Here is a 54914-nt window from a genome sequence, read left to right as displayed (position 1 = left end):
TCGATGCCCTTCACCAACTGGCTGCCTTCGGCTGAAACCAGCTTGATCCGGTCAATGACTTGGGCGGGCGCATCTGGGGCGGCGGGATCGGAACCCAGTACCGAACCATCCTCCGCGATCCTTACCGAGAACCCGCCGGGAACGGTGATCGGCGCACCGCCCTGTCCAAGGACTGGCAGGCCTTCGCCGTTCTCGAGCACGCCGCTGGCCGCAACCCGCAGATCGCCGCGCCGCGAATAGACTTCGCCGCCACCGGGTGCCTGATAGGCGATCAGCCCCGAACCCTTTACCGCAAGGTCGAGCGGCTGGCCGGTCGGTTTCACCCGCGCCTGCGCCATGTCTGCCCCACGCACCATGCCGCGCGCCAGCGCCCGCACCTCGATCGACTGGTCTTTCAAGGTGGCAGGCGTGATCGCGAAAACCTCCTGACGGAAACCCGGCGTGTTGGCGTTGGCGAGATTGTTCGCCACCGCACGCTGGCGGTTCATCGCCGCGTCCATTCCGGTCAGGGCGGTGTAGATCAGGCGGTCCATGGCGCTGTCCCCTGCCTATCGCTTACCGTTGCAGGTTGAGTACGGTTTGCGAAATCGCCGTGGCGGTGTCGATCGCACGGGCGTTCGCCTGGAAATTGCGCTGAGCCGTCAGCAGCGAGACCATCTCTTCGGCCAGGTCGACGTTCGAGCGCTCCAACGCCCCGCTCATCAACTGGCCGAGATTGCCGACACCGGGTTCGCCATACTGGGGCAGACCGGAATCCGCAGTCGCTTCCCATTTGGTCTGGCCGATCGGACGCAGGCCACCAGTGGCCGGGAAAGAAGCCAGCGCAACCATCGCAACCGGCTCGCTCGAACCGTCGGAATAGTTCGCGCCGACAATGCCGCGCGCATCGATGGAAATGCTCGACAGGGCCGAACCGGCGGCGTTGACCGTCGGCACGACGACATTCGCGGGTATGTTGGACGTGGCATTGCCATTCGCGTCGACCGGAAAAGCCTGCACCAGATCGCCGCTCTTGGTCTGCAACTCGCCGGTCGCAACCAGTTCGAGATTGCCGTTGCGGGTAAAGGTAACGTCGCCCGAAATCGGGTTGGCCACGGCAAGGAAGCCGTCGCCGGTAATCGCCACGTCAAGCACGCGCCCGGTCTGCTCGATCTGGCCCAGGCCGAAATCCTGCGTAATCCCGGAACCGCAGCGCCGATGCCCGGCGTTACGCGGGGATCGGTGCTGCCGCCGGTGGCGACGAGATCGGTGAACTGGGCGTTGGACTTCTTGAAACCGGCGGTTTCGGCATTCGCGATGTTGTTGGAGATGACGCGCAGATCGGTTTCGGCGTTACGCATCCCGCTAAGTGAGGTGTAGAACGACATGGATCGAGTTCCTTTGTACTGAAGGGAAGTTGGTTCAGGAGATTTCGGAGATGGTGGCGGCGTTCGCCTCGGCTGCCGCGAGCGCCTTTTCCTGCGCCGCGATCAGAGCATCGAGCTTGGACGAAATGTCTTCGAGCGTGGCGCGCGAGGCAGTGCCGTTCTAAAGGGTCGAAAACTGCGCGAGCTGCGCCAGCATCTGTTCGTTGCTCTGCGGCTCAAGCGGATCCTGATTGGCGAGTTGCGCCGTCATCAGCCGCAGAAAATCGGCAGCCCCCAGCGATGCGGCCGCGCTTTCGCGGCGGACCGTGCCGGGCGCGTTCAGCTGGTCGAGAACGTTCGAATTGATTTCCATGGCTTAATTGCTCCTCAGGGTTTCGAGCATCAATTGCTTGGCTGTCTGGAGCGCCTGGACCATGTTCTGGTACTGGCGCGCGCTCTCCATGATCTCGATCATCTCGGCGCTTTCATCGACGGGGGCTTCCCAGATGTGGCCGGTTTCATCGGCGAGCGGGTGGCCGGGATCGTAACGCTTGGTCGGCGCGGTTTCGGATCGCACCAGCCCGTCGCTGCGCACGCTGGAAATCCCGGTGGCACGGTCCAGCTCGGTCGCGAATACCGCGCGGATCGGGCGATAGGCTTCGGCTTCGCTGCTGGCGACGGAGCCGGCGTTGGCGAGGTTCGACGTGGCCGCGTTCATCCCCACCAGCTGCGCGGACATAGCGCGCTCGGTCATGGAAAACAGCGTCATACGGTTACTATCAGGCATGGCTTATTCCCCCTTCAGCGCACGGGTGATGGTGTTGACCTTGCCCTGAACGAAGCTGAGCGTGGCGGAATAGGCCATGGCGTTCTCGGCAAAGGCGACCTGTTCGCGCCCCAGTTCCACCGTGTTCCCATCAAGGCTTGGCATGGTGGGGCGGCGATAAAGCATGTCGGGTTCGCCAAAGCGTGCCGGTTCGCCGCGTGCTTCGGACAGGCGGGCATCGAGCGCGGCGTTGAAATCGATATCGCGTGCCTTGAAGCCGGGGGTTGCGGCATTGGCGATATTGGCCGCGATCACACCCATGCGCTGTGAACGCAATTCAAGCGCGGCGCCGTGGATGCCGAAAATCTGCTCGTTCATGGCTTGCTCCCGTCAGGGTTGAGATTCATGCGCCAAAGGCTTTGCACCATGCGTGCCAAACCGCGTTTGCAGCCGCTCACCCCACGAATTTGCCGGTTTTCGAGGCTTTTCCGGCAAGCGATTGCCGGACGGCGGCAAGACAATGCCCCTTAAACCTCGAGATGGCCGACCGTTCTGGTTGTGATCACCAAGCCCGTCGGGAGTGCAGGAACAAATGCTGGAGAGCGCAGCAGCCCTTTTTGATGTCGGAGCGCTGCTTGTCGTGATTGCCGGAACGGTGATTGCCACCGCTGCCCGAAGCGGCTGGCGCAACCTGCGAGCGGCGCTGTTCGCGCTCGCCCGGCTCCGCATCGCACCAATCGATTGCGATGCCAATCGCGCCGCGCTTGCCCGCACCATAGCGGCCGTGCGCGCCAAGGGGCATTTGTGCTCGGACGTGCCGCTGCCGCCAGACAAGGCCTTTGCGAGCCTAGTCTCGGGCTATCTCGTCAGCGGTTCGATCGAAGCGATGCACGAAGCCGCGATCAAGCAACAGACCGCGCGCGAAACCGCACGCGACAGGGCCGTGCGCGTGCTCGAATACGCGGGAGAAATCGCGCCCGTGTTCGGACTGGTCGGCACGCTCTTCGCCATTTCGCAGCTCGCGCCAACAGGGCAATTGAGCCTTGCCGAAAACACCATGCAGGCGCTGGCAACAGCAGTCCTGTCGTCGCTCTATGGGGTGCTGACCGCGCATATCGTCTATATCCCTCTGGCCGGAGCGATTGACCGGCGCGGCTTGCGCGAAGAGGAAGATCGCCTGGCTCTGATCGAGTGGTTCGAACACGAGCTTTCCCGCGAGCCGCCGCGAGGTGCGCTGTCGCGATTGAAGGACGCCGCATGATCGCGCATCCACGTTTCCCTGCGGATGCGCAGCGCCCCAACGGCCATTCGTCCGGTTGGCAGGTGGTGCTGGCCGATCTCGCGCTGATCCTGTTTCTGGTGACACTGGCCGCGCTGGCGGCGGGCCCCGATGGTGACGATCGTTCAAGGATCGCCAAGCCCGAGATCGCCGCATCGCAGGCCCTTTATCGCGAAGTCGAAGGCGGCCCGAGGCTTGCCCAGTGGCTCGATCAACGCCCGGCTGATCCGCGCGCCACGCTCACCATTCTCGGACAGCACACCGAGGCTGATGACGCGATGATCTGGGATCGCGCAGAGGCCATGCCCCCGGCAAGCGCGCGGGCGTGGTTTCAGGGTAAGAGTGGTGATTGGTGAAGGCGAGGTCAGCGATCTCTATGCCAGCCTCGCCTATGACGAATTGAACTAGACCGCGACGATCCGGTTGCGACCTTCGGCCTTGGCCCGATACAGCGCCTCATCCGCCCAGGCGAGGGCTTCGCGGGTCTCATCCACCCCGGTCACTTCGGCAATGCCTCCGGAAAAGGTCACCTTGCCGAACGGCTTGCCTGTATCGCGGTTCACCATCTGCTTCATCGCCTGGGCGCGGCGGATCCCGTCAAGCTTGCGCCAGGCCTCGTCCTTGTCGAGGCCGTAGAACAGGACGACGAATTCCTCGCCCCCGTGACGCGCGACAAAGCAGGTGTCGCTGGCATTGCTGTTGAGCGTGCTGGCAATCGCCACCAGCACTCGGTCGCCCACGTCATGGCCGTGGGTGTCATTGATCGACTTGAAATGATCGACATCGCAAAAGGCGACGCAAAGCGGCTGGCCCGATTGCTGCGCGGATTGCGCGGCAGAAGACAGCCGGCGTTCGAACGCGCGGCGATTGGGCAGCCGCGTCAAATGGTCGACATCCGCCTCGGTCCGTGCCTTGGCCAGGCTTTCGCGCAAATGATCGGTTTCGGCCTAGCTGCGCTCCATCGCGTCCTCGACCTGGCTGATCCGTTCCAGCATGGCCCGCGACAATTCGATCACCCGGTCCATTTCGCCGGCGGATGAATTGTCGTTGGAGCCTTTCGCCATTTCCTGAATCTGGGCATCGATCGCGCCCCGATGCTCGCTGGTTTCGTCATGCGCCGACTTGGCCGTCTGGGCAAAGCGCATCAGCGAATATTCCAGCTTGTCCATGAGCTTTTCCAGCTCGGTCATCCTCGCGCCGGTTTCCGGATCAAGCCGAACCACGGTGTCGAGCCAGCGTTGATCGATCGGCTCGCCCGAAATCTCGCGCGCGGCGAAGGCTTCTGCCAATTTGGCATTGGCTCCGGAAAGCGCGGTAGTGACCGCGGCCAGATTGGCGCCAGTGATATTGAGGTCGTGGCGCTCGATGAAATCGGCAATCCGATCGAGCAGATCACGCCGGGCCAACTGCGCCTGGCTGGGGTTGGCGGAGACATCGAAAGTGTTTTTTAGCGGGCTTTGAGTTGCGACTCTCATGGTTTCTATTCCCAAAGACTGATGGTCTGGATCGCAGCCCTGTTAATCCGCCATGGTTAAATCGTTTGTTTTGCGCGCTTGGGGGAAACACCTAGCTCGATGCATACCGAGGCCCCTTGGCACAAAGCTTGCTCGGTGGCGGGTGACCAGATCACAAGGGAGTCACTCGCAATGATCACACATCAATCCTCACGCCGCCTCGAATTGCGGCTGCTCGCCACCGCCATGCTGATCGTCAGCCTGCCTCTGTTTGCGGCAGCAGCATCGGCCCAGAACGGCGCCGGGCGCGCCATCACCGACCCGGCCGAAATCGACCGCGCGGTGATCGAATTCACCGGAGTTCCGATAGGGGAGGTAGGCGGCGCACGCGTTCCTGCAGACCGGCGGTTGCGGCTGGCGGCATGCCAGGGTCCGCTTGACCTATCGTGGCACGGCACCCGGCAATCGACTGTGCAGGTCGCCTGCCCCGGCCCTGATCCATGGCGAATCTTCATCGCCACCCGTCCCGCTGCGCAGGCCGAAGCGGCGGCAAAGATGGTGAGCCGCGGCGATCCCGTTACCCTCGTGGTGCGCGGGCGCGGGTTCAGCGTGCAGCAGACCGGCGAAGCGATGGAGGACGGCGCGCAAGGCGACTGGATCGCGATCCGCACCGCACGCGATGCGACCCCGGTTCGCGCCCGCATCGAGCGCCCCGGACTCGCCGTAATTCCGGCCTCGTGAAGGCCTGGCCGAAAAAAGTGTGACCAAGCTCTTAAACTCGGCTGGCACAGGTCGTTCTACCTAGCACAGGATCAAACCGGAGACGCATCATGCCCTCTATTGAAATCAGCAAGCTGCAAGCGGTGACGGGACCCAAAGCCCTGTCCGGCAGTGATCGCGCCGCATCCGGAGAAGCCGGTGTGGCACGCGACACCGTGCCAGGAGCCGCTTCCCGCGGAAATGTCGGAGTGAGCCTTGAAGTCGGCTCAAGTGTCAGCGCGGCAAAGCCGCCTGTCGATGTCGATCGCGTTGCAGAAATTCGCCAAGCGCTGCGCGACGGCAGCTATCCGCTGGTACCCGCCAAGATCGCCGATGCCATCATCGCCGCCCAATACAGTTTCGAGATCAAAAGATGAGCCACGACCTTGCCGGCAATCTGCGGCAGATGATTGCCGTTCTTGAGCAAGAGCGGCAAGCGCTTGCCACGCTGGATGCCGATGCCCTGTTCGAGGCTTCGCATCGCAAACAGGAACTGTGCGAGCTGCTGCACCCCTTCGGCGCGGATGCACTGGATGACGAAGCGCGTGATCTGGCGCTGACGGCGCAGACGCTCAACGACGTGAACCGCCGCGTGCGCAACCTGCTGGCAGCGAATGTGACTGCACGGCTTGAGGCGCTGGGAGCAAGCCAGCACACCTATTCCGCCACCGCCGCCAATGGCGCATGATACCTCGTAAGAATACTTAGAACGCGCAGACTGGCACGCTGCTCGCTGAAACCTCCCCGTAATTGCGCGGATACGCGCGGGGCAAGGAAGGCAGCAAGCAACAGTGAGCCAGAATTCCATACCTGTCGCCGGGATCAGGGCCGCGTTTGACCGCGCGGCTTCTGCGCATCAGGCCATGCGATCCCCTACCCCGGCACGCATTGGCGAGCAGCGCGTGCTTTCGGCGGCCTCCAATCCCGCCACTCCTGTCGAAGCCGCAATCGCCGATGCCGCACGTCAGACCGGGGTCGATTTCGATTTCCTCGTAAAGCAGGCGCAGGTCGAATCCTCGATGAACCCAACGGCGCGCGCACGCACATCCAGCGCGACGGGGCTCTACCAGTTCATCGATAGCACTTGGCTCGGCACGATGCAGCGCCATGGCGAACGTTTCGGCCTTGGCGATTTTGCCGCTCGGATTAGCCTTGACGGGAACGGCGCGGCCTATGTCGCGGACCCAGTGCAGCGGGCCGAAATCCTCGCGCTGCGCAACAATCCGCAGATCGCATCGCTGATGGCCGCAGGGCTGGCGCAGGACAACCGTGCCCATCTCGCCCCGGTCCTTGGCCGCGAGCCCGATCACAGCGAGCTATACCTTGCACATTTCCTCGGCGCGGGCGGCGCGGGCCGGTTTCTTTCGGCGATGGAGCAGAACCCCGATCAACCAGCCGCCAGCCTGTTCCGCGCACCCGCTGCCGCCAATCGCACGGTGTTCTACAATCCCGACGGTTCGCCTCGCAGTCTTGCGGGCGTGATGGAGCATTTGTCGAACAAACTCGATCGCGCTCGCGGGGGGACACCGGAGGCAGGCGGTGCAGCCTTCCGCGTCGCATCGCTTGAGGCAGGCGCAGCCGCTCCTGCCTATTCGCCGAAGCCTGCGGTTTACGGGCAACGATCCATCGCTGCCCCTCCCCTTTCGAACCCCACCCCGCCCGTCTCGCGCGCGCCGATGTCGAGCCTGCTCAAAACCGCTTTTGCCGATGGCAGCGCGGGCATGAGCGAGCGTTCGGCGCGGCAGGTGCGCAATGCCTATGAACAATTGAAAGCACTTGGCCTGTGAACACGACTGTTTCCAACCCGATTTCCTGGCTCGACCGGCTGCGCGCCGCGCCCGCAGCGATGGCTTTGCCGGTCGGCATTTTCGCGCTGTTCGTGTTGATGGTGCTGCCGATCCCGCCGCTGCTGCTCGACATCTTCTTCGTTCTGAACATCGCCATTTCGGTGGCGGTGCTGATGGTGGCGCTGAACGCGCGCCAGCCGCTCGATTTCTCCTCCTTCCCCAGCGTGCTGCTGTTCGCGACGCTGCTGCGGCTGGCCTTGAACGTCGCCTCCACCCGCATCGTGCTGGTCAACGGGCACGAAGGGGGCAATGCCGCGGGTGAGATCATCGAAAGCTTTGGCCAGTTCCTTGTGGGCGGCAATTTCGCGGTCGGGCTGTTCGTGTTCTGCATCCTGCTGATCATCAACATGATCGTCATCACCAAGGGCGCAGGACGCGTGTCCGAAGTTTCCGCGCGGTTCGTGCTCGATGCCTTGCCGGGCAAGCAGATGGCGATCGACGCCGATATTGCCGCAGGCCTCATCACCGCTGACGAAGCCCGCACCCGCCGCCGCGAGGTCACTATCGAGGCGGACTTCTACGGTTCGATGGATGGTGCCTCCAAATTCGTGAAGGGCGATGCGATTGCCGCGCTGTTGATCCTGGGTGTCAACATCATCGCCGGTTTCGCACTCGGTATGATCAGCCACGGCCTTTCCGCCGGTGAGGCGGGGGAATTGTATATCACCCTTGCGGTGGGCGACGCATTGGTGGCGCAGGTGCCCGCGCTGCTGCTGTCGATTGCCGCTGCCGCCATCGTCACCCGCGTGGCCGATGCGCGCGATCTTTCGGGCCAGATTGGCGGCCAGTTCGCCGATCCGCGCGGATGGCTGCCCGTCGCGCTGATCCTCGGCGCAATCGGCATGGTTCCGGCGATGCCGCAGCTCATCTTCTTCCCCGCCGCCGCGATCGCAGGCGCATTGTGGTGGACCCTGCGCCAGCGCGCCGCGCGGCCCGCGCCGGTCGAACAGCCTGGGGAAGAGGTTTCCCCCGACCGGATCGACATCGCCGACGTTTCCGATCAGACGCTGGTGACGGTAGAGCTTGGCTATGGCCTTGTTCACCTTGTCGACAAGGACAAGGGCGCGCCGCTGCTCACGCGGATCACCGGCATTCGCAAGCAATTGTCGCGCGATCTCGGCTTTGTCCTGCCGCAGTTCCGCATCCGGGATTCGCTCGAAGTCGGGGCCAATGAATACCGCGTGCTGCTCGGTGGCCTCGCAATCGCGCATGGCACGGCCAAGCCTTCGCGCCTGCTCGCCATCGACACCGGCGAGGTGCGCCCCGGCCACGGCCTGACGGGGGAGGCAACGCGCGACCCCAGTTTCGACTGCCCGGCGCTGTGGATCGATCCGGCGGCACGCGATCACGCCGTGTCCGAAGGGTTTCTGACGGTCGATCCCAGCACCGTCATCGCCACCCACGCCAATCAGGAGCTGCTGCGCAACAGCGATCAATTGCTGGGGCCGGAGGAAGTGCGCGCACTGGTAGACGATCTGAAGGAACGCGCACCGGCGTTGATCGAGGCGATCCATCCCGATCCGCTGGGCCTTGCCGCGCTGACCCGGATTTTCCGCGCGCTGATTGCCGACGGCATCGCGCTTGCCCATCCGCAGCCGCTGCTCACCAGTCTCGCGCTGGCGCTGCAGAAGACGCAGGATTTTGACAGCGTCATCGATGCGGTGCGCGCCGACATGGGCGCACGGCTGATCGCGGGCATTTGCGAGCCCGGCGAACGGTTGAAGGTCGTCACGCTCGACGCCGCGCTCGAAGGGGCGATCCTTGGCGGGATGGTGGACCCCGGCACGGGTCAACCGCTGATCGAGCCCGATTGCGGCAGCATGATTGCCGAACGGGTGAACCGGCATATCGACGAGGCAAAGGGGCCGGTGGCGCTGATCGTCCAGCCTCCGGCACGCCGCGCGCTCGCCGCTCTGCTGCGCCAGCGCGCCAGCCGCTGCCTTGTGCTGTCGATCAATGAATTGCCCGCGCGCCAGCCTGTCGAAGTCGTTGGCGTGATCGGCGCCGACAATCCCGCGCATCAGCTTCCCGCTCCGACTGAGGAGGTTCAGGCCGCATGAAGCACGATCATTCCGGATTTGCCGAAACCAATCCTTACGCCGCATCGCGGGCCGAGGTCGAAGACCGCGTCCGCCGTTTCCTGCCGATGGTCCACCGCGCCGCCTGGCATATCTATGGCTCGGGCCGCGAAGGGCTGGAAATCGAAGACCTGATCCAGTCGGGCATTCTCGCGCTGGCCGAATGCGCGCAGCGCCACAGCGGCCCGACAGAGGACGGTTTTGCCGCCTATGCCAAGATCCGCGTTCGCGGAGCGATGTTCGATTGCATCCGCAAGCTGATGCATGACACCCGCACCGCGCGAAAGAAGCGGGCGCGCTACAACGAAACAGTCGAGGAATTGCGCTGGCAGACCGGCCAGACCCCCAGCCGCCTCGAAATCGCGCGCGCAATGGGCATCAGCGATGTCGAATTGCTGGAGATCGAGGCATCGGCCATCACCGTCTCATCGATCAGCGACGAATATGACGAAAGCAACACTGCCTTTGCCAGCGACGATCCCGACCCGTTCGAAATCATCGCCGGACAGGAAGACCGCGAACGGCTGGTGGCGGCGATGCACCAATTGCCCGACCGGCTGAAGCTGGTGTTGCAGCTGTTCTATGTCGAGGAACTGAACCTCACCGAAATCGCCGAAGTGCTCGAAGTCAGCGTGCCGCGCGTCCACCAGCTCCGCGCCAAGGCCCTGAAAGACCTGCGCGGGCTGATGGAGCGCGAGGACGAGGCTTAGCCCGCGTCCTGATGTGCCGCTGCGGCGTGGGTCGCTTCCTCCGATCCGCCCGCACCGGTGGATTCCCACCAATAGGCGCGGCGCTGGCGATTGCCGGTCTCGACCTCGTTCAGCGTTTTCGCATCATACAGCCGCCCGCCGAGCATCACGCGTTCGATCTTGTCCGAATTCATGATGTCCGCGCTGGGATCGGCGCTCAGGATCACGAGGTCAGCGAGCTTGCCCGCCTCGATGCTGCCGATGTCGCGATCCATTCCCAGCGATTGCGCCGGGGCGATGGTGCCTGCCCGCAGCGCCTCGACCGGGGTCATGCCCCCGCGCACGAAGCTCCACAGTTCCCAGTGGTGATCCAGCCCCGCCTGCTGCCCGTGCGCGCCGATCGACACGCGAACCCCGCGCTGGGCCAGCTTGTGCGCCTCACGCGCGGCATTGTCGTCAACAAAAGCCCAGTCGGGCGCGGTGGTGCGCCGTCCGGTTTCCGCCAGCAGCAGCTTGGGCGGGGTGTGGATCATCAACGGATGTTCCCACACGTTCATTGCCTGCCGCCAGTACGGATCACCCGCCAGACCGCCATAGGTGACGTTGAGCGTCGGGGTGTAGTTGGAGTTCGACTGGCTGAAGAACTGCAGCACGTCTTCGTAGAACACGTCGCCGGGGACATTGTGTTCAATGGTGGAATTGCCATCGGCGATCAGGTTCATGTCCATGCCGAACAGCGAACCGCCTTCGGCCACCACCAGCATGTTTTCCTCGGCCGCGGCGCGCGCGACCATCTGGCGCTGTTCACGCCGGGGCTGGTTGTAGTTCTTGACCGAAATCCCGCCCTGCGCACGGATACGGCGGACATGCGCCAGCGCATCGTCATAGCTGTCGATCCGGGCGTAGACCGATGGCGCCTTGGCACCATAGATGATTTCCCCGGTAGAAAAGATGCGCGGAGCCAGCAGCAGGCCCGCCTGCTGGCGTTCGGCAGCGGCAAAGATCTGGCTCGCATCGTTGGACGGATCGTGGATCGTCGTCACCCCGGTGGCGAGATCCTGCATCATGCGCCAGTTCTGCTGCGGGATGAAATCGCCCACACCTTGCGGCCCGTGCGCATGCGCATCGACAAGGCCGGGCATGATCGTGTGGCCGCTGGCATCGACAACCGTGGCCCCTGCCGGAACCGCCACTTCGCCCGCCGCGCCCACGGCCTTGATCCGATCACCCTCGATCACGATCACGCCGTTCTCGATCGCGCCGGCATCAGTCGCATCAAGCCCGGCCGCCATCGTCAGGATGCGCGCGCCCGTGATCGCCACCGTGCCGGTCGGCTTGTCGGCATTGACGGTGACGGCCATCGAAATGCCGGTTTCGGGCGGGGTGTAGCCCGTCCCCTTGTCCTCGCCTTCGCCCTTGGGCGCATTGCGGAAGAAGTCGGATACCTGCGCCTGGCGCAGCTCCGGCCCGATTGACCAGAACACAGTCTCCCCGCCATTGGTCCAGCCGATATAGTCCGCACCGCCGGTCGAAACCTTGGTGATCGGCAGCGATCCGCCGTTTTCGGAGACGCTGACAGCCTGCCCGCCGGGGATCAGCGGCATTGCGAAGACTTCGTAATTCTGGCGGAACGCCACCGTGCGGCCATCGGGCGACACGCGGAAATCATTGGCGAGATCGCCCTTGACGATGGTGCGCTTGTCCTCGCCATCAAGATCGGTCGAAACCAGCGCAAGGTTGCCGCCCTCGTTCATGGTCATGAAGATGCGGTTGCTGTCCGCGCCGAATTGCGGATCCGATCCGGATCGGCTCACCATCATCGGCGCGCCGCCAGCGGTCGGGATCATGTAGATGCCCGAATTCTCGGAATAGTCGGAGGAGGTCAGATACCCGCCCGAACGTTTCTCATAGGCGATGTGCTGGCCATCAGGTGACCATGCGAGGCTGGCGTAATGACCGGGCTCGCTGGTGATGACACGCGGATTTTCGCCATCGGCAGTGGCGACGATGATGCGGCCCAGATTTTCATCGGTCCATTCGACATAGGCGATCTGGCTGCCATCGCGGCTGAACGCGGGAAAAGCCTCGATCACGTCGCTTGCACCCGTAAGCGGCCGCGGCGCATCGCGCCCGCGCGCGCTCTTGGTGTGAAGCCGCCCGAGGGTTTCAAACACCACGCGCGTGCCGTCGGGCGACAATTGGCCAAAGCGCGACATGCTGGTGGTGAACCGCTCGGGCGCGACATCGATCACCGGATGCGGCGCATCGGCCACGCCGCGCGTGTCGTTGATGCGGAACGGGATTTCGGCCTTGTTCGATCCGTCCCGGTCGATCCGGTTCAGCTTGCCCCCGGCCCAGAACAGGATCGAACGGCTGTCGGGCGTCCACGCCATGTTGGGATAGACGCCATAGACCGCCCAGGTTTCCTGCAGGTCGAGATCAAGCCCGCCGTAGATCATCCGCTCGCGCCCGCTGGCGATGTTCTTCACCCACAGCTGCGATGTGTCCTTGTCACGCCGGACAAAGGCGATTTCGGCTCCGTCGGGCGAAGGCGTGGCACGCACCGCGCCGCCATAGCCATCGACGGCGGTGGTGACTTCACCGGTTTCCAGATCATGCCGCTCAATCGCGAAGATGCCGGTCTGGCTGTCCTGCGCGTAGATGAAGGTGTTACCCGGCGTGGTGTTGCGGGTGTAATAGATCGCGCTGCCATCGGGGGTGAAGGCGGGTTCGCCCAGTTCTTTCTGCAACTGCTCGTTCGCGCGCTCGACAATCGCGACGCCGCCGCCGCCTGATACGTGATACATCCAAATTTCGCCGGTGCCCGCGCTGCGTTGAGTGGTGAAATGCTTCTTGGCGATGATGAAGCGCCCGTCGGGCGACCAGTCGGGCTGGTTCAGCAGGCGGAAGCTTTCGTTGGTCACCTGCCGCTTGTCGCTGCCATCGACATTCATAACCCACACATTGTCGCCGCCGCCCCGGTCAGAGGTAAAGGCGATGCGCGTGCCATCGGGGGAGAAGCGCGGCTGCACTTCCCACGCCAGCCCTTCGGCAATCCGTTTGGGCGTCCCGCCGGTGATCGGCATGGTGTAGATATCGCCCAGCACGGTGAAGGCGATCATCTGCCCGTCGGGCGAGACATCCACGTCCATCCAGGTCGCTTCGTCCGTCTGAATCGGCACCTGTTCGATCTTGGCCCCGCGCGGCGCGTTGACGTCCCAGCCGTCCTCCTTGTCATCGGCTGCCAGCGCCAGCGAAGGCGCGGCAAGCATGGTGCAGGCAAGCAAGGTAGCGGTGAAGCGGCGCATAATCGGTATCTCCCTCGTTTGGCGCGGGAGACTAGCGGCGCGACATAATATTGCTAGAGGGCCGCCCAAGTCGTTGGTCGATTTGAACGGGCCGATTTGACATGCGGGCCGTTTCTGCCAGTCTCATGCCCGGTCGCGCAGCTCGGGGGGGCTGACACTTGACTGAAACGAACAAGCCACCGCGCGTGGTCGGCCCGCTTGGCGCCACTCTCATGAGCATCAACGGAATGATCGGTGCAGGCATCTTTGCCTTGCCGGCGCTGCTTTATGCCGAAGTCGGCAATTTCGCGCCGTGGATGTTCCTGATTTTCGGACTGCTGTTCAGCGCCAGCATCTTCATTTCGGCCCGGCTATCCAACATGTTCCGCGCATCGGGCGGGCCGCAATTGTGGGCACAGGCCGCGTTCGGGCCGTTCGTCGGGTTCCAGATCGGCTGGGTCATGGTGCTTGCGATGGCGGCGGGCCGGGCGGCGACGCTTTACGTGCTGGTTTCGTACCTCGCGGTAATCTTCCCGGTTTTCGACGGCGCGCTGGCCCGCGCTCTGGCTCTCGCATTCCTGCTCGCGGCGCTGACGGCAATCAACCTCTCGGGGATGAGGAACAGCGTGGGCGGGCTGGCCTTGGGCACAGTCCTGAAACTCAGCCCGATCCTGCTGCTGTGCGCGTTCGCTTTTGCCTCAGGCGGGATCGCGACACAGTTCGCCATGCCGCGTTTCGAAGCCTTCGAAAGCGTCGCCCTGCTGGTCTATTTCGCATTCTCGGGCGCGAACAGTTCTTCCTATGCCGCCGGAGAGCTGAAGAACCCGCGCCGCGACCTGCCCATGACCATGCTGGGTTCGCTTGCTGTCATCATCGTGTTCTACATGGCTGTGCAATGGGCCTATATCGCTGCGGGTGCGCCGCAGGGCGATGGCGATGCGACCCCACTGGCTTCGGCAGCGGCGGCGGTGATGGGCGAGAATGGCGCGCTTCTGCTCAGCCTCGCGGCGATCTTCTCGATCGCGACCAATTCGCTGAGCTTTTTCATCGTCGGCCCGCGTGTGGCTTTCGCGATGGCTGATCGCGGCCTGCTGCCCGCCACCTTCGCGCATGTCTCGCACGGATCGAAGGCGCCGGACCGGGCGATCCTGCTGTTCGCCGCGATTGTCGGCCTGATGCTTGCAAGCGGCGCCTTCACCTTTCTCGCGACCGTCACATCGCTTGCTGCGCAGCTGGTGTGGCTGGTGGTGGTCGCGGCTTTCTATGTCATCATGACCCGTTCGGACGAAAGGCACGACGGACACCTCGCCGCCTATTGGTGGCCGATCATGGCGGTTTCGGTGGGCTTTGGCATCTTCACGATCATTCAGGCACCCGCCAGTGCCTTTGCCCTGCTGGCCGTTCTGCTGGTGGCCGGCACCGCGCTCTATTTCGTCGCGCGGCGAAGCGAAACTCAGGCACCCGAACCCGAGTTCGATTAGCCGCCCCTGCCGATTTCGCGGCTATGAAGTGCCGCGCGATTTCGGCAAAGGGGGATGATGCTGCGCACCATAACCAACAATTTCGCCGTGCTCACCGTGGTGGGAGTGGCGCTGGCGTGGGTTTTCCCGCCCGCCTTCACATGGATGACAGACGGCAGCATCCGCATCGCGGGCCAGCCACTGCTGTCGGTCGCGCTGGGCCTGATCATGCTGGCGATGGGCCTGACGCTGACGTTTGAGGATTATCGCAATCTCACGAAACTGCCGCGCGCGCTCGCGGCCGGGGTGGCGCTGCAATTCGCGGTCATGCCGCTGGCCGGATATGCCATCGCGAAAGGCATGGGGCTGGAGCAGGGATTGGCCGTCGGCCTGATCCTCGTCGCCTGCTGTCCGGGAGGCACGGCGTCGAACATCGTCGCCTATCTCGCGCGCGGCAATGTCGCGCTGTCGGTGGCGATGACGATGGCATCGACTTTGGCCGCTGTCGCGCTGACCCCGCTACTGACGGGCGCGCTGGCGGGTGCCTATGTCGAGATTGATCGCTGGAACCTGCTGATCAACATGGTCGCCATCGTGCTGGTGCCGGTGGTGCTGGGGACGCTGCTCAACCGCCTGTTCCCGCGCGCGGCGGGCGCGGTGAGCGGCTTGCTGCCGCTGGTGGCCATCGTGCTGGTGATCCTGATCGTCGGCGGGATCGTGGGCGGCGCGAAGGACCAGATCGCAAGCCACGCAGGCGTGCTGTTGCTGGCGACTTTCCTGCTGCACGCGGTCGGTTTCGCGCTTGGGTTTGTGCTGGCGCGGATGCTGCGGCTGGGCGTTACCGAGGCTCGCACGATCAGCATCGAAGTCGGGATGCAGAATTCCGGCCTCGGATCAGGCCTCGCCAAGACCCCCGCCTTTGCCGCGCAATTCGCCGACATCACGCAAGCCGCGCTCGCCCCGGTTCCTGCAGCGATATCGGCGGTGTGGCACGTGGTGATCGGGAGCCTGCTCGCCGGTTGGTGGCGCAGAGGCTAACCGTACATCCCCCGCTTCGACCCCAGATAGCCGAACAGATAGGCCCCCACTTTCCGCATCTGGATTTCCTCCGAGCCTTCGGTGATGCGATAGCGGCGGTGGTGGCGGTAGATGTGCTCGAAGGGCTTGTGGCGCGAATAGCCGATGCCGCCGTGGACCTGCATCGCGCGGTCGGCGGCTTCGCACACCAGCCGGTTCGCCCAGTAATTGCACATGCTGACCTTGTCGGAGATGGTCTTCTCGATCTGTTCGTGGGGCATGTTGTCCATCTCCCACGCGGTCTTGAAGATGAGGAGGCGCAGCATCTCCGCCTGCGTTGCCAACTCGACCAGCGGGAACTGGATCGCCTGATTGCGCGCCAGCTCCTCGCCGAAAGGCTTGCGTGTCCGGGCGTATTTCACGCTTTCATCAATGCAGAACATCGCTGCGCCGCAGCTTGAGGCCGCCTGCCGGATGCGGTTCTGGTGGACGAAGCTTTGCGCCAGCGCGAGGCCGCGGCCCTCCACGCCGAGGATCGCCGAGTCCGGCACCCAGACATCGCGCACGCTGAGGCGCGGGTGGTCGGTGGGCATGTTGAAAGTCCACATCCACTCCTCGATTTCGAGGCCTTCAGTGGGGTTGGGGACGAGGAAACAGGTGATCCCGCTCGCATCCCCGGCCTTGCCGCTCGTGCGCGCGAACATCGCGCAGTGGGTGGCGACGTGCATCCCGGTGATCCACATCTTCTCGCCGTTGATCAGCCAGCCGTCGACTCCGTCGCGGGTCTCGCGCACCGCGTGGGTCTCCATGTGCGTGGCGTCCGATCCGTGGTTCGCTTCGGTGAGGCCGAAGGCGACGCGCCGGGTGCGTTCAAACCCGCCGAGGATGAATTCCTGCTTCTGCTCCTCGGTCCCCCACTGGTCGAACATGGCGACGAAGGGGAAGTTGCCGACGATGGAGTGTTCGTTCTGTAAGTCATTGTGCAGGCCGAGGCCTTGGCGCGCAAAGTGCTCGCGGATCACCGCCATCCAGAGGTTCGACCCGTCCTTGCCGCCGTATTTCTTCGGCGCGGAGAAACGCCAGTGTCCGGCGGCATCGGCACGGCGGGTGGCCTCGCGCAGCAACTCCTCCCACTCGTGGCGCGGGAGGCCGCCCTCCTCGAAATTGGTCCGCGCCCATTCGCGGCGGTGGTCGAAGAAGCGGATGTTATCGTCTTGGCTCTCAAGCGGCTTGATCTCGGCGGCGATGAAGGCGTCGAGATCATCGAGATAGGCCTGAAGGTCGGCAGGGATGGCGAAGTCCATGTCTATTTCTCTCCGGTCCATTTTTTGCGCGCGTAGGCGAGGGCGGGGTATTTCGGCACGTCGGCAGACAATTTGCTCAAAGCACGGTGGCGCAGTGTCGCGACCATCTCCGGTGTATCGAGGGAGCGCTTGCCGGTTAGAATGTCTTGGGCAAGAACCCAATCACCTGCGAATGCACCAGTCTCGAAATGACGGATTGTCATCCCAAGCGCATTGCGGGCCACCGCCAGTTGAAACCGATTATGGCCTGAAACCTCGTTCTTGATCGCCTCAATCAACTCGTTCACCGCGATCAACAATTCCCTGTCGCTTGCTTCACCGAGGCTCCTCTGAGGAATCTTATGCACCGGGAACATCTCGCGCGCCCGCTCCTCATCCGGCGCATCCTCCTCCAGCAACATTAGCAGGTCGAGTTCCTGCTCGCTCGTCCGGCGCGAGATCACCACGCGCTCCAGCATCCGGTCCGACCCGTCGCGCCATACTTTCGCGCATTTGAGGCACCCCATCGCCCACCACACGGTGCGATGGATCAGCCAGTAACGGAAACGGTCGCGGTCTACGCTCACACCCGCCTCGGCCTCATAGGCGGCGAAGTAATCCTCAGGGCTCCCCAGCCCCAGCGCAGGGCGGTCGTATCGGTGGAAGCGCCACACCGCCATGCAGCCGAACGCGAGGTCCTCGTGCGGGTCGCCGAAGTGCGCCAGTTCCCAGTCGAGCACGCCCGTCAGCCTGCCCGGTGCTTCGGCCAGCAGATTGCCCATGCGATAATCGCCGTGGATCAGCACGGGCTCACATGGGTCGGGACAATTGTCCTCCATCCATTTGAGGCCCAGCGCGATGATCGGGCGGTCGCCGCCCGCTTCCTCGAACTGCTGGCGAAGGTCTGCGATAGCTGCGCGGTAGTCCATCACCGGCACCGCATCAGGCAAATCACCCGGCCTGATCGAGTGTATCCGCGCCAGATCGCGCGCCGCCTGTTTCAGCAGCGCGACCGGTTCTTCGAATTCGAGGATTTCCTTGGGGTTCGGCGTACCGGGCAAGGCTCGCATGACGAAGCCCGATCCGATAGCATCCTCAGGCCCCAATACCGCGACAACTTCCGGCGCGGTCACGCCGCGCGCGCGGGCGGCTTCGATCACCGCCGCTTCGACATCGTGGCCATAGGGTCGCCCTTCCATGAATGCGAGCGAAGGCGCGCGGCGCAGGACGAAGGTGCCGTCTCCGTCGGCGAACCGCCAGCTTTCCATCGTCGCCCCGCCCGTCAGCCTGGTCAGCCCTGTGGGCGGCGAAAGGCCGGCACGGGAACACACCCGCGCCAGCCCTTCGATCAGTTGGTCAGGAGTAGCGTCGCCCACGTTGCGTTACGCGGGGACATTGTCCTTCTTGACGGTGATCACCTGCGGATAGGTGAATTCCTTTAGCCCATCGAGCCCGTATTCCGCGCCAAAGCCCGACTGCTTGTGCCCGCCGAACGGAGCGAAGGGCGACAGGTGGAGATACTCGTTCACCCACACCGTGCCTGTTTCGAGCTGTTCGGCGATCTCGACACCCTTTTCCGGGTTCGCGGTCCACACCGCACCGGCAAGCCCGTATTCGGAATTGTTGGCGCGCTGGATCACTTCCTCTTCGGTCGAGAATTTCATCAGCGGCATGACCGGGCCGAACTGTTCCTCGGCCACGATCCGCGCGTCTTCGGGCGGATTGTCGAGGATGGTGATCGGCACGTAATAGCCGGTGCCCGAAGGATCGACATTGCCGCCGGTCAGGAACTTGTAGCCGTTGTCCTTCGCGTCCTGGATCAGTCCGAGCACGCGATCATACTGCTTCTTGTTCTGGATCGGGCCGACGCCCGTGCCCTGCTGCGCGCCGTCACCGACAACGACGGTTTTCGCGTATTCGGCGATGGCGGCGGACAGTTCGTCATAGATATCCTCGTGGATATAGACGCGCTTGGCCGCGACGCAGATTTGCCCGGCGTTGGAGAAGCTGGCCCAGAACAGCTGTTCGGCGACCTTCTTCGGATCGGCATCGGGCAGCACGATCGAGGCGTCGTTGCCGCCCAGTTCCAGCGTGATGCGCTTCAGATCGGCGCTCGCGCCTTCCATGATCTTCTTGCCGGTCGCGGTCGATCCCGTGAAGGTGATCTTGTCGATATCCGGGTGGCCGGTGATGAGCGGGCCGAGGCTGTCTTCGCCGGTGATGATGTTGACCATGCCGGCGGGCACCTTGTCCGCGATCAGCTCCGCGATGCGCAGCGTCGTCAGCGGGGTGAAGGGCGACGGCTTGAGCACGATGGTGCAGCCGCTCATCAGGGCAGGCACGATTTTCTGCACCGCCATCATCACGGGGAAGTTCCACGGAACAATGCCGCCGACAACGCCCACGGGGACGCGGCGGGTGCGCGAAAGGCGGGCGTCGCTGTCTTCGTTGACGACATCTTCCAGCTTCAGCGTGGATTGCGCCGCCGACATGCCGGCCGCGCCGTAAATCTCGCCCTTGGCCTGCTCATGCGGCTTGCCCTGTTCGCTGGTCAGCAGGCGGTACAGTTCCTCGGCGTTTTCCTTGATCGCACCCGAAATCGCCATGCAGGCGGCCTGACGCTCTTCGAAGCTGGTCTTCTTCCAGGTCTTGAAAGCGGCGCGCGCTGCAGCGACGGCCTTGTCCAGCTCTTCCTTGCCGCAGGCCGGGACCTGGCCGATGACTTGTTCATTGGCCGGGTTGACCACATCGAGCCATTCGCCGGTGTCGATCATCTCGCCGTTGATCAGGTTCTTGTACTGGGTGACCATGGTTTTCCTCTCTCTAATCCGTTGTCCCGTATCAGCAGGACGGGGAATCGTCTCACCCGAATGAAGGTGGACCATCCGCCGCAAAAATCAATCGCGATTGCTGTTGCCATCATAGGGATTGCGGCAAGCCGTATCGCCTATCAGTTGCACCATATCCGTTGCAAAGCAAAACTGGCGCTCTATCAACGCAGGCGAAAGAGGAGAGACCCCCGAAATGACTGACACCCCCGCCGATCTCGTCATCTATGGCAGCCCCGTTTCGCCCTTCGTCCGCAAGGTCGCCGCGGTGGCGATAGAGAAGGGTGCGGCGTTCGAGATCGAGGCGGTCAACGTCTTCGACCCGCCCGAATGGTTCCGCGAAATCTCGCCGATGAAGCGCATCCCGGTGCTGCGCGACCGCTCGATCGCGGAAGAGGTGCCGGACGGCACCATTGCCGACAGCTCCGCCATCTGCGGCTATATCGAGCGCAAGCACCCCTCGCCCTCGCTCTATTGCAGCGATGCCTATGCCCACGGGCGCGCGTTGATGATCGAGGAATATGCCGACACCACGCTGGCGATGGCCGGAGGCTTGGGGATCTTCCGCCCGATCTTTTTCGCGGTGAACAAGGGCGAGGAACCCGATGTCGCCAAGGCGCGCGATACATGGGCTAATACCATGCCGCCGATCCTCGCCTGGCTCGACAGCGCGCTGGGCGATGCGGAATTCTATGCCGGCGATGCGCTGTCGATTGCCGACATCACTGTTGCCTGCGTGCTGATGCAGATTGCGCTGGTGGCCCATATGCCGCTGGATGCCTACCCGGCGCTCGCCGCGCATTACGAACGGATGCGCGCGCGTCCTTCGATTGCCGGCCCCTTCGACAAGGCGGACCGCTTCATCCGCAAGGCCTTGCCCGAGCGCTTCGACCTGACCTAAGGGGCGGAGCATACCAACAAAGGGAATCGCACGGGCGAGCATGGCCAAGGACTGGTGCATCGGAATTATCGGGGGCTCGGGCCTCTACGATATTGAGGGGATCGAGGATCAGCAGTGGCTGATGATCGACACCCCTTGGGGCGACCCCTCCGATGAGATCCTTTGCGGCCGCATCGGCGATGTGAAGGTGCGCTTCCTGCCGCGCCACGGACGCGGGCACCCGATTTCGCCGACCGAACTGAATTCGCGCGCCAATATCGACGCGCTCAAACGTGCCGGATGCACCGATATCCTAGCCATTTCCGCCGTCGGATCGCTGCGCGAGGAGATCGAGCCGGGGCGGTTCGCGATTGTCGAACAGTTCATCGACAACACCCGCCACCGCGCCAGCACCTTCTACACCAGCGGTTTCGTCACGCATGTCTCGATGGCCGATCCGGTTTGCCCGCGCCTGTCGGAAATGGCGGCCAAGGCGATTTCGGAATGCAAGGGCAAGGTCGCGACCGGCGCGACCTATCTGGCGATGGAAGGGCCGCAATTCTCGACCCGCGCCGAAAGCCGGATGTACCGCGCATGGGGCGCCGACGTGATCGGGATGACAGCGATGCCCGAAGCCAAGCTCGCCCGCGAGGCGGAGCTGCCCTACGCGCTGATCGGGATGAGCACCGATTACGATTGCTGGCGCGCCACTGACGAATTTGGGGGCGAGGCTGTCGATGTCGCCGAGGTGCTGGAGCAGATGAAGGCGAACGGCGCACTCGCACGCGCCGCTGTGCTGAAATTCATCGAGAATCTGCCCAAGACGCGCAAAGCCTCACCCATCGACACCTGCCTCGACACGGCTGTCATCACCGCGCCTGACGAACGCGATCCGGCGCTGATGGCGAAACTCGACGCTGTGGCAGGGCGCATCCTGAAAAAGGGATAAGCCCCAGCTTGCGTCCATTTTCGGCCTGCAAACGTCTCTGATTGGGGCATTCACCACGTAACCCGTTCGAAAGCGGGCGCAAACGTGTTAGCCGCAGCAAACTAACCTGCTGCCGGGCTGGCTTCCGGCTGCACATAAGACAAGAGGGTTGTGCCAGCATGGTGTGTTCACTCACCGCCCGTTGCGGCTTTGCGATCTGCGCGTGCGGCCTTTATCGGGAACAGCGCTGCTGATGGGCGTCGTGGCGGTCTATTCGCCCAAGGGCGGCGTGGGCAAGACGACGCTTGCCTTCGATCTTGCATGGCGCAGCGCGAATATCGGCAATCACAAGACCCTGCTGTGGGATCTCGACCCCGAGGGCGGCTCCGCCTTCCTGTGCCAGATCGATCCGACGCATCTGATCGATGATCCCTACCTGCTGCAAAAACCCTATGAAGTGCGCCAAGCGATCAACCTGACCCATTACGACAATCTGTTTTTCCTCGGCTTTGGCGAGAACGTGCGCGCCATTTCCTTCTATCTTTCACGCATCGGCCCGAAAAAGCGGATCGAGGAGCTGGTAAGGAACCTCAGCGGCACCTTTGATCGCATCGTCCTCGATTGCCCGCCGGTGCGCGACGAATTGAGCGAACAGGTGATCCGGGCGGCCGACCTTATGATCACCCCGCTGCCCGCTTCGCCATTGGCCCTGCGCGCGCTCGACAAGGTGAAGAAGGAACAGAAGCGCATTGGGCGCGCCTCCATGCCGTTGCTGCCGGTGTTTTCGATGTTCGATTCGCGCCGCAAGAGCCACCAGATTGCGCGTGAGACGATCCTGTCGGGCTTTCCGGTGATTCCATGGTCGAACGATATCGAGCGGATCGCGTTCAAGCAGACTCCGATCAACGCGTTCGCCCATGGTTCAAAGGGCGCCGACGCGCTCGACAGGCTGTGGCGCGGGGTGGAAAAGAAATTCGCCGAAATCGGATGAGGGGAAAGGGTCTGCGTCAGACCGTCTCCAGATCGCTCACTTCCACCGACCCTTGACCGGTTCGAACCGGTCGACGCGGATTGATTGCCATACGCCGCCCACCAGATAGGGATCCTCGTTCACCGTCGCACGGGCTTCGGCTTCGTCTTCGGCTTCGATGATCAGCAATGATCCGACGAATTCGCCCTTCGCATTCGTCAGCGGCCCGGCGACGCGATAGTTTTCGGCGTGTTCGGCCATCCATTCGCGCTGCGCGGCAAGATGGCGTTGCCGCAGCTGTTCGTTCTGTTCGCCGTCGCGGCAATAGAAACAGTAAAGCGGCATGGCCCTGGCTCCCTCACGGTGTGCGCGTTGCGTTGCGAGATAACACAGCGCGCCCTCTGATCAAGCAAGTGCGACTTCGCTTGAACAAGAACCCGCGCGGGTCCACATCGCGGGGGCAACCCCCGCGACTCAATGATGACAGGACGAAACAACCCAGTGACCACGCCGACCTTGCCCGCCAACAGCGCCCATTTCCTTGACCGTGCGCAGCTGCGCCGTGCCTATCGCGCCGAAGAGGAGGCGTGCGTGGCAGAGCGGCTGGAACAGGCCGCCCCCGCCAGCCGGGTCAGCGCGAGCGCGGCGCGTCTGGCGATCGACCTGATCGAAGGGGCCCGCAGCCACAAGGCTTCGGGGATTGACGCGTTCCTTCAGCAATACGGGCTCGACACCGAAGAAGGCATCGCGCTGATGTGCCTTGCCGAAGCCCTGCTGCGCGTGCCGGACGATGAAACCGCCGATCTGCTGATCCGCGACAAGATCGGCGAAATCGACTGGGGCGAACATCTTGGCGAAAGCTCCTCCACCTTCGTCAACGCGGCGACATTTTCGCTGATGCTGACGGGCGAAGTGCTCGACCCGCCCGAAGCGCACCAGCGCGGCATGGGGCGCGTGCTGAAAAGCACCATGAACCGGCTGGGCGAACCCGTGATCCGCAAGGCGACGCTGCAGGCGATGCGCATTCTGGGCGGGCAATTCGTGTTCGGGCGCACCATTGACGAGGCGCTCAAACGCGCCAAGCCCGAACGCGCCAAGGGACTGACTCACAGTTTCGACATGCTGGGCGAAGCGGCGATGACCTTTGCCGATGCCGAACGCTATCGGCAGGCTTATGAAGGCGCGATCGAGCGGCTGGCGCGCGAAACGTCGGGAAGCGTGGGGACATCGCCGGGGATTTCGGTGAAGCTGTCGGCGCTGCATCCCAAATACACCCATTTCCACGCGGCGCAGGCGCGTGCCGACATCGTGCCGATCGTGCGCGCGCTGGCGGTGAAGGCACGCGATGCCAACATCCATTTCACCATCGACGCCGAAGAGGCGGAGCGGCTCGAAGTCAGCCTCGACATCATCGAAACGCTGGTCGCCGATGACGAATTGTTCACCCGCGGAGACGGATCGCGCTGGGAAGGTTTCGGCCTTGCGATACAGGCTTACCAGAAGCGCGGCCTGCCGCTGTGCGACTGGATCGCCAAGCTCGCCCGCAGGCACAATCGCAAGCTGTTCGTGCGGCTGGTGAAAGGCGCCTATTGGGACAGCGAGGTGAAGGTCAGCCAGGTTGGCGGCTATGACGATTACCCCGTCTTCACCCGCAAGATCGCCACGGACGTGTCCTACCTCGCCTGCGCGGCGCGGTTGTTCGAACATGACGATGTGATCTATCCCGCCTTTGCCACGCACAACGCCTACACCGTGGCGGTGGTGAAGGAGTTGGCGCGAATCCCCGCCTCAAGCAGCGAAGCGGTAGGCGGACAAAAACCCTTTGAATTCCAGCGCCTGCACGGAATGGGCGAAGAGGTTTACGAGGCGCTGCACCGGATAGAGGGCAATTCGCCCACTCCCGTGCGCATCTATGCGCCGGTTGGCGGGCACAAGGAACTGCTGGCCTATCTGGTGCGCCGCCTGCTGGAAAACGGGGCCAACACCAGCTTCGTCAACCGCATGGGCGATGCCGAGGTTCCGGCTGAGGAACTGGTCGGCGATCCGGTGGCGGAACTGGCCGCGATGAGCCCGCGCCGCAATCCGGCGATCCCGCTTCCAAAGGATATTCTGGGCCAGCGGCTGAACAGCGCGGGCGTCGACCTGTCCGATCCGCTGGTGATTGAGCCGTTGCAGGCGCGGCTGGCCGAATTGGCCAAGCTGCACTGGCGTGCGGAGCCGACTTTCCCGGCGGAAACGCCCGGCGAAATGGCGCCAATCACCATGCCGCACGATCTTACCGTAACGGTCGGCACGCGCCGCGATGCGACGCAGGAAGAAGTCGACGCCGCGTTTGACCGCGCCTGTGCGATCCAGCCGGGTTGGGATGCGCTGGGCGGTGAAAAGCGCGCGCTGCTGCTCGAAGAAGCGGCTGACCTGTTCGAGGCGCATACCGACGAATTCCTGAGCCTGTGCCAACGCGAAGCGGGCAAGACCCTGCTCGATGGCGTCGCCGAAGTGCGCGAGGCGGTGGATTTCCTGCGCTATTACGCGTCGGAAGCGCGGCGGCAGTTTGCCCGGCCCGTCTATCTGCCCGGCCCGACGGGAGAGGAAAACACGCTGACCATGCACGGGCGCGGCGTGTTTGCGACGATCTCGCCGTGGAATTTCCCGCTGGCAATCTTCACCGGCATGGCCTCTGCCGCGCTGGCGGCGGGCAATTCGCTGATCGCCAAACCGGCCGAGCAAACCCCTCTGATCGCCGCGCTCGCAGTCAGGCTGATGCACGAAGCCGGCATCCCGCCCGAGGCGCTGCAATTGCTTCCCGGTGCCGGCGATGTCGGGCAGATGATCACCAGCGATCCACGTCTCGCCGGGGTCGCCTTTACCGGTTCGACCGAGACGGCGCAGGCGATCAACCGCACGCTTGCAGGCCGCGACGGACCGATTGCGACGCTGATCGCGGAAACCGGCGGGCAGAACGCGATGATCGTCGATTCGAGCGCGCTGCCCGAACAGGTGGTGCGCGACGTGCTCGCCAGCGCGTTCCAGAGCGCGGGGCAGCGGTGTTCCGCCTTGCGTGTGCTGTACCTGCAGGAAGATGTCGCCGATGAAATGCTGGCGATGATCCGGGGCGGGTTCGAGGCGCTGCACATCGGCGACCCCGCGGATAGCGCCACCGATGTCGGCCCGGTGATCGATCCCGATGCGCAGGCCGCGCTCGAACGCCACGTCGCCCGGCGCGAGGCTTCGGGCCATACGGTTTGGCGGCGCGAGCTGGCGGAATTCACGAGCAAGGGCTGCTTCGTCGCGCCGACGATCATGGAAATCGGCTCGATCCTCGATCTCAAGCGCGAGAATTTCGGCCCGGTGCTGCACGTGGCGCGGTTCCGTTCGGATCAGCTCGGACAGGTGGTCGATGATATCAACGCCACCGGCTACGGCCTGACGCTGGGCCTGCACAGCCGCATTGCGGAGACCCGGCGGTTTGTCGCCTCGCGCGCGCGGGTCGGCAATTTCTATGTTAACCGCAACCAGATTGGCGCGATCGTCGAGAGCCAGCCGTTCGGCGGCGAAGGGCTGTCGGGGACGGGGCCAAAGGCGGGCGGTCCGCATTATCTCGCCCGGTTCGCGACGGAGCGGGTGATGTGCATCGACACCACGGCAGCCGGAGGAAATGCGAGCCTGCTGGCAAGCCTTTGATCGGGCTTGAAACAAGGCGGGTGTGCGCGATAGATCAGGCGCCATGATTCAGCGTCTGACCCGTCTCGCCACCCACCTTTTCGCCATCATCGCCTTCGCCTGGAGCGGGGCGGCGATGGCCGAGGTGCAGATCCACTTTCACAGCTTCAACGGCTCGGTCCTGTTCGGACGCTACCCGCACACCTTCATCGTGCTCGACGGGACTTTGTCCGACGGAACGGTGGTGAACGAGAATTACGGCTTTTCCGCCCGCAGTTCGGCTGCGGCGATCACGTCAGGCTGGGCCGAACACATGGTGCTGGCGGAAAGCGAGAAGAACGTGCGCAATACCAACCGCCATTTCTCCATCACGCTGACCGATACGCAATACCGCCGCATCATCCAGGAAGTGCGCGCATGGCAGGCTCCGGGCAAGCGTTACAATCTCGATGAACGCAACTGCATCCATTTCGTCGGGCGAATGGCGGAAATCCTGGGCCTGAGGGTCGAATTTCCGGGCGACATGCTGCGCCGCCCGAAAAAGTGGCTCAATCATATCACCACGCTCAACCCGCAATTGGGCGCACGGCCGATCTAGCCGTCTGCGCGCGGCTCCTTGTACCCCCAAGCGAGAATGCACGGCGGGATGTTGCGATAGGTCTTTTCCTTGATCGTCCGTTCGAAATGGCGCGCCGTCAGGCGGTAGGCGGCATCGCGATACTGGTAAGTCAGGAACGCGCCGCCTTCGCGCAACACCCTGTAGGTCGCCTTCAGGATGTTTTCGGTGACAGCTGGCGGCATGGTTGAAATCGGCATTCCCGAAAGGACGAAATCGGCGCGCTCAAACCCGTGGGCGCGAACGATCTTTTCGACATCCTCCGCCGAACCCAGCACCGCGGTGAAGCGGGGATCGTCAATCGTCTCTCTCAGATAGTCGATGAAAAGCGGGTTGGTGTCGATCACCAGCAATTCGCCATCGTCCGGCAAGCGTTCGAGAATGTGCGGGCAGAACGTGCCCACACGAGGACCGTATTCTACAAACAGCTTGCAATTGTCCCAATCGACCGGCTCCAGCATCGCCTTGACCAGACCCTTGCTCGACGGGAATGCCGCGGCCACCATCGCGGGCTCTTCGATGAAGCCCCAGAAGAACACCGCGCGCGGGCCGAGTATCCGGGTGATCGAGCGGCGGAAGCCGCGCTTGGCATCGGCGGCGAGTTGATTGCCTGACATAGTTGCGTCTCTCATTCTCGGCTTGCGGGGCATCGCGGGAACGACCGTGTAGGCAAGCCGTCAGACCCTTTGCAACAGATGTGCGACAAAGCGGGCGAAGAGTTTCACCGGATAAGAACGGCAGGCTTCTTGCCGCCCTGCCCGCAATCGGGAATCAATCGCGCCATGGCTATTCTATCGGACAAGTGGATTCGCACGCAGGCGCAGGAACACGGCATGATTGAGCCGTTCGTGGAGGCGCAGCGGCGCGAAGGGGTGATCTCCTACGGCCTGTCATCCTATGGCTATGACGCGCGCGTCGCGCCCGAATTCAAGATTTTCACCAATGTCGATTCATCGGTGGTCGATCCCAAGCAGTTCGATCCGAACAGCTTTGTCGACCGCGAAACCGACGTTTGCGTGATCCCGCCCAATTCCTTCGCGCTGGCGCGCACCGTCGAATATTTCCGTGTGCCCGAGGATGTGCTGGTGATCTGCCTTGGCAAGAGCACCTATGCCCGCTGCGGCATCATCGTGAACGTCACCCCGCTGGAGCCTGGCTGGGAAGGCCACGTCACGCTCGAATTCTCGAACACCACGCCGCTGCCCGCCAAAATCTACGCCAACGAAGGCGCATGCCAGTTCCTGTTCCTGAAGGGCAACGAACGCTGCGAGGTCAGCTATAAGGACCGCGCGGGCAAATACATGGGCCAGCGCGGGGTCACTCTGCCCAGATTGTAGGGCGGCAATCGCAATGGCTGCCCCCCAACTATCCGGACCGTTCTTCGAGAGCCGGGCATTCCGCCTTTGGTATGGCGGGATGATGATCGTCTGGGCCGTGCTGTTCGCATCGCTTGCCTCCTTCGCCTTCCTGCTGGACCACTGGCATTACCCCGCGATCATGGTGCTGGGCGCTTTCGTGGCCGGATTGACGCCCGAAGGGGGCGGCGCGGTCGCCTTTCCGGTGCTTAGCATCTTTCTTGAGATAAAGCGCGAAACAGCCCGCGATTTCAGCCTGATGATCCAGTCGATCGGGATGACCAGCGCGAGCATCTGGATCTTGACCCGCAAGGGCCGGAACATCGCCGCCTATGCGCCGGTGCTATGGTTCGTGCCCTGTGGTTTTGCGGGCTTCGTGATCGGCATGGCGCTGCTGCAGACCATCCCGGTCACCATCATCCAGGCGCTGTTCCTGAGCCTGATCCTGACCTTTGCGCTGGCCTATGTTTCCGGCCAGCACCGGGGTGATCGGCCGATCCTGATGGCATCGGGCATGAAGGACAAGGCGATGCTGGGCTGCGTTCTGGTGGTTGGCGGAATGTGCGCCAGCCTGTTCGGAACGGGCGCGGACATCGTGCTCTACACCGCGCTGGTGACGCGGTTTCGCATGGATGAGAAGATCGCGACGCATATGAGCATCATGGTGATGGCCGCGCTGAGCATCCTTGGTTACGCCTACCGCTTGTACTGGGATGGCGGCATCACCGATTACCAGATTGCCACATGGCTGTGCGCCTATCCGGTGGTTTTGCTGATGGCGCCGCTGGGCAGCTACATCCTGCACAGGCTGGACGTCGAATGGATGCTGCGCGCCATCGTCGCGCTCAACCTGTTCCAGATGGCCTATTTCAACCTGAAGAACCCCGGCCTTGAAAAGCTCGCATGGTCAGCCGGGTTCAGCGTGGTGCTGTTCACGATCTTCTGGTTTTCGCTCGCGCATATGGCCCGCACCGGCAAGCAAGACGGCTAGGCGCGCCAGCGCTTACGCAAGGATCACTTGCGCGCTATGCACCGGGAAAGCTTGCGGCCTGTCACGCTGCCGCTGCATGGGGAGTGGGGCAAATGAACCGCCGTAGCATTCTGGGCCTGATTGCGATCGCACTGCTTGCCGGGGGGCTTTACCTGCTGCGCGGCGTGCCGGAAGAAAGCATTCCCTACCCCGAGTTCGAACAGTCCGACACGCTGGGCGGATACAGCGGCAGGCCGATCCCCTATAACGAAGTGCTGCTGGGCTATCGTTCGTGGTTCGGCGTCAAGGTGATCGTCTACAACGATCTCAATGACGTGATGTCGGATGAGGAATTCGACGCGCTTGATCTGGATGCGATCAAACAGGCTTCGGGCGCGTCCTTCGTCATTCCCAACGGCAGGCGTTACTGGGTGCTTGACCGGATCGAAAGCTATCGGGTGACACCGCGCAGAGAGCTGGGCGGGCACGAATTCCTTGTCCCGGCGGTGGTGGAGCTTTCGCTGTGGGATCTGCTATCGCGCAAACCTTATCGGCCCACGACGGTCGCACGCGATACGATCTACACCTATCTTGCCGGAACCAAGGTTTACCGCCTGATCGATCCAGACGGAAAGGTCTACACCATGCAATCCGCGACCCGCGCGATCGCCCCCGGCCAGACAATCGACCAGCTCGATCGTCTCAGCGACAGGCTGGAACTTCCCGAAGGCTGGGAATTTCGCATCGACATTCTCGAAGCCGATCTGGTGCTGGAATCGGGCGGGCAAACCGAAGTGCTGCAGGACGATTTCCAGAACACCTATCAACGCAATGTCGAGTCGTAGGGGAGCCGGTGTGGAATGACATCTCCAGAATTGAGCGGGTATTTTCCTACTCCGCCGAAATCTGGCTTAATCTGTGGCAATGACCGCTTCCCGACCCGCATCCTGCCCGTTTCAGGGTGACACTTCAGCGCGTGAAAGGCGACACTTTTCGCCCTCGAAGAGTGACACTCTTGGGGCAAAGGGTGACACTTTGCCGCTGGCGGGTGACAGCCTGGCGGGAAAAGTGACAGTTTCGGCCTCAAAGGTGACAGATCGCGGGTTTTTTCTTCTGGACCGTGTTCCACCCGTTCCACCCTGTAGGCAAACAGCCGGGCACCAAGCGAGGACGCAGCCCCGGACGGGGCTGCGCAACTCAAGAACGCAGAGGCAGGGGCTTTGACATCGGCACTGCCCTCGCCCATCTCGGCGGGCAAAGGAGAATAGGACAATGGCTGATACCGAATTCGACATTATCGTCTATGGCGCCACCGGCTACACCGGGCGGCTTGTGGCGGAGTATCTCGACCAGCATTACGCGGGCCGCGACGATGCGCCGAAATGGGCGATGGCGGGGCGCAGCCTTGCCAAGCTGGAGGCAGTGCGCGACGAAATCGGCGCTCCGGCAACGACGCCGCTGGTTGTCGCCAATGCCGATGATCCGGCCGATCTCGAAGCCATGTGCGCGCGCACCAAGGTGGTGTTGACGACGGTTGGCCCGTACCAGCTTTATGGCGACAACCTCGTCGCGGCCTGCGTCAAGACCGGCACCGACTATGCCGACCTGTGCGGCGAACCGGCATGGATGGCCGACAAGATCGCCGAGCATCACGAAGCCGCCAAGGCGAGCGGGGCGCGCATCTGCTTTTCCAGCGGGTTCGATTCGATCCCCTTCGATCTGGGCGTGATGATGACGCAGAAAGCTGCGGTGGCCCGCTGGGGCAAGCCGTCGCCGCGCATCCGTGGCCGCGTGCGCGCGATGAAGGGGACGTTCTCGGGCGGGACGGCGGCCAGCCTTGGCGCGACGATGAAAGCGGCGGCGAAAAGCCCCTCTATCATCAATGTGCTGCGCGATCCCTTTGCGCTGGCGCCGGGCTTTGCCGGGCCGGACCAGCCATCAGGCATGATCCCCAAATACGAGAAAGACATCGACAAATGGGCCGCGCCGTTCGTCATGGCGCCGATCAATACGAAGAACGTGCACCGCACCAACTTCCTGCTGGGCCACCCGTACGGCACCGACTTCAAGTATGATGAAATGGTGCTGACCAGTCCGGGCGAGGCGGGCAAGAAGATGGCCGAGGCCGCCGCCGAGATGATGAAGAACCCGTTCGGGGCCAAGCCGCCCAAGCCGGGCGAAGGCCCGACGAAGGAAGAGCGCGAGACCGGTTTCTACGACGTGCTGTTTGTCGCACACGCGCCTGACGGCGGCGAAGACACGCTGCACTTCGGAGTGAAGGGCAAATACGATCCGGGCTATGGCTCGACCAGCCGGATGTTGAGCGAGACGGGCATCGCGCTGCTGGCGTCAAAGGCGGAAGGCGGCGTCGGCACGCCGGGCTCGTTCCTTGGCGAAGCGCTGGTTGAACGCTTGCAGGAGCACGCCGAGATCAGCTTCGCGGTGGAAGACTGATTGGAAGGTTTGGCGAGCCCCCGTCGATGGGTCGGGACGGGGGCTCGCCAAGGGTCAGAAGCTGATGCGGACGCTGCCACGGATGTTGCGACCGGGCAGCGGGACGAAGTCCTTGGTGAAGCTGGAGTGGCGCCGCCCCTCCTGATCGAACAGGTTCTCGCCCGCGATCTGGAACACGACGTTGCGGTTTGACGGCAGCGGGCGCCAGGACAGGTAAAGGTTGACGAAGGTGAAGGCGTCGGTCTCGGTCTCGAACTCGGCCACGTCGTTCTGCTCGCCGAAGTACTGCACTTCGCCGCGCAGTTCGAAATCGCCATACTCCGCCTCCAGCGCGCCCAGCAGGCTGAGCGGCGGGATGCGCGGGACGTTGGAGTCGTCGGACAGCGTGGCGTCGACATAAGAAGCGCGCAGGTCCGCATCGAGCGACCAGTCGCCATTGTCGATCAGCGGCAGGTTGAGGTCCGCTTCAAAGCCGAAGAACTGGGCGTCGTTCTGGAGGTAGACGAACACCGGCAGATCGTCCTCTTCCATGCCTGTGGGGCTGAGATAGATGAAGTCGTCGAACGACTGGTAATAGACCGAGGCGCCAAAACTGACCGCGCCGATGTCCCCGCGTACGAAGGTCTCAAGACCCCATGCGCTTTCGGTGTCCAAATCGGGATTGCCGATCTCGAACGCCTGCGTCGCAATGTGCGGACCGTTGGCGAACAACTCCTCACCTGCGGGTGCACGCTCGGACCGGGAGACGGTCAAACCCGCCCGGACGCCGCCTTCACTAGCGACCACGGCGGAGAGCGCGCCGGAGAACAGGTCGAAGCTGCGGTCAAGACCCAGCGGCTGCGATTCCACATCGACCGCCTCGTAACGCGCGGCGGCTTCGATCTGGAGCCCGCCGAGGTCTACTTCCTGCGCGGTGAACAAGGAGAACTGCGTGGTTTCATTGGGAGCAACGAAAGCCTCTTCACCCACGGCAGAAAAGTCGCGGTTCTTGAACTGCACGCCGATGATGCCGCCACTGCTCTGAAGCAGCTCGGCTCGCGCTTCGATGGTTTCGGTATCGAAGACGGTGCCGACTTCAGGGCCTTCGAATTCGGTGTGGGTGTAATCCGAATATCCCCCGCGCAGCTTCAGGCGTGAGAAGAAGCCTTCGCCAAGATAGATGTCACCGCGAAGATCGACACGAAGCTGTTCGAGACCGATGGTGACGATTTCCTCACCCTCTTCCTCAGCGCCTTCTTCTTCCTCTTCGCCTTCTTCACCGTGATGGTGTTCAGCACCGGGGCGTCCGACAAGGCCGTAGTCGGTTTCGTAGTAGCCGACCGACGCACCGAAGCTGGATTCGCCAAGAATCACACCAAGACCGGCGTTGGCAGTCCATGTCTGAGTGTCGCTGTTTGGGATGAAACCGCGCTGCCCCGCTGCCTCGCGAAATTCGTCGGCCTCTTCAAACTCACCCTCGGCTTCCTCCTCAGCGGCTTCGGCGAGAAGCTCTGCCCTGAAATCGTCAGTGAGCTGGAAGCCGGGAATTTCGACATTGCCGGTCTCGCGGAAGCTGCCGTCGACATGCAGCACGAACACTTCACCCAACGGAACGTCGATCGAGGCGCCGCCGCTGCGCAGGTTCGATGCGGTGTCGAAGGCGGTCAGTGCCTCGACGTGAACGCCGTCTTCAGGAATTGCGATCGGAATGCGACGGTCGATCACGTTCACGACCCCGCCGATCGCCTGGCTACCGAACAGCAAAGCACCCGGTCCGCGCAGCACTTCGATCCGCTCGACAGTCAGCGGATCAATCGTGGTCGCGTGGTCAGCCGAGGTGTTACCAACATCGGCGGTGCCAAGCCCATCGATCAGGATGCGGACGCGCTCTCCGTCGAAGCCGCGCAGGATCGGACGAGATGCACCGGGCGAAAAGCTGGTTGCCGATACGCCGGGCACCTTGATCAGGAGATCGCCGAGCTGGCCGCTGAGATCCCGCTGAATTTCAGCGAGGCCGATCACATCCTGCCCGCCGATGAAATCGAGTTCGCGCAAACCTTCGGCTGCCACGATGATGTTGCCGCGGTAATGCGGATCGTCTTCGCGATCTTCGTCTGATGCTTCGCGTGCCTGCGACTGGTCATCCTGTTCGCTGGCCTCAGCAGCTTCCGAAGAAGTGTTTGCAAGGGCGGGGGCTGCACCAAAGGCAAAGGTCAGTGCGGTTGCGAGGGCGAGGGTTGAACTGAACGGCTTCATTGAATTCCTCAATCATGCTCAAAAACAGGGGGTGTCGCCATGTGATATCATCACATGAGACAAGATATCACGCACCTAGTGTTCCGACTTCAAAGTGCAACCGGAAAATTGAAGGCGGTGGCAAATGACCTGCTATGGCGGGCAATCCCTCACCCTATGCGGCAAATGCGCCACAGTGTGTCATTTGCGTGGACGCTAGAGCCAACGCCGCACGCGCCCTTTGTATTCACGGTATGCTTCACCGAATTTCGCCTCAAGCAGCGCTTCTTCGGGCTTGATCTGGAATGCGGTGATGTATGCGACGAAAACGCCAAGGATCGCGATATTGACTGGCGAAGCCAAGAACAGCGCGATCCCTATGAGGATGAGCAGCATTCCCAGATACATGGGGTTGCGGGTGAAGCGATAGAGCCCGCCCGTAACCAGACTCGATGCCTTTTCCGGCGCGAGCGGGGTGACAGTGGTGCGCGCCTTAAAGAAGGCGGCGACCGAGACGAGATCAATCGCGAGGCCTGCGCCAATCAAGAGCAACGCCCATATCCATTGCAGAGGGATGCTCACCCGCAGCTCGGGCCAAAGCTCCGCCACGCCCCACATCAGGCCGGCACAGCAAAGAGCAACCAAAGGTGGAGGTACGCGGGTTTTCAGCATTATCCGTCAAACTCCCAGCCAGAACCGGATGATCATAGCGACAATGCCGAGAACAGCCACGCTGGCAAGCCATATGCCCACCATCCATGCGAGCCGCTGCCACAGCGGCGGGGGAGGATCAGGCGGCTGCAACATCAATGATATCCCTCTTCACCAACCTTGCCGCGAAACACCCAATAGGTCCACGCGGTGTATCCGATGATCAACGGAAGGGTCAGGGCGACGCCGATCAGCATGAAGACCTGGCTTTTCGCGGGCGCGGCGGCATCCCAAATGGTGAGTCCGGGCGGAACCACATAGGGCCACATGGTGACGCCCAGACCCGCCATGCCAAAGAAGAACAGCGCGATGGCGAGCCAGAACGGCTTGCTGTTGCGTTCCTTGAGGATCGATCGCACCAGCGATATCGCGACGATCGCGGTGATGATCGGAACTGGCGCGGCGAAATAGATTTCAGGGGCGGTCAACCAGCGGGCGGCGTATTCGGCATTAAGGGTGATGTTGTAGAGGCTGACAGCCCCCATCAACATGATCGTTGCGACAGCGGCGCGCACAGCCAGCCACCGCGCGTGGTTCTGAACCCCGCCATCCAGCTTCCAGATCAGCCATGTGCTTCCCAGCAAGGCATAGCCTGCGACCGTACCGAGGCCGGTGAGCATGGTGTAGGGGGTAAGCCAGTCCCACCAGCTTCCGGCATAGGCGCGGTCAATAACTTCGATACCTTGCAGCAAAGCGCCCAAAGTCATGCCTTGCGCCATGGCTGCAACCAGCGAACCGCCAAAAAACGCGGCATCCCAGAAAGCGCGATGCGCTGGATCACGCCAGCGGTATTCGAACGCAACGCCACGGAAGACGAGGCCCAGAAGCATGGCGATTATCAGCGGATAGGTTGCCGGAAGCACCACGGCGTAGGCGAGAGGAAATGCCGCGAACAAGCCGCCCCCGCCCAACACCAGCCAGGTCTCGTTCCCGTCCCACACCGGCGCGATGGAGTTCATCGCGCGATTGCGCCCCTGCCCTACGCGCAAGGTCGGAAACAGGATACCGATACCGAGATCGAAGCCGTCCATCACCACATAGGCGAAGACGGCGAAGGCTATGATGAAGGCCCAGATGACTGTCAGGTCCATCAGTTGGTTTCCCTTGCATCGGTGTTGGCGGCGGGGAGCGGAGCGCCTCCGATTGCCCCCTGCATAAGGCCGGGCGTTATCCCGGCGGTGCGGATCGGGCCGGTGTCGCCACGCTTTGCACCCAGCTCTCCGGCGTGGGGCGCCTTGCCCATCAATTGCAGGATGTACCACACGCCGATCCCGAAGACCGTGAAATAGACGATGACGAAAGCCAGCAACGAGGCGGCGACGGCGGGCGCATCCAGCGGGCTGGCGGCATCGGCAGTGCGCAGCAGGCCATAGATCACATAGGGCTGACGGCCGACCTCGGTGGTGATCCATCCTGCGAGGACCGCAATGAAACCGCTGGGCGCCATCAGCACCGCCGCACGGTGGAGCCAAAGCGCATCATACAGCCGCCCGCGAAAACGCGCATAGAGGCTCCAGAGGCCGATCCCGAGCATGGCAAATCCGATGCTGACCATGATCCGAAAGGCCCAGAAAACCATGCCAACCGGCGGTTCTTCATCATCGGGAATGGTATCGAGCCCGGCCAGAGGAGCATCCGGATCGTGCTTGAGGATCAGCGAGGATGCCTTGGGAATCTCGATCGCATAACGCACCGTCTTGGCTTCGCTATCGGGAATCCCGAACAGGATCAGCGGCGCACCATCCGGGTGGCTCTGGTAATGCCCTTCCATCGCCATGACTTTGGCGGGTTGATGCTCCAGCGTGTTAAGCCCGTGCAAGTCGCCGGCGAAAATCTGCAACGGGGTCACCAGCGCAGCCATCCACATCGCCATGGAAAACATCTTGCGGGCGTGGGCATTGGCGCGGTCCTTGAGCAGGTGATAAGCGCCGACACCTCCGACAACGAAAGCGGTGGTGAGATAGGCCGCCATCACCGTATGGACGAGGCGATAGGGGAAGCTGGGGTTGAAGATGATGTCCCACCAGCTTTCACCGGGAAGGAACTGGCCGTTCTCGCCCATCACATGCCCCACCGGGGTCTGCATCCAGCTGTTGACCGAAAGGATCCAGAAGGCCGAAATGAAAGTGCCGATTGCCACCATCAGAGTGGCGGTGAAGTGCAGTTTCTTGCCGACTTTCTCCATCCCGAACAGCATCACGCCAAGGAACCCGGCTTCGAGGAAAAAGGCGGTAAGGACTTCATAGGCCATCAACGGCCCGATCACCGGCCCTGCCACATCCGAGAAAACCGACCAGTTGGTGCCGAACTGGTAGGACATGACGATCCCGGACACGACTCCCATGGCAAAGGCGATGGCGAAGATCTTCAGCCAGTATTTGAACAGGTCGAGGTAAACTTGCTTTCCGGTCTTCAGCCACAATCCCTCAAGCACCGCGAGATAGCTGGCCAGCCCGATCGAAAAGGCCGGGAAGAAGAAGTGGAAACTGACCGTGAAGGCGAACTGGATGCGAGCCAGTAACAGGGCGTCGAGTTGGTCAAACATGGCATTCCCCGATTGCGGGTGGCGACGTGATGAATGGCAGATACGGGAAGGGCGCGTCTGCGATCAAGCAGGCGCGCCCCCGCGACCCTCAGGCGACTTTTGCCGTTCGGAGGTAGGGCTTGATCGTCTTGAAGCCCTGCGGAAACATTTCCCTGGCCTTTTCATCCGGGATCGAAGGCGGGATGATCACTTCATCTCCGACTTTCCAGTTGGCAGGCGTAGCGATGGTGCAGCGATCGCTCAGCTGGAGACTATCAATCACGCGCAGGATTTCGTCAAAGTTGCGCCCCACGCTCATCGGATACGTCATCACGAGACGGATCTTCTTCGCCGGATCGATGATGAATACCGAACGCACTGCGGCGGTTTCCGACTGGTCCGGGTGGATCATGTCATAGAGTTTAGCGATCTCCAGATCCGGATCGGCGACAATCGGGAAGGACAGCGTGACGCCCTGCGTTTCGTCCACGTCCTTGACCCATTCCAGATGCTCTTCAACGGTATCGGTCGACAGGCCGAGCGGCTTGACGTTCCGCTTTTCGAACTCGGCGGCAAGCTTGGCGGTCATGCCCATTTCTGTGGTGCAGACCGGGGTGAAATCGGCCGGATGGCTGAAGAAGAACACCCAGCTGTCGCCAGCCCAGTCGTGCAGATTTATCTCGCCGGTGGTGGTGGCGACGGTGAAGTTCGGGGCGATATCGCCGATATGCAAGCTCATGATGATTGCTCCTGGATTGGATGCCCCGGTTCCTAGACCGCGACACACACTTTAGCCAATTCAATTACTCGCATACATTAATCGAATTTATGAAGTCACACGCAAATGGCGCAATTTGGCCTGAAAGAGGCGAAATTCAGGATTTCAGTTACAGATTAATTTATATTGAATTGCAGATTCGCTCAGATCAGCCCGCGAGCCAGATACTGGTCGTGCGGCTCGGGCGGGGTGCCATCGTCTGCAACAAGGCTGTCGAACGCCTTCGACTGGGAAAGGTAAACCTGGCCGTTGAGCTCGTCGATGAAATGCGAGCGCTTCAGGCGGTCCATCACCGGCCCTTTCACCTCCGACAGGTGCAGGCCGACCTTCGCATCGCCCAGACGGTGATTGATCGCCTCCAGACTTTCCAGACCGGAGGCGTCCACTTCGTTCACCGCGCTGCACATCAGGATGACGTGCCGTACAGCCGGGCGGTCCGCGACCTGTTCCAGCACATATTCCTCGAGCCAGCGCGCGTTGAGATAGGTCAGCGCCTCGTCGATCCGGATCGAGAGGATATGCGGCACGGTAAAGACCTTGTGCCGATCGACATTGCGGAAATGCTCGGTTTCAGGCACGCGTCCGACAATCGCGGCGTGAGGACGACTGGCCCGCCAGAGATAGAGCAAGAGCCCCACGATCACACCCGCGATTACACCCAGCTCCACCCCGGCAAGCAAGGTTATCGCGATGGTGGCCGCATGGGCGGCAAAGTCTGCCTTTGAATAATGCCACAACCGCTGCGGCGTGCGCAGATCAACAAGGCTCAGGACGGCGACAATTATCGTCGCAGCCAGCGTGGCAATCGGCAGGCTGTAAAGCAGAGGCGTGAGGAACAGCGTCGCCAAGGCAATCCCGACTGCCGTGAAAGCACCTGCGGCGGGGGTTTGCGCTCCGGCATCGAAATTCACTGCTGATCGGGCGAACCCGCCGGTGACCGGATAGCCGCCCGAAAAGGCGGAGGCGATGTTTGAGGCGCCCAGGCCTATCAGTTCCTGATCCGGCGAAATCCGCTGCCGCCGCTTCGCCGCCAGTGTTTGCGCTACCGAAACGCTCTCAACGAAGCCGATGATCGAGATCAGCAGGGCCGGAACCCACAATTGCTCAATCAGCGCAAGATCGGTCGACGGCACCGCAAACGGAGGCAATCCCTGGGGGATCGATCCGGTGATGGCGACGCCCGCAGCCTCCAGATCGAAGAAGATCACCGCCATGATCGAAAGCGCTACCGCCACGACCGGCCCCGCCTTGGCAGTCATGTCCGCCGCACGGGCAGGCATGCCCAGCGATTGCAATGCCGGCTTTGCCCCTTTCCGCACCCAGAACAGGAACATCATCGCCGGAATCCCGATGGCGATGGTGGTCGGATTGATGTCCCCGATGACAGACGCCAGCGCACCGATCATTTCCGGCCAATTGTCGCCCCCCGCCTTGACCCCGACGATATGCTTGATCTGGCTAGTCGCGATCAGGATGCCGCTGGCCGTTATGAAGCCGCTGATCACCGGATGCGACAGCAGGTTCGCGAGGAAACCGGCTCGCAACAGGCCGAGTATCGCCAGCATCACACCAGACAGGAACGCGAGCGTGATCGCTGCTTCGAGATATTCCGCAGTACCCTGCCCGGCCACGGCCCCAGCCGCACTCGCCGTCATCAGCGAGATCACCGCGACCGGGCCGACTGCCAGCGTCCGCGATGTGCCGAATACGGCATAGAGCATCAGGGGCAGGATGGAGGCGTAAAGCCCCACCACGGGTGGCAATCCCGCCAGCAAGGCATAGGCCAGGCTTTGCGGGATGAGCATGATGGTGACGATCACCGCCGCCATCAGATCGCTGGTCAGAACATCCCGATTGTAGCTGCGACCCCATTCGAGGATCGGGAAATAGCGCTTTAGCATGAATCGATGTCTTTCTCGATTTGTCGGGTGCAAACCCTTTTGCGCCTGAACCCTATTGCGCGATCAATCCGCCGGGACCAGCCAGCCACTCCCTGCCCTTCAGCATCCCGTTCCAGTAGATCCACGGCAAGGCATCGGCCTTTAACATCCATGAAAGCCGCTGCGGCTTGGTCCCGTCAACCAGCCAGGTTGGAAAGCTGGGTGCAAGCTTGCCGCCATAGCCGAATTCGGCCAGCACGATCTTGCCGCGCTCGACCGTCAGCGGACAGGAGCCATAGCCATCATATCCTGCTCGCGGATTGTGCCCGTCCAGTTCCTGCAACGCATTCACTGCGACAACCGGAGCCTGCTTGCGCGCCGCTGCTGCAGTCTTGGCATTGGGAGTGTTGGCTCCGTCTCCCAGACCGAAGACATTGGGATAACGCACGTGCTGCAAGGTATGGTGATCGACATCGGTGAAGCCGGTGTCCGCCGCGAGCGGGCTGTCGGCAAGAAACTGCGGAGCGACTTGCGGGGGGACGACATGGAGCATGTCGAATTCACGCGTCACTTCGCCCTCTGACGTCTTGAAGACCGCCTTTTGCGCGGGGCCATCAACTGCGATCAGATCGTTGCCTAGGTTCAACGCCACATTGTATTTCTCGATGTAGCTCATAAGCGCGGGGACATAGTCCGCCACCCCGAACAGAACGCCGCCCGCGTTGCAAAACCCGACTTCGACCTGATCCAGCACGCCGCGTCGCAACCAGTGATCGCAGGCGAGATACATCGCCTTTTGCGGGGCGCCGGCGCATTTGATCGGCATGGGTGGCTGCGTGAACAGTGCCTTGCCCGAGCGCATCCGTTCGACCAGTTCCCATGTATAGGGTGCAAGATCGTAACGATAGTTCGAAGTGACCCCGTTCCGGCCCAGCGTTTCTTCCAGACCCGCGATCTTCTCCCACGCAAGCCGGATGCCCGGAGCGACGACAAGCACTTCGTAACCCAGCTTCGATCCGTCGCTCAGGGTGACTTCATTGCTGTCGGGCGTGAAACCTGTGACGCCCTGCCTGATCCAGGTCACACCTTTGGGCATTACGCTGGCCATGGGACGAACGGTAACCTTGGGGTCGAAGATGCCTCCCCCCACCATCGTCCAGCCCGGTTGATAGGCATGCGTGTCGTTTGGCTCGACAATCGCGATGTCGAGCCCTTTCCGGCGCGCAAGCAATGATGCGGCGGTAGCAATTCCCGCAGCGCCGCCGCCAACAATGACGACCTTATGTGAAATGGACATCCTCTGATTCCCGTGCTGCTAGTCCAGTGTTTCGCGCAAATTGCCGAGATCGTAACCGGCCATCTCGGCTCGCTTTATCCGCTCGGAAACCGCTAGGCCGGTAGGGTTGGCGAGCATTTCGAGGGTGATCGAACGCGTCCCGGTCCGGCAATAGGCGAGCACCGGTCCTTCGGTGCCTTTTCGAATGGCGGCGAAGGCCGCTATTGCAGGAGGAGGAAAGGCGCCGCCGCTTACCGGAATATGGTGGAACGCGAGCCCGGCAGCTTGCGCCGCCTCGCGCATTTCGGCCACGGTAGGCTGATCATCTTCCTCGCCATCAGGGCGATTGCAGATGATTGCGGCAAAGCCCTGTTTCGCGGCTGTTTCGCAGTCGCCGGGCTGCAATTGCGCCGCCACCGCGAAGCCCGAATAGACCGGCTTGACCTCCATCAGCCCTTCCCTTCGATCAGGCGAACGATCGCCATTCCCGCGAACATGGCGACAATGAAGATGGCCGCCGATGCCGCGTCGATAACCAGTGCGGCAAAGCCCGGGCCGGGGCACAGACCCGCAATCCCCCAACCAATGCCGAACAGTGCAGAACCACCGATCAGGCGCGGGGTCAGGTCGCTGCGATCAGGCAGCGAAAACCCTTCGGCAAAGAGGGGGCGCATCATGCGCGACTGCACCTGCCAGGCGACCACCATCACCAGCACCGCTCCGCCCATGACGAAGGCAAGCGTCGGATCCCACGCGCCGAAAAGGTCGAGAAAACCCCGCACCCGGGCCGGATCGGTCATTCCGCCCAACGCAAGCCCCGCTCCGAATACGATGCCCGAAAGCGCGGGCACGATCACACGGTTCATCATGGCAAGACCTCCAGCCCGAGAGCATTCATGGCTGCCACCGTGGCAAAGCCCGTCGCCATGAAAGTGAGCGTGGCGACGATAGAGCGTTGCGAAAACCGGCTCATGCCGCACACGCCGTGGCCGCTGGTGCAACCGCTGCCGAGCCTTGTTCCTATGCCGACTGCAAGCCCGGCAATCACGAGGAAGATCGGCGATGCAAACTTCGCGCTCATTCCACCCTGAAGCGCGCTGACAATCAGCGCGCCAACTGGCAGGCCAAGAACAAACAGCCATGCCGAAATGCGGGGCAGACTGCTTTCGCTCAGCCCAACGGCGCGCGCAGCGATGCCGGAGACGCCAGCAATCCGCCCTGCCCCCAACAGCATCAGTGCGGCAGCAAGACCGATCAGGATCCCGCCACCCAACCCCGCCAAGGGCGCTGCGTCTGGAAAGCCGGGCAGCATCATACCGCGTTCACCGGCAGCTTGAGATAAGTCACCCCATTATCGTCCGCGGGCGGCATGTGGCCGGCCCGCATGTTGACCTGCACCGAAGGCAGGATCAGGCGCGGCATGTCGAGGGTCGCGTCGCGCGCTTCGCGCATGGCGACAAATTCGTCTTCGGTAATGCCGTCATGGGCATGGATGTTGCCGGCGCGTTCGGCGGCGACCGTGGTCTCCCAGACATACTCCTCGCGGCCAGCGGGCAAGTAGTCATGGCACATGAACAGGCGAGTTTCTGGCGGGAGCGCAAGCACCCGGCGCAGCGAGCGGAACAATTGCCGCGCGTCACCGCCAGGAAAATCAGCCCGCGCCGTGCCATAGTCAGGCATGAACATCGTATCTCCCACGAACACGGCATCGCCAATCACATAAGCGATGCATGCGGGTGTGTGGCCGGGGACGTGCAGCACAACAACCGGCAGATTGCCGATGTTGAAGGTGTCGCCATCTGAAAAGAGGTGGTCAAACTGCGAGCCGTCCAGCTCAAATTCCGTGCCAGCGTTGAAGAGCTTTCCAAACACGCCCTGCACAACCTTGATGTGCTCCCCGATCGCGATTCTACCGCCCAGCTTTTCCTGCAGGTAAGGCGCCGCAGACAGGTGATCGGCGTGCGCATGGGTCTCAAGCAGCCATTTCACTTGCAATTTTTTCGAAGTGACAAAATCGATAACGGCGTCGGCAGAGGAGGTGGAAGTGCGTCCGGAGTTCGGCGCAAAATCCAGAACCGAGTCGATAATCGCCGCCTCTCCGGTGGAGGGGTCACTGACGACATAGGTTACCGTGAATGTGTCAGGATCAAAGAAGCCCTTGATTTCCGGCCGTGAGGCATCGCCGTTCAACACGGATTGCACCTGTGCGGCGGCAGCGAGCAGGGTGCCATCGCTCTTATCCACTGACATTCTCCTTGATTTACATAAAGTGTGTATATGTATTGCAATTGAGGCTGTCAAGCGCTAGAGGCAGATCATGACACACGAAACCGCTCAGCCGCCCTGCGCCGGCCTTCGCATTGGTGACACTGCCCCCGAATTCGAGGCGCGCAGCACCATGGGGCCGGTAAGACTTTCCGACTTCAGCGGGCGCTGGCTGATACTATTTTCCCACCCGGCCGATTTCACGCCTGTGTGCACCACCGAATTTGTCGAGCTCGCCCGCGCCGCCAGCGATTTCGAGAAGCGCGATTGCGCGCTCATGGCACTATCCGTCGACAGCCTGTTCGCCCATTTCGCCTGGCTGCGGATAATCAGGGACCGGTTTGACGTGGAGGTCCGGTTTCCGATCGTCGAAGACCCCACTCTGGTGATCGGCCGTGCCTATGGCATGGTCGCACCACAGGACAATGACAGCGCCACGGTACGCACCACCTTCTTCATCGATCCGTCAGGCACGATACGGGCAATGACCTGCTATCCGGCGAACCTCGGACGCTCGATCCCCGAAATGCTACGGATGATTGATGGCCTGCAGGCGATCGACAACCACAACGGGCTGGCCCCCGCCAATTGGCAGGCAGGCGATCCGCTGCTGAGCTCGCCCAGCCAGAACATCGACGATGTCTATAACGCCGACAATGCATCTGATTGGTTCATGAAGCCCGCCGCAAAGGGTGATGCGACATGACCGACGACGCACTTATTGAAGCGCTGAAGGCGCTGGCCCATCCCCTACGATTTCAAATCCTCGAAGCCTTGCATTCCGGCGAGTTGAACGTTGGCGAGATCGAGCAGCGCTGTGACATCGGCCAACCGGCTCTTTCCCAGCAACTGGGGGTCTTGAGGAGGGCCGGACTGGTCGAGACACGCAAGAGCGCGAAGCTGGTATTCTACAGCCGCAACCAGCAGCGTCTGGCGGAACTGGGCGCCTTGGTCGGAGGTTTCGATCCGGACAATCTTGCGCCTGCCGACGGCAAAACCGAAACCAAGCGCACTGCAGCGCCGGGTGTAGCCAACTTCGCACGCATGGGGTGATCGCGCAAACGGATGCAGCACCGCATTGGCGGTTTTCGTGATCAGGTTCCGAAAGAAAATGGAGCGGGCGAGGCGATTCGAACGCCCGACCCCAACCTTGGCAAGGTTGTGCTCTACCCCTGAGCTACGCCCGCTCACTGACGCCACACAGGACCGCGTCAAACGCAAGTCTCTGCCGGGGAGGCGGCGCGATTAGCAGCGACTCACATGCCCTGCAAGAGTAAAATGCACCTGAATTTTCGCGAACATCGCGAACCGACACTAGCCAGCACTCCACGCAAGGTTCACAAGCGCAAAAAAGGCCCCACATTGGGGCCGACACGTAATCCGAACCAACCAGCAGGAGTTTTCCCTTGGCCAGCATGGGTCTGAACATCGAAGAGCAGAAGGCAGTCGAACGGTTCCGCAAGAATGTCGTCGAGCCGTCGCAGACGAAGCTGGTGATCCTCGATTTCTGGGCCGAATGGTGCGGCCCGTGCAAGCAGTTGACCCCTGTGCTCGAAAAGGTCGCCGCCGAATATGCGGACAAGGGCGTGGTGCTCGCCAAGATCAATGTCGACGAAGAGCAGTTCATCGCCAGCCAGTTTCAGGTTCGCTCGATCCCGACGGTCTATGCGATGTTCCAAGGGCAGCCGGTAGCCGACATCAGCAGCGCGCGCACAGAAAGCCAGCTTAAGCAGATGCTTGAACAATTGCTCTCGCAACTGCCGGTGCAGCCTGGTGCAGCCGGCGACGAAAGCGCACCGCAGGGTCCCTCGCCAGAAGAGCTCGCGCAATTCGTTGCCATGGGCGAGGCCGCCCTGACCGAAGGCGATGCCCAGCGCGCGGCGAGCATTTTTGCTCAGGTCACGGAATTTGCCGGAGACAACGCACCGGCCCATGCCGGGCTTGTGCGCGCACTGATCGCCATGGGTCAGGTTGAAGAGGCTAAGCAGGTTCTCGCCGCGATGGAAACCGATCCCAGGCTGGCCAGCGACCCCGCAATGGCCGCGGCGAAGAGCGCTGTCGAGCTTGCGGGCACCCAGGTTGACGATGGCGAGCTTGCCCGACTGCGCGAGGCAGCCGGTGCCGCGCCAGATGACATGGAGGCGCAATTCGCCTTCGCGGAGGCTGCCTTTGCAAGCGGAGCGCGCGACGACGCGGCTAATACGCTGCTGGCAATGATCGAAAAGGATCGCGAATGGAACGATGGGGCCGCCCGCGCGAAACTGCTTCAGATATTCGAGGCGACCGGGCTTGAAGACGAATGGGTGGTGGCAACCCGTCGCCGCCTGTCAAAGATCCTGTTCGGATGATCCCGTCCTGATGGCCACGCGACTTTCCATCTTTCCTCTGACGGGCGCCGTGCTGTTCCCGGGCCTGCAGCTGCCGCTCCACATCTTCGAGCCGCGGTATCGCGCGCTGGTGGGCGATGCTCTGGTGCGTGATCGAAAGATCGCGATGATCCAGCCACAACGCCCGGTCGAAGGCTCCCCCCTCTACACGATCGGGTGCGTCGGACGCATCGGCGAGGTCGAAGCAATGGAGGACGGTCGCTACAATCTCATCCTTGAGGGCGTGTCGCGGTTCCGCATGCTGGCAGAACTCGATGTGACGACCGCGTTCCGCCAGATCGAAGCGGAACTGATCCAAGACGATCCGGATGAGACGCTGACCCATGCCCAGCGCGGTGGGTTCGAGCGCGAGGCACGCGAATTCGCCGCAAGCCAGGGCTACAGCGTCGATTGGGATTCGGTTCAGCGGCTCGACGACCAGTCATTGATCAACGGCGTCTCGCAAATCGCCCCATTCGATGCAGCTTCGAAACAGGCATTACTTGAGGCACCGACGCTAAGCACCCGCTGCGAATTGCTGGTCCAGTTGATGCAATTCTATGGGCGAGGCGACGGCAGCGAAGAGATCATGACGCTGCAATAATCAGAGGGCGGCTTTACAGCCCAAAGCTGCCCTTTAGCCCGTCAATCACATATTGCGCGGCCAGCGCCGCCAGCAACACGCCGAGCAAGCGGGTGATCACCGCTTCGACCTTGTCACCGAGCAGCCGGATCAGCGGTCCCGCAGCAACGAGGGCGATCGCCGTAATCGCGAGTACGAGACCCAGCGCGGCGAACACCTCGACGGTTTCGGCGGGAGTCTCAGCCTCGTTCATCAGCAGCATGATCGCCGCAATCGCACCCGGTCCGGCCAGCATCGGCATGGCCATCGGAAAGACCGACACGTCCTCGATCTCCGGATCATGCGCGACCTTGTCGGCACGCTCGGTGCGGCGCTGCGTGCGCTTTTCGAACACCATTTCAAACGCGATCCAGAACAGCATGAACCCGCCCGCGATGCGGAAACTGTCGAGCTCGATATGCAGGGCGCTGAGCAAGGTTTCGCCGAAGAACGCGAAAATCAGCAGGATCACCGCGGCGATGGCCGTGGCCCGCAGCGCCATATTGCGCGCCTGCGCCGAGCTCGCATTCTTCGTCAGCCCGGCATAGATCGGCGCACAACCCGGCGGGTCGATCACGACGAACAGGGTAACGAAGGCAGAGACGAAGAGTTCAGGCAGCATCGCCGCCCCTCATCACCCTTCGCCCGGCGATGCAAGACTTTCTTCGATCGCGGTGAGCCATTGGCCTTGGTAGAAATACTCGGCCGAGACGAATTTCGTGCCGTCTCCGCGGTGTTCCCAGCGCCAGCGGAGGGTTCCGTCCTTCGACAGAACCGCATTGGCCGCGCCGTCTTCGCCAATCGGAATGGCAGGAGGTGGAGGGATCGGAACCCCGGCGCGCGGGCAGGTGGCGACCAGACCCTGAATCGAATCGATCGCAGTGACAACAATGTCGCCATCCGCAACTTCGGTGCGTGGTGGAGGTTGCGGGACGTCCGGGCCACCAACGTCATAGGCCCATTTGTAATCCCCATCGGGCTGGCGCGCCCATACGGTCACGTAATTGCCGACGATGCCTTCGGGCATGACAAAGCGCCCCTGGCTGACTGCGGTCGCACCGTCACAGCTCATCACGACAATGCGTGCGCCCCATTGCACAGGTTCCGCCGGATCAGTCTGGGCGGGCAGCCAGGTGCCTGCATCAATCACCCCGTTGGCGCCGTGGATCACCGCGCCGGGTGCAGCGAACTGCTGGAACGCGGTCCATTGTCCTTGCTCGCGCGCGGCACGGGCAAAGGCGACTTCGGCGGCGACAATCGTGCTTGGCTGAGCTTCGCCCGGAGCATTTGCCAGAACGCGGTTGATGATCTGGTTCGAAGGGCCCTGCACCCGCGGCCCGCCGCAAGCGGCAATGGCGCCGGCAAGAGCGACAAGCGCGATTGCGGCCCACGCTTTCCTCACAGGCCCTCCGGCACTGGGAGGCCTGCGTTGCGATAGGCGGCGACAAGCGTGTTGCGCAGCAGCACCGCAATCGTCATCGGCCCGACCCCGCCGGGAACCGGGGTGATCGCACCTGCAACCTCGCTCGCTTCGTCAAAGGCGACATCGCCGACAAGGCGGCCCTTTTCGCTGCCCGGTTCAGGGGCCAGACGGTTGATGCCCACATCGATCACGGTCGCGCCTTCCTTCAGCCAGTCCTTGCGGATCATCTCTGGCCTTCCGACTGCCGCAACCACGATGTCCGCACGCTTAACGACGCCTGCCAGATCCTTGGTGCGGCTGTGAGCGATGGTGACCGTGGCGTTCGCGTCGAGCAGCAACTGCGCCATCGGCTTGCCAACAATGTTCGAGCGACCGATCACCACGGCTTCGAGTCCGGACAGATCGCCCAGACGATCGGTCAGCAGCATCATGCAGCCCAGCGGCGTGCAGGGAACAAACCCCGATTGACCGACGCTCAGCCGCCCGGCGTTGATGACGTGAAAGCCGTCCACGTCCTTGTCCGGGCTGATCGCGGCGATGATGCTCTGTTCGTCGAGGTGACCGGGCAGCGGCAGCTGCACAAGGATGCCGTCCACCGCTTCATCCCGGTTGAGCTGTTCCACCAGCGCAAGCAGCTCTTCCGAGCTGGCATCGGCAGGCAGACGATGTTCGTAGCTGTTCATATGGGCGGCGACGGTCGCCTTGCCCTTGCTGCCGACATAGACCTGGCTGGCGGGATCATCGCCCACCAGCACCACTGCCAGCCCCGGCTTGCGCCCGGCAGCCTTAGCAAATTCCAGCGCCCGTTCGCCCACGCGCTCACGCAGGCGCGCGGCAAAGGCTTTTCCGTCGATGCGTGTCGCGCTCATCCCGGCCTCACGCAATGCTGAGCGCGAGGCGGTAAATCGCGACGTCGAGAATGCGCAGGCCGAAGATCAGCACGATCGGCGAAAAGTCGATGGCACCGGTATCGGGCATGATCCGCTGGATCGGTCGCAGGACAGGTGCGAGCAGGTTCCGGATCGAATCGTAGAACGCCATCAGGAACTGGTTGGTCGGGCTCACCACGTTGAAGGCGAACAGCAGGCTGATAACGAACTGGATGATGATCAGCATGATCAGCAGGCTGGTGAGCATACTGACGATGTCGGAAATCAGAAAAAGGCCTTGCATGTGTGTTCCCGTGGCTAGAGCGTATTATCAACCTAATACGCCTTGGCGGTGCGTCAACCCGACTGGTTCAGGCCGCGCCCTTATCAAGACGCGTTCTTGCGCACCAGAGTTCCCGCACCGCGCGCGGTAAAGAATTCAAGCAGCATCGCGTGCGGCACCCGTCCGTCGAGAACCACTGCCGCCTCGCAGCCGGATTCGACCGCCGAAACGCAGGTTTCAAGCTTTGGCACCATGCCGCCCTTGATCACGCCCTCTTCCTTGAGCCGGGCAATCGCCGCCGGATCGAGGTCGGTCAGCAACTTGCCTTCGCCGTCGAGCACACCGGCAACGTCGGTCAGCAGGAACAGTCGCGCCGCGCCCAGTGCAGCGGCGATCGCGCCCGCCATGGTGTCGGCGTTGATATTGTACGTCTCGCCATCCTCGCCGCCTGCGATCGGAGCGATGACGGGGATCATCCCGGCGGCAACCGCGGTGTCGATCACGCTCGTGTCCACAATCGCGGGTTCACCGACAAAGCCGAGATCAACGACGCTTTCGATCAGGCTTTCCGGATCCTTCGTGGTGCGCGTCACCTTGCGCGCGGTGACAAGTCCGCCATCCTTGCCGGACAGGCCCAGCGCCTTGCCACCGGCATTGGACAGCCAGCCGACCAGTTCCTTGTTGATCGCACCCGAGAGCACCATTTCGGCAACCTTGGCAGTCGCTTCGTCGGTAACCCGCAATCCGTCGACAAAGGTGCTCTGCACACCAAGCTTGGCCAGCATCTCGCCGATTTGCGGACCGCCGCCATGCACCACCACCGGGTTGATGCCCACCGCCTTCAACAGCACGATATCCTCGGCAAAGTCGCGCGCGGCCTGTTTGTTGCCCATCGCGTGCCCGCCGTACTTCACCACAAAGGTACGCCCGGCGTAACGCTGGAAATAAGGTAGGGCCTCGATCAGAACCTCGGCCTTGGACAGGTCGAGCGAGTGATCGGCAGGAGTGGAAGGGGCAGTCATTATCGGCGCGCCTTTCTAGCCGCTCTTTGATGGTCGCGCGCCGCTTAGCCGCTTCGCGGGCGCGAGGGAAGCGGTGACGAGGAAACGGCTCGCAACACTTTTCGCGCCATCCATGTAACCGAACGACTCGCCTGCGCGAAACAAAGGGTGTGCCGCGCAGGCCCAAGGCAGCGTCGCACGATCTAGTCTAGGAGGAAACACGATGAACACCACTCGCTTCAAGGGATCGATCGCTCTCGCCACCTTCGCCGGCCTTGCCGCCGCGTGTTCGGGCGGCGCCGAAGCCCCGACAAATGCCGAAGGCGCAACGGAAGTCGCCGCCACCGAAGCCGCTGCCAAGGAAAAGTGCTACGGCATCTCGCTCGCCGGCAAGAACGATTGCGCCGCCGGGCCAGGCACCAGCTGCGCCGGCACCAGCACTATCGACTATCAGGGCAACGCCTGGAAATACGTCGATGCAGGCAGCTGCGAAACAACTAAACGCCCCGATGGCAGCTTCGGATCGCTTAGCGAGACATCCGACGTCTGATCAGCAGCCGCACGTGATTTCAGGGCCGTCCGGAGCGATCCGGGCGGCCTTTGTCATATGTGTCGATGACAGCGCCGCCGCAGTGGAGCGGCAAGGCGGCTGCTGCTAGTCCTCGCTTCATGTCTCCACCGCGTTTCCGATCCCGGCTCAGGCGCAATCGCCCGCGCATGGGCAGCCCGCTGGGCAATTGGTGGCTGGTGTGGCGAATGCCGGTGTTGCTCTTGATCGTCATGGCGGTCTGGTGGTTCGGACTTCGCCCGTTGTCTGACGATGCGGAATGGCAGACCGTCAATGATCGCTTTGCCTTGTGCGGCGCACGGGGCAGCAGCCAGCCGGGCTGTGTGGTGGACGGTGACACGCTCATCCTCGGTTTCAGCAAGGCGCAGCGGCGTATCCGCCTGACCGGTTTCGACGCACCCGAATTGAACGGAGCCTGCCCGGCAGAAAGCCGCCGCGCGATAGAGGCACGTGATGCACTCCACCAGTGGCTCGGCCAAGGGGCATTCGAATGGGACGGAGGCGATGCGCCCCCGCGCGACCAGTACGGGCGCGAGTTGCGCGCGGTGCGCCGCACTATGGCGGACGGCTCGCGAGAGTACCTTGCCGACACGATGATTAACCGCGGCCTGGCTGGCGGGAGCGGTTGGGGCAGCACCGAGCCCGACTGGTGCGAGTAAGAGCTTGCTCCAAAGCGCGCCTTGCGTAGACTGATCGCTCCGTCAGGCATCACAGGGGATCTCGCCATGACCGAACCTACCACTCCCAATTCCGGTTTCGACCTCAACCAGCCGACCATCATCTCGCTGCTGTACCTCGGCAGCTTCATCACCGGCGTGTCCGGGCTTGTCGGCATTGTGCTCGCGCATGTGTGGCAGGGCGAGAACCGCGACAATTGGGCCGCGTCGCACTTCACCTATCTCATCCGCACATTCTGGATCGGCTTCCTCGCCAGCATCATCGCCAGCGCCCTGATGTTCGTCCTCATCGGCTTCCTGCTGTTCCCGGTCATCGCAATCTGGGTTGGCGTGCGCAGCGTGCTGAGCCTGCTCAAGGCGCAGAAGCAGGAACCCATGCCCGATCCGCAAACGCTCCTGTTCTGAAGCGTGATGAGAGTGACGCCTCGCCTCTGACGTCACTCCCAAGGATTTGCGAGGTGGCCGGGAGAGGGCTACCTCGCAAAGGCTTTCACGATCCGCCGCGCGGCCAGCGCGCCGCCGATCAATGCGGCTGCCTTTCGCCGCCCGCGCCCCCGGGAGCGGTGCAGGCTGACGACACCCGCCAGCGGGAGCGGAAGGGGCAATCGGCGTTTCAGTCTCATGTCCGTCACTCCTTACGCCGGAACGGCTTCCATCGCGGGGGCAGCCCCCGCACCAAGCCGCGCTTCGGCTTCCTCGATCACGACGGCGATTTCGTCGAGCAGCGCCAGCCGCTGCTTCTTCAGCCGCGCCAGATACAGGTCCGACGCGCTTTCCGCCTCGCATTCGAGCCGCCCGATCGCACGGCCCAGCGCGTGATACCGCTCCGCCAGATTGCAGAACTGCACATCGGCCAGCTTGAGCAAAGTCAGCACCCTTGCATCGCGCGGGAATTCCTCATGCAGTTCCTGCGGGCGGCGTGGTGCGGTTTGAACGGCGGGCATCGCGGTCTCCTTCCTTGACGTGATTCGACCATGAAACGCCCTGCGCAAACCGTCTTTGACGTGCGTCAATCGGCCCGCTGGTGCCCCGTTTTCCCTACAGGCTGGAACAGGTGGAACACGGTCCAGAAGAAAAAGCGCGATTGTGTCACCCTTTCGTGCGCAAACTGTCACCTTTCGCCGCGAAGTGTCACCCGCCGGCGGCAGAGTGTCACCCAAACGGGCAAAAGCGTCACTTTTCGCAAGGTCAAAGTGTCGCGTTTCAAGCCGCAAACTGTCACCCGCCCCGCCGTATCGCGGCAAGCACAGCGGCGGCATCAAGGGCGCAAGCGCAGTGGGAACAATCGCGGGGACAAGAACCGGGGGCATTACCCCGCATTCTTACCCCGCGCCGCAGACAGTAGGAAAGCGTCAGACCGCAGCAGCGCGCGCCCGCGACACGATCACCGTGATTTCGTCGAGCAGGCTCAGCCGCTGCTTCTTGAGCTTTTCGGTCCGCTCGTCCGAAGCCGCCTCGGTCTCCGCCTCAATCCGGTGCACCTCGCGGTTCACCTCGTGATATTCATCCGCCAGCCGGGCGTAATGGGCATCGGTCTGCTTCAACTGGGTGATCAGATCGCGATCGCGCTTGAAGATTTCGGTCAGCTCGTTCGGGGTGTGCTGGGACATTTGAGGCGTTCTCCCTTTGGATTGTGAGAAAACCCTAGGCCGGAGTCGCCGCGAAAGATTTGACTCACATCAAATCCGCCCGTCCCGATCTCCGTCAACCGGCCAGCGCATCCACCTCCGCCGCGAGCGAGGCGTAATCCGCATGGCCCGTCACCGGCGTGACGCGTTCCGCCCACATCCGGTCAAGCTCCTCGGCGATCGCCGGCGGCAGCATGTCGAGCGAGCTGCCCGATGCCTGCACCTCGCTCGAATCCGAATTGGCAGGGATGCCGCATTTCTCCTCCAGCACGGCGCAGAACATGCCATCGTCGAAACGGTCCTTGTAAGTGTGCATGAATTCGCGCGTCGTCCGCTCCTGCACCAGCGCCTCGATCTCCGGGGTGAGTTCGATATCGCAGAACGCCGCCAGCCGCCGGATCGCCGCAGGCTTGCTCTTCACCACCCAGCGATAGGTCATCAACAGCGTATCGGGCTCGTGCCGCCGGGCGTACCAGCTGAGGATGTGGGTGAAGTAATCGCAGCCGCCCGGCCCGCCGCCCATGAACAACGGCATGAAATCCTCGATCGGCACGGACCCGTCCTTGAGGTGCCAGCCATTGATGAAGCGATAGAAGGAAACGTAGCATTCCCCCGGATCGCGCAGGGTGATCAGATACCGGTTGCCTGCGGGCAGGCGTTCGTATTCGCGGTGTGATTTGAACCCGCGCGGCGTCCCGCGTTGCGGTGTCGTCATGTCGAAATCGAGCAGATAGGCGGTGTCATCCCAAGGCGTCATGCGGCTGATGTCGTCGAAATCCATGTCTCCGCCGCTGGCCCCGGTGCGCAGCTGATGGAACATCTGCTGCATCATGGTGGTGCCGCTTTTCGCCCATGAGGTGATGAAGACATCGCGCGGCGATCCGGGCGGCAGCGGTTCATAGGGGCGGAAATTGGGCCGCTCCCCTGCGGCGGCGGCGGCCATCACCGCGCCGAAACCTTCGATGCTCGTCGCCTGCCCGATCAATTCTGTCATGCGTCATTCCCCCCCAATTGGAACTGGACGCGACCCTTTGCACCTCTGGCGTAGAGCATTGGTGCGGCATGGGAAAGCGGCAAAGCCGTGATTGTCCGGGCAGTTGTGCGGATGCCCGGCTGTGCTACGTCTGGCGCATGAAGACATTCGCACACACGCGGGCGCTCTGCGCTGCCCTTGCCGCCCTGTCGCTCGCCTCCTGTTCGGGGGGTGAAGCCCCGGTTGAGGATGGTGCGGGGGAAACCGCCGACGCCTCTCCTCAGGACGAATTCTGGGCCGCCTTGTCGAGCCATTGCGGCAAGGCCTATGCGGGCGCGCTGGTGAGCGATGACGCCGCCGATGCCGATATGGCGGGCGCGGAAATGGTGATGGCGGTGGCCGAATGCAGCGATGATCGCATCGCAGTGCCGTTTCACATAAGGCAGGCGGACGGCACATGGGATCGTTCGCGCACCTGGCTGATCACGCGCAATGATGCGGGTGGACTTCGCTTGAAGCACGATCATCGGCACGAAGATGGCGAAAGCGACGCGGTGACGATGTACGGCGGAGACACCGCGCAGAGTATCGACGGGGGCGACACGGGCACGGCGCGCGCGCAAAGCTTCCCGGTGGATGCGGAAAGCGTGGCCATGTTCGAACGCGAAGGCCTCACCGCATCGGTTACGAATGTCTGGACCGTCGAAGTCGACCCCGCCGGAACCGAAGGCGGTGTGTATGCCTACCAACTCAAGCGCACGGTAGAAAGCGGCGCACCGGAAGACCGGCTGTTCAGGGTGGAATTTGATCTGGGCGAAGAAGTGGAAATGCCGCCCGCAGCTTGGGGTTGGGAGTAGATTAGCCTGATTCCCCTCCCGCAGGCGGGAGGGGAGTAATGGATAGCAGCGTCAACCTAGGTCAAAACCCAGA

General features: G+C 62.6%; 61 protein-coding genes and 1 tRNA gene (1 of these 62 cut by a window edge). 27 read left to right on the top strand and 35 right to left on the bottom strand.

Annotated elements, in window-relative coordinates:
• The 5 genes from L1K66_RS03950 to flgB form a co-directional block, all read right to left on the bottom strand.
• Positions 1-533 carry the 5' portion of a flagellar basal body rod protein FlgF gene (locus L1K66_RS03950; RefSeq protein ID WP_252259712.1) on the bottom strand. 211 nt of this gene lie to the left of the window's left edge, so the window shows 533 of its 744 coding nt (coding positions 1-533); it begins with the start codon at positions 531-533; its stop codon lies off the left edge, out of view.
• A 22-nt stretch (positions 534-555) separates the two neighbouring features.
• A complete protein-coding gene (locus L1K66_RS03945) occupies positions 556-1125 on the bottom strand; it encodes a flagellar hook-basal body protein (RefSeq protein WP_330221253.1) in 570 nt (189 codons plus the stop codon).
• Between the two features lie 402 nt (positions 1126-1527).
• Positions 1528-1719: a flagellar hook assembly protein FlgD gene (locus L1K66_RS03940; RefSeq protein WP_252259711.1), complete on the bottom strand. Its 192-nt coding sequence runs from the start codon at positions 1717-1719 to the stop codon at positions 1528-1530.
• A gap of 3 nt (positions 1720-1722) precedes the next feature.
• Positions 1723-2133 (bottom strand): flagellar basal body rod protein FlgC, encoded by a 411-nt coding sequence (flgC, locus tag L1K66_RS03935; RefSeq protein ID WP_252259710.1) that lies wholly within the window; start codon positions 2131-2133, stop codon positions 1723-1725.
• 3 nt (positions 2134-2136) lie between these two features.
• The gene (gene flgB, locus L1K66_RS03930; protein ID WP_252259709.1) at positions 2137-2490 is read right to left on the bottom strand and encodes a flagellar basal body rod protein FlgB; all 354 of its coding nucleotides are present in this window, start codon (positions 2488-2490) and stop codon (positions 2137-2139) included.
• A 214-nt stretch (positions 2491-2704) separates the two neighbouring features.
• Here flgB and L1K66_RS03925 point away from each other — a divergent pair, with 214 nt between their 5' ends.
• Together L1K66_RS03925 and L1K66_RS03920 are read left to right on the top strand one after the other, a co-directional pair.
• A complete protein-coding gene (locus L1K66_RS03925; RefSeq protein ID WP_252259708.1) occupies positions 2705-3373 on the top strand; it encodes a MotA/TolQ/ExbB proton channel family protein in 669 nt (222 codons plus the stop codon).
• Positions 3370-3747, top strand: a complete 378-nt coding sequence (locus L1K66_RS03920; RefSeq protein WP_252259707.1) for a hypothetical protein — start codon at positions 3370-3372, stop codon at positions 3745-3747. The genes L1K66_RS03925 and L1K66_RS03920 overlap by 4 nt, the downstream gene beginning before the upstream one ends.
• Before the next feature lie 48 nt (positions 3748-3795).
• On the opposite strand, the gene L1K66_RS03915 is transcribed toward L1K66_RS03920, so the two are convergent.
• Both L1K66_RS03915 and L1K66_RS03910 read right to left on the bottom strand, forming a co-directional pair.
• Positions 3796-4323, bottom strand: a complete 528-nt coding sequence (locus L1K66_RS03915) for a GGDEF domain-containing protein (RefSeq protein ID WP_252259706.1) — start codon at positions 4321-4323, stop codon at positions 3796-3798.
• Between the two features lie 15 nt (positions 4324-4338).
• The gene (locus L1K66_RS03910; RefSeq protein WP_252259705.1) at positions 4339-4866 is read right to left on the bottom strand and encodes a hypothetical protein; all 528 of its coding nucleotides are present in this window, start codon (positions 4864-4866) and stop codon (positions 4339-4341) included.
• A gap of 171 nt (positions 4867-5037) precedes the next feature.
• Here L1K66_RS03910 and L1K66_RS03905 point away from each other — a divergent pair, with 171 nt between their 5' ends.
• The 6 genes from L1K66_RS03905 to L1K66_RS03880 all read left to right on the top strand — a co-directional run bounded on the left by L1K66_RS03905 (position 5038) and on the right by L1K66_RS03880 (position 10239).
• On the top strand, positions 5038-5586 hold the full coding sequence (locus L1K66_RS03905) for a flagella basal body P-ring formation protein FlgA (protein ID WP_252259704.1): 549 nt from the start codon (positions 5038-5040) through the stop codon (positions 5584-5586).
• Between the two features lie 89 nt (positions 5587-5675).
• Complete coding sequence (locus L1K66_RS03900; RefSeq protein ID WP_252259703.1) at positions 5676-5981, top strand: flagellar biosynthesis anti-sigma factor FlgM; 306 nt, start codon at positions 5676-5678, stop codon at positions 5979-5981.
• Positions 5978-6292, top strand: coding sequence for a flagellar protein FlgN (locus tag L1K66_RS03895; protein WP_252259702.1), 315 nt, complete (start codon positions 5978-5980; stop codon positions 6290-6292). Before L1K66_RS03900 ends, L1K66_RS03895 begins: the two co-directional genes overlap by 4 nt.
• A gap of 103 nt (positions 6293-6395) precedes the next feature.
• Positions 6396-7391 (top strand): transglycosylase SLT domain-containing protein, encoded by a 996-nt coding sequence (locus tag L1K66_RS03890; RefSeq protein WP_252259701.1) that lies wholly within the window; start codon positions 6396-6398, stop codon positions 7389-7391.
• A gap of 59 nt (positions 7392-7450) precedes the next feature.
• Positions 7451-9511, top strand: coding sequence for a flagellar biosynthesis protein FlhA (locus L1K66_RS03885; protein ID WP_252260586.1), 2061 nt, complete (start codon positions 7451-7453; stop codon positions 9509-9511).
• Entirely contained in the window at positions 9508-10239 is a 732-nt protein-coding gene (locus tag L1K66_RS03880) for a sigma-70 family RNA polymerase sigma factor (RefSeq protein WP_252259700.1), read from the top strand. The genes L1K66_RS03885 and L1K66_RS03880 overlap by 4 nt, the downstream gene beginning before the upstream one ends.
• On the opposite strand, the gene L1K66_RS03875 is transcribed toward L1K66_RS03880, so the two are convergent.
• Positions 10236-13526, bottom strand: coding sequence for an amidohydrolase family protein (locus tag L1K66_RS03875; protein WP_252259699.1), 3291 nt, complete (start codon positions 13524-13526; stop codon positions 10236-10238). The two genes, L1K66_RS03880 and L1K66_RS03875, sit on opposite strands and share 4 nt — an antisense overlap.
• A 158-nt stretch (positions 13527-13684) precedes the next feature.
• Here L1K66_RS03875 and L1K66_RS03870 point away from each other — a divergent pair, with 158 nt between their 5' ends.
• Both L1K66_RS03870 and L1K66_RS03865 read left to right on the top strand, forming a co-directional pair.
• Positions 13685-14986, top strand: coding sequence for an APC family permease (locus tag L1K66_RS03870; RefSeq protein ID WP_252259698.1), 1302 nt, complete (start codon positions 13685-13687; stop codon positions 14984-14986).
• 54 nt (positions 14987-15040) lie between these two features.
• Entirely contained in the window at positions 15041-16003 is a 963-nt protein-coding gene (locus L1K66_RS03865) for a bile acid:sodium symporter family protein (RefSeq protein WP_252259697.1), read from the top strand.
• On the opposite strand, the gene L1K66_RS03860 is transcribed toward L1K66_RS03865, so the two are convergent.
• From L1K66_RS03860 to L1K66_RS03850, 3 genes are read right to left on the bottom strand one after another with little or no spacing between them, the layout of a single operon-like run.
• A complete protein-coding gene (locus L1K66_RS03860; protein WP_252259696.1) occupies positions 16000-17286 on the bottom strand; it encodes an acyl-CoA dehydrogenase family protein in 1287 nt (428 codons plus the stop codon). The two genes, L1K66_RS03865 and L1K66_RS03860, sit on opposite strands and share 4 nt — an antisense overlap.
• Positions 17287-17288: 2 nt before the next feature.
• Positions 17289-18641 carry a phosphotransferase gene (locus L1K66_RS03855; RefSeq protein ID WP_252259695.1) on the bottom strand — a complete coding sequence of 451 codons (1353 nt, stop codon included), beginning with the start codon at positions 18639-18641 and terminating at the stop codon, positions 17289-17291.
• 6 nt (positions 18642-18647) lie between these two features.
• Positions 18648-20075, bottom strand: a complete 1428-nt coding sequence (locus L1K66_RS03850) for an aldehyde dehydrogenase family protein (RefSeq protein ID WP_252259694.1) — start codon at positions 20073-20075, stop codon at positions 18648-18650.
• 214 nt (positions 20076-20289) lie between these two features.
• Here L1K66_RS03850 and L1K66_RS03845 point away from each other — a divergent pair, with 214 nt between their 5' ends.
• From L1K66_RS03845 to L1K66_RS03835, 3 genes are all read left to right on the top strand, one after another.
• On the top strand, positions 20290-20994 hold the full coding sequence (locus L1K66_RS03845) for a glutathione S-transferase family protein (protein ID WP_252259693.1): 705 nt from the start codon (positions 20290-20292) through the stop codon (positions 20992-20994).
• Positions 20995-21034: 40 nt separating this feature from the next.
• Positions 21035-21922 (top strand): S-methyl-5'-thioadenosine phosphorylase, encoded by an 888-nt coding sequence (gene mtnP / locus L1K66_RS03840; RefSeq protein WP_252259692.1) that lies wholly within the window; start codon positions 21035-21037, stop codon positions 21920-21922.
• Between the two features lie 232 nt (positions 21923-22154).
• Positions 22155-22892 carry a ParA family protein gene (locus L1K66_RS03835; RefSeq protein WP_252259691.1) on the top strand — a complete coding sequence of 246 codons (738 nt, stop codon included), beginning with the start codon at positions 22155-22157 and terminating at the stop codon, positions 22890-22892.
• 36 nt (positions 22893-22928) lie between these two features.
• Here L1K66_RS03835 and L1K66_RS03830 read toward each other — a convergent pair whose 3' ends face one another.
• The gene (locus tag L1K66_RS03830) at positions 22929-23216 is read right to left on the bottom strand and encodes a YciI family protein (RefSeq protein ID WP_034956136.1); all 288 of its coding nucleotides are present in this window, start codon (positions 23214-23216) and stop codon (positions 22929-22931) included.
• Positions 23217-23372: 156 nt separating this feature from the next.
• Between L1K66_RS03830 and putA the strand changes: the two genes are divergently transcribed.
• Positions 23373-26552, top strand: a complete 3180-nt coding sequence (gene putA / locus L1K66_RS03825) for a bifunctional proline dehydrogenase/L-glutamate gamma-semialdehyde dehydrogenase PutA (protein WP_252259690.1) — start codon at positions 23373-23375, stop codon at positions 26550-26552.
• Positions 26553-26595: 43 nt separating this feature from the next.
• Positions 26596-27129, top strand: a complete 534-nt coding sequence (locus L1K66_RS03820; RefSeq protein ID WP_034956138.1) for a hypothetical protein — start codon at positions 26596-26598, stop codon at positions 27127-27129.
• On the opposite strand, the gene L1K66_RS03815 is transcribed toward L1K66_RS03820, so the two are convergent.
• A complete protein-coding gene (locus tag L1K66_RS03815; RefSeq protein ID WP_252259689.1) occupies positions 27126-27779 on the bottom strand; it encodes a class I SAM-dependent methyltransferase in 654 nt (217 codons plus the stop codon). The genes L1K66_RS03820 and L1K66_RS03815 overlap by 4 nt on opposite strands.
• 150 nt (positions 27780-27929) lie before the next feature.
• Here L1K66_RS03815 and dcd point away from each other — a divergent pair, with 150 nt between their 5' ends.
• The 4 genes from dcd to L1K66_RS03795 all read left to right on the top strand — a co-directional run bounded on the left by dcd (position 27930) and on the right by L1K66_RS03795 (position 31926).
• Positions 27930-28484 (top strand): dCTP deaminase, encoded by a 555-nt coding sequence (gene dcd / locus L1K66_RS03810; RefSeq protein WP_034956847.1) that lies wholly within the window; start codon positions 27930-27932, stop codon positions 28482-28484.
• A 13-nt stretch (positions 28485-28497) separates the two neighbouring features.
• Positions 28498-29493: a sulfite exporter TauE/SafE family protein gene (locus L1K66_RS03805; RefSeq protein ID WP_252259688.1), complete on the top strand. Its 996-nt coding sequence runs from the start codon at positions 28498-28500 to the stop codon at positions 29491-29493.
• 92 nt (positions 29494-29585) lie between these two features.
• Positions 29586-30317, top strand: a complete 732-nt coding sequence (locus tag L1K66_RS03800) for a hypothetical protein (RefSeq protein WP_252259687.1) — start codon at positions 29586-29588, stop codon at positions 30315-30317.
• A 427-nt stretch (positions 30318-30744) separates the two neighbouring features.
• Positions 30745-31926, top strand: a complete 1182-nt coding sequence (locus L1K66_RS03795) for a saccharopine dehydrogenase family protein (protein WP_252259686.1) — start codon at positions 30745-30747, stop codon at positions 31924-31926.
• 54 nt (positions 31927-31980) lie between these two features.
• Here L1K66_RS03795 and L1K66_RS03790 read toward each other — a convergent pair whose 3' ends face one another.
• The 12 genes from L1K66_RS03790 to L1K66_RS03740 all read right to left on the bottom strand — a co-directional run bounded on the left by L1K66_RS03790 (position 31981) and on the right by L1K66_RS03740 (position 43559).
• Complete coding sequence (locus L1K66_RS03790; protein ID WP_252259685.1) at positions 31981-34161, bottom strand: TonB-dependent receptor; 2181 nt, start codon at positions 34159-34161, stop codon at positions 31981-31983.
• Between the two features lie 195 nt (positions 34162-34356).
• On the bottom strand, positions 34357-34812 hold the full coding sequence (locus L1K66_RS03785; protein WP_252259684.1) for a methyltransferase family protein: 456 nt from the start codon (positions 34810-34812) through the stop codon (positions 34357-34359).
• Between the two features lie 6 nt (positions 34813-34818).
• A complete protein-coding gene (locus tag L1K66_RS03780) occupies positions 34819-34947 on the bottom strand; it encodes a DUF2474 family protein (protein WP_252259683.1) in 129 nt (42 codons plus the stop codon).
• Complete coding sequence (gene cydB / locus L1K66_RS03775) at positions 34947-35942, bottom strand: cytochrome d ubiquinol oxidase subunit II (protein ID WP_252259682.1); 996 nt, start codon at positions 35940-35942, stop codon at positions 34947-34949. The genes L1K66_RS03780 and cydB overlap by 1 nt, the downstream gene beginning before the upstream one ends.
• Entirely contained in the window at positions 35942-37396 is a 1455-nt protein-coding gene (locus tag L1K66_RS03770; protein ID WP_252259681.1) for a cytochrome ubiquinol oxidase subunit I, read from the bottom strand. Before L1K66_RS03770 ends, cydB begins: the two co-directional genes overlap by 1 nt.
• An 88-nt stretch (positions 37397-37484) precedes the next feature.
• Positions 37485-38114 (bottom strand): peroxiredoxin, encoded by a 630-nt coding sequence (locus tag L1K66_RS03765; RefSeq protein WP_252259680.1) that lies wholly within the window; start codon positions 38112-38114, stop codon positions 37485-37487.
• A gap of 182 nt (positions 38115-38296) precedes the next feature.
• Positions 38297-40054, bottom strand: a complete 1758-nt coding sequence (locus L1K66_RS03760; protein WP_252259679.1) for a SulP family inorganic anion transporter — start codon at positions 40052-40054, stop codon at positions 38297-38299.
• A gap of 52 nt (positions 40055-40106) precedes the next feature.
• Positions 40107-41330: an NAD(P)/FAD-dependent oxidoreductase gene (locus tag L1K66_RS03755; protein ID WP_330221252.1), complete on the bottom strand. Its 1224-nt coding sequence runs from the start codon at positions 41328-41330 to the stop codon at positions 40107-40109.
• Between the two features lie 18 nt (positions 41331-41348).
• Positions 41349-41759 carry a TIGR01244 family sulfur transferase gene (locus L1K66_RS16485; RefSeq protein ID WP_330221251.1) on the bottom strand — a complete coding sequence of 137 codons (411 nt, stop codon included), beginning with the start codon at positions 41757-41759 and terminating at the stop codon, positions 41349-41351.
• Entirely contained in the window at positions 41759-42178 is a 420-nt protein-coding gene (locus L1K66_RS03750; protein WP_252259678.1) for a DUF6691 family protein, read from the bottom strand. Before L1K66_RS03750 ends, L1K66_RS16485 begins: the two co-directional genes overlap by 1 nt.
• Entirely contained in the window at positions 42175-42624 is a 450-nt protein-coding gene (locus tag L1K66_RS03745; protein WP_034956156.1) for a YeeE/YedE family protein, read from the bottom strand. The genes L1K66_RS03750 and L1K66_RS03745 overlap by 4 nt, the downstream gene beginning before the upstream one ends.
• Positions 42621-43559, bottom strand: a complete 939-nt coding sequence (locus L1K66_RS03740) for an MBL fold metallo-hydrolase (RefSeq protein ID WP_252260585.1) — start codon at positions 43557-43559, stop codon at positions 42621-42623. Before L1K66_RS03740 ends, L1K66_RS03745 begins: the two co-directional genes overlap by 4 nt.
• Positions 43560-43626: 67 nt before the next feature.
• Here L1K66_RS03740 and L1K66_RS03735 point away from each other — a divergent pair, with 67 nt between their 5' ends.
• Positions 43627-44280, top strand: coding sequence for a peroxiredoxin (locus L1K66_RS03735; protein ID WP_252259677.1), 654 nt, complete (start codon positions 43627-43629; stop codon positions 44278-44280).
• Complete coding sequence (locus L1K66_RS03730) at positions 44277-44627, top strand: ArsR/SmtB family transcription factor (protein WP_252259676.1); 351 nt, start codon at positions 44277-44279, stop codon at positions 44625-44627. The genes L1K66_RS03735 and L1K66_RS03730 overlap by 4 nt, the downstream gene beginning before the upstream one ends.
• A 59-nt stretch (positions 44628-44686) precedes the next feature.
• On the opposite strand, the gene L1K66_RS03725 is transcribed toward L1K66_RS03730, so the two are convergent.
• Positions 44687-44761: transfer RNA gene (locus tag L1K66_RS03725), tRNA-Gly, on the bottom strand.
• A 228-nt stretch (positions 44762-44989) separates the two neighbouring features.
• On the opposite strand from L1K66_RS03725, the gene trxA reads away from it, so the two are divergent.
• On the top strand, positions 44990-45922 hold the full coding sequence (trxA, locus tag L1K66_RS03720; protein WP_252260584.1) for a thioredoxin: 933 nt from the start codon (positions 44990-44992) through the stop codon (positions 45920-45922).
• A gap of 10 nt (positions 45923-45932) precedes the next feature.
• Positions 45933-46544, top strand: coding sequence for an LON peptidase substrate-binding domain-containing protein (locus L1K66_RS03715; protein WP_252259675.1), 612 nt, complete (start codon positions 45933-45935; stop codon positions 46542-46544).
• A gap of 13 nt (positions 46545-46557) precedes the next feature.
• On the opposite strand, the gene L1K66_RS03710 is transcribed toward L1K66_RS03715, so the two are convergent.
• From L1K66_RS03710 to argB, 5 genes are all read right to left on the bottom strand, one after another.
• Positions 46558-47181, bottom strand: a complete 624-nt coding sequence (locus L1K66_RS03710; RefSeq protein ID WP_252260583.1) for a MarC family protein — start codon at positions 47179-47181, stop codon at positions 46558-46560.
• Between the two features lie 15 nt (positions 47182-47196).
• A complete protein-coding gene (locus L1K66_RS03705; protein ID WP_252259674.1) occupies positions 47197-47964 on the bottom strand; it encodes a hypothetical protein in 768 nt (255 codons plus the stop codon).
• Positions 47961-48854 (bottom strand): bifunctional methylenetetrahydrofolate dehydrogenase/methenyltetrahydrofolate cyclohydrolase FolD, encoded by an 894-nt coding sequence (gene folD / locus L1K66_RS03700; protein ID WP_252259673.1) that lies wholly within the window; start codon positions 48852-48854, stop codon positions 47961-47963. The genes L1K66_RS03705 and folD overlap by 4 nt, the downstream gene beginning before the upstream one ends.
• Before the next feature lie 7 nt (positions 48855-48861).
• Complete coding sequence (locus L1K66_RS03695) at positions 48862-49158, bottom strand: YggT family protein (protein WP_034956167.1); 297 nt, start codon at positions 49156-49158, stop codon at positions 48862-48864.
• Positions 49159-49241: 83 nt separating this feature from the next.
• Positions 49242-50159, bottom strand: coding sequence for an acetylglutamate kinase (argB, locus tag L1K66_RS03690; RefSeq protein WP_034956168.1), 918 nt, complete (start codon positions 50157-50159; stop codon positions 49242-49244).
• 202 nt (positions 50160-50361) lie between these two features.
• Between argB and L1K66_RS03685 the strand changes: the two genes are divergently transcribed.
• The 3 genes from L1K66_RS03685 (at position 50362) to L1K66_RS03675 (ending at position 51788) form a co-directional block, all read left to right on the top strand.
• A complete protein-coding gene (locus tag L1K66_RS03685) occupies positions 50362-50688 on the top strand; it encodes a BufA1 family periplasmic bufferin-type metallophore (protein ID WP_252259672.1) in 327 nt (108 codons plus the stop codon).
• A 119-nt stretch (positions 50689-50807) separates the two neighbouring features.
• Entirely contained in the window at positions 50808-51365 is a 558-nt protein-coding gene (locus L1K66_RS03680; protein ID WP_252259671.1) for a thermonuclease family protein, read from the top strand.
• A gap of 66 nt (positions 51366-51431) precedes the next feature.
• Positions 51432-51788, top strand: coding sequence for a DUF4870 family protein (locus L1K66_RS03675; protein ID WP_034956172.1), 357 nt, complete (start codon positions 51432-51434; stop codon positions 51786-51788).
• Between the two features lie 68 nt (positions 51789-51856).
• Here L1K66_RS03675 and L1K66_RS03670 read toward each other — a convergent pair whose 3' ends face one another.
• The 4 genes from L1K66_RS03670 to L1K66_RS03655 all read right to left on the bottom strand — a co-directional run bounded on the left by L1K66_RS03670 (position 51857) and on the right by L1K66_RS03655 (position 54005).
• Positions 51857-52006, bottom strand: coding sequence for a hypothetical protein (locus tag L1K66_RS03670; RefSeq protein WP_252259670.1), 150 nt, complete (start codon positions 52004-52006; stop codon positions 51857-51859).
• 12 nt (positions 52007-52018) lie between these two features.
• Positions 52019-52327 (bottom strand): YdcH family protein, encoded by a 309-nt coding sequence (locus L1K66_RS03665; RefSeq protein ID WP_252259669.1) that lies wholly within the window; start codon positions 52325-52327, stop codon positions 52019-52021.
• A gap of 408 nt (positions 52328-52735) precedes the next feature.
• Positions 52736-52993 (bottom strand): YdcH family protein, encoded by a 258-nt coding sequence (locus L1K66_RS03660; protein ID WP_034956173.1) that lies wholly within the window; start codon positions 52991-52993, stop codon positions 52736-52738.
• A gap of 94 nt (positions 52994-53087) precedes the next feature.
• On the bottom strand, positions 53088-54005 hold the full coding sequence (locus tag L1K66_RS03655) for a sulfotransferase domain-containing protein (RefSeq protein WP_252259668.1): 918 nt from the start codon (positions 54003-54005) through the stop codon (positions 53088-53090).
• Between the two features lie 137 nt (positions 54006-54142).
• Between L1K66_RS03655 and L1K66_RS03650 the strand changes: the two genes are divergently transcribed.
• Positions 54143-54841 carry a hypothetical protein gene (locus L1K66_RS03650; RefSeq protein ID WP_252259667.1) on the top strand — a complete coding sequence of 233 codons (699 nt, stop codon included), beginning with the start codon at positions 54143-54145 and terminating at the stop codon, positions 54839-54841.
• The last annotated feature ends 73 nt before the right edge of the window (positions 54842-54914 follow it).

The sequence above is a fragment of the Erythrobacter aurantius genome, assembly GCF_023823125.1.
Taxonomy (GTDB): domain Bacteria; phylum Pseudomonadota; class Alphaproteobacteria; order Sphingomonadales; family Sphingomonadaceae; genus Erythrobacter; species Erythrobacter aurantius.
The sequence above is the reverse complement of the archived record's forward strand: the minus strand, read 5'-3'. Positions and strand labels throughout refer to the sequence as shown.

Coding starts and splice junctions, on each gene's coding strand:
- L1K66_RS03940 (WP_252259711.1), bottom strand. CDS start 1,719: ATGGAAATCAATTCGAACGTTCTCGACCAGCTGAACGCGCCCGGCACG.
- flgC (WP_252259710.1), bottom strand. CDS start 2,133: ATGCCTGATAGTAACCGTATGACGCTGTTTTCCATGACCGAGCGCGCT.
- flgB (WP_252259709.1), bottom strand. CDS start 2,490: ATGAACGAGCAGATTTTCGGCATCCACGGCGCCGCGCTTGAATTGCGT.
- L1K66_RS03925 (WP_252259708.1), top strand. CDS start 2,705: ATGCTGGAGAGCGCAGCAGCCCTTTTTGATGTCGGAGCGCTGCTTGTC.
- L1K66_RS03920 (WP_252259707.1), top strand. CDS start 3,370: ATGATCGCGCATCCACGTTTCCCTGCGGATGCGCAGCGCCCCAACGGC.
- L1K66_RS03910 (WP_252259705.1), bottom strand. CDS start 4,866: ATGAGAGTCGCAACTCAAAGCCCGCTAAAAAACACTTTCGATGTCTCC.
- L1K66_RS03905 (WP_252259704.1), top strand. CDS start 5,038: ATGATCACACATCAATCCTCACGCCGCCTCGAATTGCGGCTGCTCGCC.
- L1K66_RS03900 (WP_252259703.1), top strand. CDS start 5,676: ATGCCCTCTATTGAAATCAGCAAGCTGCAAGCGGTGACGGGACCCAAA.
- L1K66_RS03895 (WP_252259702.1), top strand. CDS start 5,978: ATGAGCCACGACCTTGCCGGCAATCTGCGGCAGATGATTGCCGTTCTT.
- L1K66_RS03885 (WP_252260586.1), top strand. CDS start 7,451: ATGGCTTTGCCGGTCGGCATTTTCGCGCTGTTCGTGTTGATGGTGCTG.
- L1K66_RS03880 (WP_252259700.1), top strand. CDS start 9,508: ATGAAGCACGATCATTCCGGATTTGCCGAAACCAATCCTTACGCCGCA.
- L1K66_RS03875 (WP_252259699.1), bottom strand. CDS start 13,526: ATGCGCCGCTTCACCGCTACCTTGCTTGCCTGCACCATGCTTGCCGCG.
- L1K66_RS03865 (WP_252259697.1), top strand. CDS start 15,041: ATGATGCTGCGCACCATAACCAACAATTTCGCCGTGCTCACCGTGGTG.
- L1K66_RS03860 (WP_252259696.1), bottom strand. CDS start 17,286: ATGGACTTCGCCATCCCTGCCGACCTTCAGGCCTATCTCGATGATCTC.
- L1K66_RS03850 (WP_252259694.1), bottom strand. CDS start 20,075: ATGGTCACCCAGTACAAGAACCTGATCAACGGCGAGATGATCGACACC.
- L1K66_RS03845 (WP_252259693.1), top strand. CDS start 20,290: ATGACTGACACCCCCGCCGATCTCGTCATCTATGGCAGCCCCGTTTCG.
- mtnP (WP_252259692.1), top strand. CDS start 21,035: ATGGCCAAGGACTGGTGCATCGGAATTATCGGGGGCTCGGGCCTCTAC.
- L1K66_RS03835 (WP_252259691.1), top strand. CDS start 22,155: ATGGGCGTCGTGGCGGTCTATTCGCCCAAGGGCGGCGTGGGCAAGACG.
- L1K66_RS03830 (WP_034956136.1), bottom strand. CDS start 23,216: ATGCCGCTTTACTGTTTCTATTGCCGCGACGGCGAACAGAACGAACAG.
- L1K66_RS03820 (WP_034956138.1), top strand. CDS start 26,596: ATGATTCAGCGTCTGACCCGTCTCGCCACCCACCTTTTCGCCATCATC.
- L1K66_RS03815 (WP_252259689.1), bottom strand. CDS start 27,779: ATGAGAGACGCAACTATGTCAGGCAATCAACTCGCCGCCGATGCCAAG.
- dcd (WP_034956847.1), top strand. CDS start 27,930: ATGGCTATTCTATCGGACAAGTGGATTCGCACGCAGGCGCAGGAACAC.
- L1K66_RS03805 (WP_252259688.1), top strand. CDS start 28,498: ATGGCTGCCCCCCAACTATCCGGACCGTTCTTCGAGAGCCGGGCATTC.
- L1K66_RS03800 (WP_252259687.1), top strand. CDS start 29,586: ATGAACCGCCGTAGCATTCTGGGCCTGATTGCGATCGCACTGCTTGCC.
- L1K66_RS03795 (WP_252259686.1), top strand. CDS start 30,745: ATGGCTGATACCGAATTCGACATTATCGTCTATGGCGCCACCGGCTAC.
- L1K66_RS03790 (WP_252259685.1), bottom strand. CDS start 34,161: ATGAAGCCGTTCAGTTCAACCCTCGCCCTCGCAACCGCACTGACCTTT.
- L1K66_RS03785 (WP_252259684.1), bottom strand. CDS start 34,812: ATGCTGAAAACCCGCGTACCTCCACCTTTGGTTGCTCTTTGCTGTGCC.
- L1K66_RS03780 (WP_252259683.1), bottom strand. CDS start 34,947: ATGTTGCAGCCGCCTGATCCTCCCCCGCCGCTGTGGCAGCGGCTCGCA.
- cydB (WP_252259682.1), bottom strand. CDS start 35,942: ATGGACCTGACAGTCATCTGGGCCTTCATCATAGCCTTCGCCGTCTTC.
- L1K66_RS03770 (WP_252259681.1), bottom strand. CDS start 37,396: ATGTTTGACCAACTCGACGCCCTGTTACTGGCTCGCATCCAGTTCGCC.
- L1K66_RS03765 (WP_252259680.1), bottom strand. CDS start 38,114: ATGAGCTTGCATATCGGCGATATCGCCCCGAACTTCACCGTCGCCACC.
- L1K66_RS03760 (WP_252259679.1), bottom strand. CDS start 40,054: ATGCTAAAGCGCTATTTCCCGATCCTCGAATGGGGTCGCAGCTACAAT.
- L1K66_RS03755 (WP_330221252.1), bottom strand. CDS start 41,330: ATGTCCATTTCACATAAGGTCGTCATTGTTGGCGGCGGCGCTGCGGGA.
- L1K66_RS16485 (WP_330221251.1), bottom strand. CDS start 41,759: ATGGAGGTCAAGCCGGTCTATTCGGGCTTCGCGGTGGCGGCGCAATTG.
- L1K66_RS03750 (WP_252259678.1), bottom strand. CDS start 42,178: ATGATGAACCGTGTGATCGTGCCCGCGCTTTCGGGCATCGTATTCGGA.
- L1K66_RS03745 (WP_034956156.1), bottom strand. CDS start 42,624: ATGATGCTGCCCGGCTTTCCAGACGCAGCGCCCTTGGCGGGGTTGGGT.
- L1K66_RS03740 (WP_252260585.1), bottom strand. CDS start 43,559: ATGTCAGTGGATAAGAGCGATGGCACCCTGCTCGCTGCCGCCGCACAG.
- L1K66_RS03735 (WP_252259677.1), top strand. CDS start 43,627: ATGACACACGAAACCGCTCAGCCGCCCTGCGCCGGCCTTCGCATTGGT.
- L1K66_RS03730 (WP_252259676.1), top strand. CDS start 44,277: ATGACCGACGACGCACTTATTGAAGCGCTGAAGGCGCTGGCCCATCCC.
- trxA (WP_252260584.1), top strand. CDS start 44,990: ATGGGTCTGAACATCGAAGAGCAGAAGGCAGTCGAACGGTTCCGCAAG.
- L1K66_RS03715 (WP_252259675.1), top strand. CDS start 45,933: ATGGCCACGCGACTTTCCATCTTTCCTCTGACGGGCGCCGTGCTGTTC.
- folD (WP_252259673.1), bottom strand. CDS start 48,854: ATGAGCGCGACACGCATCGACGGAAAAGCCTTTGCCGCGCGCCTGCGT.
- L1K66_RS03695 (WP_034956167.1), bottom strand. CDS start 49,158: ATGCAAGGCCTTTTTCTGATTTCCGACATCGTCAGTATGCTCACCAGC.
- argB (WP_034956168.1), bottom strand. CDS start 50,159: ATGACTGCCCCTTCCACTCCTGCCGATCACTCGCTCGACCTGTCCAAG.
- L1K66_RS03685 (WP_252259672.1), top strand. CDS start 50,362: ATGAACACCACTCGCTTCAAGGGATCGATCGCTCTCGCCACCTTCGCC.
- L1K66_RS03680 (WP_252259671.1), top strand. CDS start 50,808: ATGTCTCCACCGCGTTTCCGATCCCGGCTCAGGCGCAATCGCCCGCGC.
- L1K66_RS03675 (WP_034956172.1), top strand. CDS start 51,432: ATGACCGAACCTACCACTCCCAATTCCGGTTTCGACCTCAACCAGCCG.
- L1K66_RS03670 (WP_252259670.1), bottom strand. CDS start 52,006: ATGAGACTGAAACGCCGATTGCCCCTTCCGCTCCCGCTGGCGGGTGTC.
- L1K66_RS03665 (WP_252259669.1), bottom strand. CDS start 52,327: ATGCCCGCCGTTCAAACCGCACCACGCCGCCCGCAGGAACTGCATGAG.
- L1K66_RS03660 (WP_034956173.1), bottom strand. CDS start 52,993: ATGTCCCAGCACACCCCGAACGAGCTGACCGAAATCTTCAAGCGCGAT.
- L1K66_RS03655 (WP_252259668.1), bottom strand. CDS start 54,005: ATGACAGAATTGATCGGGCAGGCGACGAGCATCGAAGGTTTCGGCGCG.
- L1K66_RS03650 (WP_252259667.1), top strand. CDS start 54,143: ATGAAGACATTCGCACACACGCGGGCGCTCTGCGCTGCCCTTGCCGCC.